The organism is Sinorhizobium fredii USDA 257, from assembly GCF_000265205.3.
Lineage (GTDB): Bacteria > Pseudomonadota > Alphaproteobacteria > Rhizobiales > Rhizobiaceae > Sinorhizobium > Sinorhizobium fredii_B.
Map to the genome: position 1 here is coordinate 4,995,202 of NC_018000.1, position 57,023 is coordinate 5,052,224.

Here is a 57,023-nt window from a genome sequence, read left to right on the forward strand (position 1 = left end):
CCTCAGCCTCGCATCGACGAGACTGCGCAGTTCCGGGTCACGATCACGGAGATACTCGAGGGGACGGTCCCCCTTTCCAAGCTCGACAGAAAGCACCTCACCGAACCCGAAGTGACGCTCCAGCTTCGTGGCGATATCGCTTGCCAGCACCAGGTCCGACGACGGCGCGCCGCCTGCCCCGTCTGCATGGCAGCCATAGACCACCGTCTCAGCCGCGATACCGCCCAAGAGCATCGCGATCCTGTCGTCGTAGTAGCTCACCGTCTTCACTCGTCCGACCTCGGGTTCGAAGACGGTCATTCCGACGGACTGAGCGCCGACTCCAAGGGCCGCATCCCGATCGATGTGAACGTGTTTGAGCACGTCGCATGCAAGGACGACCGCGACGATGGCATGGCCAGCTTCGTGGATTGCAGTGTGCCGCAGTTCGCTCTCGCTTAGGACGTAGCGCTTGGGCATCACCTCGAGGAGGAGGTCTTCAGACAAGGCAACCTTCCGCCGCCTCGAAAGCCGCCTGGCATCGCGAGCAAGCTTCTCGATGTCAGCTCCGGACCAGCCCCTGGTCGCCGACACGAAACGAGCGAGATCGCCGCCGAACGCGTGATCCCGCAGATGGTGCCGGAGGATTGAGACCCGTGCAGCAACGTCGGGCAATGGGATTTCGATGAGCGTCTCGAGCCTTCCCGGACGAAGCAGGGCGCGGTCGATGATAGACGGATTGTTGGTGGCACCAACCACCACAATGCCCTCGCGGCCTTCCGACGGATCGAGACACTCGAGAAGCCCGTTGATCACCTGCCTATGGTAGTCTTGGTTCCCGTTATCGCTGAGAGCGTCCCTGTCGCCGAAACTGTCGAACTCGTCCAGGAACAGGATCGCGGGGGATTTCTTCCTTGCCTCGTCAAATGCTGCCCTCATTGCCTTGAGCAAGTCGCCGAGATGCCCCTTTGCCTGCCAGCGGGCTGCCGATGCCAGTACCAGTTCGACATCGCAGCTGGCGGCGAGTGCCTTCGCGAAGGACGTCTTGCCGCATCCCGGAGGCCCGTAAACGAGCGCGCCGCGGTCAACGTCCTCCCAGCCGATTTCCCTTGCCTTCCAGGCGCGGATGTCCTCGGCAAGTCGGAGGCCCCAATCCTTGGCCTGGCCGTAGCCGTGCATGTCCTCCAGCCTCAGGGTCGCCGTCGCTTCCGCAACAGGCTCCGGCTGTCGCTCCAATTGGGCCTGCCGTCGCAAGCGCCGGACTGCGCTCAGCAGCGGCCGTTGAGGCCGGAACGCCATTTTGACGTCGTCGAAGCAGTGCTGTGTCAGAAAGGCGGCAGTCTCGGTTGTCATCCCCGAGAGACCGATTTCCGATGCGGCAGCCATGTAATGGACGGCCGTAGCGCGAGGCACCTTCGCGACGTAATCCGCAGCCAAGGCCAAATCAGACGACAGGCCATCGAGGGTGACGACAAACACCACCGCGCGACGAGCGGACCGGATTTTGGAGCAAGCGTTTCTGTCGCTGGCGAAATCGTCGTTGTCTGTGACCGACGTGACGGCAAACATGTCGTACCCGTGTTCGTCGTACGGACTCGCCGTGGCCAGCAACTCGCGCGCCGCATGCTCGTAGTACGTCACGGCGTCCGCGTCCTCGATCAGGAGGACAGCGACGAAACAGGCATCCGGTTTCTTCAGAAACGGCCGAAGGATACTACGGACGCCGCACTTAGCGACGGCCACGGGCAGGCTGAAACTGGACTTCGGGCGTTTGGCTGTATCGAGGTGATTATATGTCATCGCTCTCTCGCGCGGGTTCGAACGGATCGGCGGCTTCGGTTACCGCGATATCCTGCGGACCGTCGTTTCCGGGCCGAGCAGCCCTTCATCCAGATCGACCTCGATAAACCCGCGCAGAATGAGAGAAGCGATCCCGGGAACAGGGCGCGTTTCCTGAAAGGCCTTGAGGCACTCGGCAACAGGCATGGAGCCGTGTTCGTCCAGGGCAGCCAGAAGGCGAAGACGGTCGCCAAGCGGCGTATCGTGGTCGGCATAGCGGAGGAGGTCCCGGGCGTTCGCCAACCTCGGGCCGGAATAGACCTCCTCGCGCGGGATCAGCCAGTAACGCGCACCGCGATGGCGGGCGGCGGCCTCGACGACGGCAACGTCGACCGACCTGTCGGGAGCGTCCACGAACATCTGACCGCCGTCCGTGTCGAAGACGAGAAAATCGGGGACGTGGGAGGGGGACTCGAGATCGAGGGCGGTCGGCATGCAGCGCCAGACGGCCACTGACGGGTTGACGTCAAGAAGGCACGCTACGTCGCGCGAGACCTGCGAGCGATAGAGCCTTGGACCCTCGCACTTCACTGTGCCTGCCGGCGGATGGATGCGGATTGACGCGGAATGCCTCACTGCGCGGAGCGACGCCGCGCGCTTTGCGATACCCATGATCTCTACCTCGATAGCGAAAACGATCGATCGTCGCCGCGGCCATGGCGGCGCGAGCGGTCAACCTATTCGTACGAGGCGGGTCTGGTTCTGACACATAGGCCGAACAAATAGGGAACATTTTTTAGGAAGTCAACAGGTCGCCGCGTTTTTCTTCGGGCCGAGAAGTTTTCGAGAACGGCTGTCACCGCCATCGCCGCGGCGGCGGACGGCATGCCAGCCGATGCAGGTTGGAACCTTGGACCTACGGCAAGATGACGTCACGAAATTCGATTATCACGTTCCGGCCGTCACTGTTCGGATGACTGGCGATCAAGCGACCCGCCGCGGACTCGAAGGCGTTGTAGTCTGCCTCACTGAACTCCAGAAGATTGCCGTCAAACTCGATTCTGTTGCGAGCCATCGGCTTGGCGACGGAAAGATTGCCGTGTTCTTTGGTTATCTGCCAAACACCATGAGACTTGCGCCCCTGGCTCATCACCTGAAAATCAAGTACCCAGTCTCCGACGCTCAAATGTTCGGCCCAGTCCTCATAGGCCAATTCATCCGGACTCTGCCGAACCGCCTCCAGCGTCTCTTGCGCCTGCTGGCTGATTTCATCTTTCCAATAGGCGACTTTCACGCGGGAAAAAATCTCCCCCATTTTATGGGGCAGAATGTGATTTTCGAAACGCACCGAAGTTTGTCCTTTCTTTAAGCAGCCTCACCTGGACCGCCGGCGGCGAATAATGTTGGCGAAATCAGGCTCTGCGAAAAAGCCTAACGCGGCACCGATCAACGTGAAGCTCCAAACGCCTGCGACGCCTCCGAAGCCCCCCGACGATACCGGTTCCTGATCCAATGAAAAGACCGAACAGCGCGCCGCCGACAGTCCCTGCAGTCCTCCCATTCATGTTAATCTTTTGCGCGTGCTCTTCACTGCTTCGATTCTGAACCGAGCCATTTCCGGTATGCGTCAACGTGCTGCTGCCAGATGATCTCAGCGCGTTCCGCGACGGCTTTCTTGTCGCTTGCCGTTCTGAAAGCGAAACGGCTATTCACCAGGATAAACTGGATTTCAAGCTCCTTTGCCGCCTCCGTCACAGACGATTCCCAATGCGCGGACCACCTCCCATCAGCTTCTTTGCGTTTCCCGCGAAGCCTGGCTGGAAACTGGTCGATCATTGCAGCGGCCCGCTCGCGAAGACGTTCTCTATCCTCGTCGTGCCGAGGGTCGTCACCGAACAGCAGTTCCTTAGTATAGCTCATACTTGAAAGGCTCCCCTCACCCTCAAAAAGTGCCTGGCTAAGATAAGAGCGGAAGCGGTCAGGCGTGCTGGCGGCCCCCTGCCGATGTCCATTCGCATCCATTGCAGTTTCCTACAGTGCTGATCAAGCGGAAGGTCATCTGACATGCCCACTGCCGATCGATGAACTGCATGGTGCCGAGCCAGTTTCAAGAGAGGCTGCGACCTCGCAAAAATTCCATGGCGAGAGGGTAATTTCCCCCTGGCGTTTTGACCTGACCGTTAACGAGACAAAGCCGAAATACAACCGGGGAGCGTTCGCCTTCCTCCTCGGCTCATGATGACGCCGCATTGCCTCCAAAGACCCCGGCGGAATTTCATGACCAGCATCCATACGAACACCATGGCCATGGCGGCCCTCGGCACTCTTCGTTCGATCAGCGGGCAGCTGAGTGCTGAGCAGGACAAGGTCTCTTCCGGACTGCGGATCAACACCGCCGCGGACAACGCCGCCTACTGGTCCATCTCGACGACGATGCGTTCGGACAACATGGCGATCTCGGCGGTCTCCGACGCCCTTGGCCTGGGGGCTGCGAAGGTGGACGTGGCCTATGCCGGCCTGAATTCGGTCGTCGACGTCCTCAAGGAGTTCAAGGCGAAGCTGGTGGCGGCCGAAGAGGACGGCGTCGACAAGGCCAAGGTCCAGGCCGAGCTCGACCAGTTGAAGGAGCAAGTCCAGAGTATAGCGACGTCCGCCAGCTTCAGCGGGGTCAACTGGCTGAACACCGACATCGCCGACATCTACGACAAGACCCTCAACAGGGCTTCGACCGTCTCGTCATTCGCAAGGGACGCGACGGGCGGCGTCTCCGTCAAGACGATGGATGTCAACCTTTCCCAGGTATCCCTCTTCAACAGCACGGGAGGCGGACTGCTCCAGGCCGACCCCTGTGACCTCGGGACGATCGGCGGACTGCGCTTCTCCACTGGCTCGGATGTCATGAGGACGTACAGCGCCGGCAACACGATGGGGTCCGGCCCCTCCGACGACGTTTTTCACCTGCAGCGGCCCGCTCACATTCGGTGTCGGCGACCAGATTTCCTTCGACGTGACGGTGGATGCCGACAACCCCGCGGACGGCATCTCTGCGCCCTATCACCCGGGGCAGACCACCTCCATCGTGATCGACCGGGCGACGGTCGATGCTGTCCTCCCGTCGGCGAACGGCGTGATCTCAACCTACAAGCAGTATGCCTCGGTGCTGAGCTACGCCCTCTCCGGTTCCGGGGCGACGGCGACGACCTACTGGAAATACCAGACGAAGATCAAGGTCGATATCCCCGATCTCGTCGGCATCGTTTATCTCGGCAACTCATCTCTGGATGGCTCAATCGTGGCCCTCGACCCGGAAGGAACCGAGCCGGGACGGCCCCGTTGGTTTGGTCTCGACAATCAGGAGAAAGTCAAGTCGGACTGGAATGAAGGTCGTCGCCTGCGAGGATGGGTTGCCAACACCGAAACAATTGACGCCGTTCTTTCAATCCACGGCGCGATCTTCGGCGACAAGGTTCCTCTTCCAACTGCGGACCCGACTTTCGCTTTCACCATCCCAAAGGATGGCTCGCTTCCCTTAGACGGTGCGGCCCCCTCGATTATCGACCACCGGGGCGACTCTAGCTATGTGGCCGCAATTCCTGATCTGGGCGCGCGCGTTCGTTCTCTCACCCTTGAACATCCAGACCCGAACGGCATCGGGGCGCTCTATCGCGAACTTTCCATCGACCATCCGCCTGTGATCGTCCAGGCCTCCGAAGTCCGATACCGGGCGCTCATCGAGACCGCAACCGGATTGAAAGAACTGACCTGACCCAGCAGGAAGGTCTGCTTTGTCCGCACACCGCTCACGGCAAACCGATGACCGTGGTGACGGCTGGCCCTTTGATCGGCGGTGGCTCTGCTCGGAATACCCCTAAGGTGTACGAGGCTAGGCGCTTCCCCCTCGTTCTCCCCCCCGGACGCGAGCGTTAAGGTGCATTAAGCCTTCCACAATAATCGGTTGAACGTCGGTAGTGACGCGGCGTACATTTCCCTCGGGGGCTGACCTATGACGAGAACAATCCGGACGCTAATGGCCGCCGTATTGGCAACCATGGCAACTGCTGCTTTCGCAGAAGAAAAGAGGTCGTCGGGAACTGGATTTGCCGTCACGTCCGATGGCTGGCTGATGACGAATGCGCATGTCGTCGAGGGCTGCGATCGCATCGAGGTGAAGGGCATGGGGACCGCTTCCGATCCGAGGATTGACGCCACCAACGACCTTGCCCTGATCAAGGTTTCGGCAGACAGGCCCCTGACGCCGCTGGTGTTCCGACGCGCGCCGACTAGACTGGGCGAGGACATTGTCGCCATCGGCTATCCGCTGGCCGATCTACTGTCGGATTCCGTGAAGATCACGACAGGGAACGTCAACGCCCTCGCCGGATTGAGAAACGACACGCGCTACATTCAGATTTCGACCCCCATTCAGCCTGGCAGCTCGGGCGGCCCCGTCATCGACCGTGATGGTTATCTGCTCGGAATTACCAGCGCGACGTTCTCAAAGAGGGCCGCCGACGAGATCGGGATCACGGCGCAGAACATCAACTTCGCCATCCGCGCGTCGGTCGCTGAACTGTTCATGCAGACTCAGGGCATTCCCGCCCAGTCGGGTGACCGAGCCGCGGATCAGGCGGCTCTCTCGACGGCCGATGTGGCTGACAAGATCACATCCTCCGTTCATCAGGTCCTGTGCTACGGAAAGCCCGAGGTCCAGACACCGCCGCAGATCGAAGGGGCGACGACCTCGCTGCCGAAGCCATCGATTCCCGCGGTGCTGCTCGAAGCAACGGGTTACGATGCGATCGGCTTCGATTACTCCGCATTGAAGGACGTGACCTTTGCGAATTGCCGCGCGGTCTGCGAGGGAGACGCGCGGTGTAAGGCGATAACCTACAACGCGAAGCATCGCGTCTGTTTTCTCAAGGACGATGTCGTCGCCCTGATCCGAAATCGAGACGCGCTCGCTGCCTATTCGTCATCGAAGGTGGCCGAGGTCATCGTGTCGGACTTCACGAGTTTCTCTGGCATGGACATTCCCGGAGGCGACTACAAGCGGATCAGGCAAACGAGCTATTTGGAATGCTTCGTGTCCTGCATCGGAGACAATGCCTGCAGGGCGTTCGCCTACGTGAGTAGGAAGAAGGAATGCTGGCTCAAAGACACCCTCGGACGACCGAAAGCTGCGAGGGGCATCGAGCTTGGCGTAAAGTAGGGTTTCAAACCGTGCGATTGTCCGCAATTAGGTGACATTCAGAAAAGCAAAGCGTTTTGCCAACTCTGCGAATCGGACATGCTGCAGTTGAAATCGAACCGAAGATTGCAAGCATGAGCGCGATAAAGGTCGTCGAATACGATCCTGCATGGCCCGGACTGTTCGACGGGGAAAAGAGCCGGATATTGGAGCTGATCGGCGATATGGTGGATGACATTCACCACATCGGCAGCACCTCGGTCGTCGGCCTATATGCGAAGCCCAAGATTGACATCGACGCAGTGCTTCGTAGCGATGCAGTGGTCGCCGATGCGGTCGAGCTCGTGAAGTCGCTCGCGAACTTCACCTTCCATGGCGATCCCTACAATGATGGCATGTGGACCTTCACGTCGGGTCACGGTTCCTATGGCACGCGGCTCTACCTCTGCGGGCCGGAGAACGCCACGCATGTCAAACGTGTGCTGTTCCGCGATTGGCTCCGCACCCATCCGAACGACGCGGCCGAATACGCCGCGCTGAAGCGCGAACTGGCAAGGGAGGCAAACGGCGACTGGAAATTCTACACTGCGGGCAAGGCAGAATTCTTCGCGAGGATCGTGCGGCAAGCGTCCCTGTAATGGGTGTACCAGAGGTCGGCTGTCGACCCAAACCGGTCATTGGCAGTCGCAAAAACCCGCCGCGAAACTCCAACTTTTGCGACAGAGTTTTGCGGCGAGAATCTTCGAACGCTTTCAGGAAAGACCGGAGTGTCGCAAAAGTCAGGAGTTACGCAACATGACAGCCACCGGCTCGCCTTGTGGGAAGCTGATAACCTGCTTTGGCAAAGGCCAGTCCGCTACAGCTTCTGGCTCGCTCTCCCCACCAGCGCCGGCGCTTTCTAGCCGTGAAGCGAGTTGATCGAGCGTTATCCTCGTGTGCTGTGGCCACTCGGTTGGAGCGCGGGAAAGGTTCTCTGATAGACCCCAATAGTCCCACGGCTTCAGTTCCAGCTTGCGCAGTGCGGCGATCTCTCGAAACAGGCTTCCCGCGACAAACCATTCCCCGCCAAGATTGAGGCTCGACACGCCAAATCGCGGAGCGATACCCGGTTCGTCTTTAATCCGAAACCATGCCTCGCTTGCCGTTAGAAACCGCTCGTGCGGTACATCCAACGCGTTGAAGGCCGCTTCCCCGCCGGATGCAAACTCCACATCGAGCCGCTTCCATTGCCGACCATCGTGCCATTCGCAAAGCCAGTGATCTTCCCAAAAGTCGGGTACGATATAGTCAGCAAAGCCGACACGGAGACGTGCCGGGATACCCCTCGCACGAAATCCACTCGCGGCAAGAATGGCGAAATCCCGGCAGAGTCCACCAATCTTGGCCTGCGTGGCATCGCCTTCAAACAAGTTGCGCTTTACGGTGACGGCCAGAATCTCGTTCACGGAACGTAGCCCCAAATCGGCGGCCTGTTCAGGTGTGAAGCCTCTTTCCTTGGACTCAGCACCGCGAGGATGCTGCATGAATGAGCTAATCCACCGGGCAATTGCCCCCGGCTCGCCGCCGCCTTGCATCAAGATTTCACGATGCTGCCCGGGTTCCGAATAGATGCTTTGGGAAGCATAGAAGGTTTTGTGCATTGTCGTCTCTCTCTCCAGTTGAGGATTGAGACACGACAAGAAGGGCAAATTTTCAAAAATTGGCAATCGGCGCTTGTCGCGAAAATCCCGCCACCTGCGACAAACATATGTGGCGTAACATGTTTTAGGATTCGTGCGGCGAACCATCCTCGTGGAAGGGGAGCACCGGCCTACAGTGGCTTTCGGAAGAACACGACGCGCTGTGTCTCCTCAAATCCTAATGCGGTATGGAGCGCATGGCTGGCTGAATTCTCAAGCAGCGCGTCAGAGCCAAACTCAACACACCCAAGCGACTTCCCCCAATCGGCAACGGCATTGCAAAGCAATCGTGCGATACCCTTTCGCCTGTCAACGGGCCGGACATAAATCCCTTCGAGGAATAGAACGGGCGAGCTGCTGCATCCATTCACATAATCATGTCGCAAAGTGGCCTCAGCAAACCCGACAGCTTCATTCGCAGCATTTCGAGCGATGAACGCGACGGCTTCGCCACTTTCTGAAAGAAACGCCCGGCCCAACTCGGCTCGATGATCTTCGAGTGAGTGATGCGGCCACAGCGCAACGCGAAGCTCCGCCCACGACTCAACATCTTTTATGGTCCCAATCTGGATAATCGATTCCATATAGTGGTTCTCTTTTCTCGCGAAATTCCCGATTAAAGCGACACTTGTTTTCCTGACTTTTGCAACGTCGCAGAATAGACGGTTTTGCGATGCCGGCAGTGTTGGCGCATTCCAGTCGAGGGCTTTCCGTCTCCTGTCGGCCCAAACCGGACATGTTCTAAGTTATAGGCACAAAACTCCTACGGGGCCGGGCGACACTAGAGTCTTCAGACCAGTCGCGATCCGCCTGACCTCGGTCGGAGTGTAGGCCTCATAGAATCTTTGGTTCTTGCGTCCGATCGCGTGCTCGGCGCTAAAGCTCCCACCAAACTCTTGAACTGTGACGTCGAATACCCATTCCCTGAGCGAGGTCTCGAAATCGCTGATGGGCAGCCGCGCATCGTCCCCAGGCACCACTAGATTGAAATGGACGCCTCCATCGCCAATGTGGCCGAAATCGCAGATATCGACATCGGGAAAGCGCCTCGGCAGTTCCTGATTCATCCAGTCCAGGAACCGCATGACGTCGCCCCGGCGGAAGGATAGGTCGAAAGCGATGAGCTTGCCCCTGTGCTTCACGCCCTCGGAAAGCGCGTGGCGCAAAGCCCAGATTTCGTGCGGCGGTCCGATGAAGGCGTCGGCCAGCACTGGGTGTCCCTGCTCCCAGATATCCTCAAGGACCGACTGAAGCACTTCGTCGAGGCTCTGCTCGCCCTTGCGGGGAGCGTTTGACCGGGTGACCTCCACCAGGATCACAAGATCGGGAATTCCGGTTCCGTAGAAGGGGTTACGCAACGACGGAACATGATCGAAGGCTGCCCTAACCGCGTTCCCCGACATGCCCTCGAAGGCGCTCAGGTAGCCTCCAAGCGCGGTCTCCATGGTTACAAGCAGTTCGGACACCGCTTCGGCCGACGAGGGCACAAGCAGCGCCGTGGCTGTCTGCTGAGGTATCGGTTCCAGGTTCAAGACGCATTCGGTCACGACGCCGAACGTGCCGGACGTCCCGATGAAGAGCTGCTTGAGATCGATCCCCATGTTGTTCTTCCGGAGGTCCGATGAAAGATCGAGGACGGTCCCATGCTCGTCGGCGAGAACGACCTTTAGGCCCAACGTGCTCCGGCGGACGTCGCCGTAGCGGAGAAAGCGGGAGCCGCCCGTGTTCGTGGCGATCATGCCGCCGAGCCGCGGATCGGCTCCGAGGTCGATCGGGAAGAACAGCCCGAACTCCTCGAGGCGGGCGTTCAAGTCCGAAAGACGGATGCCAGCCGAGGCTCTGACCGACCTGTTCGTCCTGTCGAGTTCGAAGACGCCTGTCAGACGGTCGAGGCTTAGTACACCCTGGGTGCCGCTGCTGTCCGGGGTCGATCCAGATACGAGCCCGGTGTTACCGGACTGCGGAATGAGATGGATGCCTTCCCGCACGCAGTAAGAGACGGCGTGCGACACCTGTTCTGTCGATGTGGGCCGCAGGACGAAGGCCGCCTTTCCGACATCGTAGCGCGCCCCGTTTCGTACGCGGCCATGTCGCCCGGCTCGGTCAAGACCGCCTTGTCTCCGAGGAGGGTGCGGAGAGCGTCTATATGGTTCTTCGTCATGTCGCTCATTCCGCCGCGGCCGTGGTCCCGGTGCCAACGCACCTCTCGATGGACGCTCTCATCATGCCCGCATAGTGGGCGAATTCGTCGAGCACGGTCGTGCCGAGATCGCGCTCGAACATCCGCTGGTTCGGGCTGGCGACGAATTCCTGCGCCGCGTCGTCCCCGAGATTCGACTGGAAGATGCCTGCAGCGCTGACCGGAAGGAAGTCTTCGTAAACGAGGGGATCGAACCGCACGTGACCCGCATCGATGGCCGCCTCGAGATCGAGCCTCTGGCTGGCGGAGGAAAATCCCTTGTCCGTGAGCGCATAGACAAAATAACCCAGACCCTGCTTGCGGATTTCGTTCCAGTCGTCCGGGAACGCCTTGAACACCTCCGAGAGGACGGCCAGGTACTCCGCCGCGTTCGATCCGTCCGCGGCGGGACGGCACCGATCCCTCGTCTCGTTCAGCAGGCGGTCGTAGAGCGCACGGCCCTTCGGAGTGAGCGCGACGCCCCTTTGCTCGATCTCGCCGAACCGCGCCGTGTGCGATCCCGAATGCCAGGTCCCGTCTTCGCCTTGGAACGACACGTCTTCCTCGAGCGCCTTGAACGACGTCTGCCGGAGCAGGATAGGGCACTTGCGTTGCGGAGGGCCTTCGACGATGGCCTTGGGCGTTATGCCCTCGGCCGGCATCCTCTCCTGGACGACATCGATGTCTAGCGTGCGCGGTGTCAAGTGGTTGATGTGCGGACCCTTGAACGAGACGACGTCTGCGACAAGGCGGTGGGCATCGTGGAGGCGGGCGTACATCTCGGGACTGACGATCGCCTTGTCGTGCCAACGGAAGGTTTGGAGGACGTCGTCGACGAACCGTTTCGCGTCATCCTGACCCAAACCTCCTTGCCGCTCGGCCTTCTCGACCAGCGCGACCGCGCCCGCGGTGAAGATGTCGCGTTCGGCCAGCAGCTTCTCGGCCTCACGCCGCAAGTCCTCGTCCTTTATGAGGTCGAGGCGCAGCAAGGACGTGAACACGCGAAACGGATTGACCTTGAGACTGGCTTCTTGGACAGGTCGGAAGGCAGTCGCATGGACCGGGACGCCAGCGGTCGACAGATCGTAGTAGCCGACCGGAAACATGCCCATGACCGCGAACACGCGGCGCATCATCGAAAGCTCGGCGGCCGTGCCGAGCCGGATAGCCCCATGTCTCTCCTCTGAGATGCGATCTAGGGAATCGGTCACCGCGAGCCGCCGCAACAGTTCCGGATTCGCGTCAAGGGTCTCTTCGTTGACCCGCTTTACCAAGGACATGAGGGTGCCGTAGGCGGGCACCTCGTCGCGGTACATGGCCGACATGGCGGCCGAAAAGTCCGACCGGATGGTATCGGCGGAAACGAACTCGGGATTTGTCATGGCAAACTCGCCGTTGATGGACTTGGATAGTTCTGGCGGACCCTAGCCCATCGGCCCCCACATGTGTCGCGACGTTGTCGTCTGAGATTATGCGAGTTCGGAATGCGCGTCGCCGAGACGCCAAGCCGGGGATCAGCCCGGCAACTGCTGGCCCTGTCTGGGCTGGCGCGGATCGGCCAGTGGCTTGCTCCTGGCTAGCGCGAAGACGAGGAGGAGGATGCGGAGGCACAGCGCCCCGGCGAGAGCGGCGACGCCTGGCCAGACCCAGTGTGTCCATGCGAAGCCCCCAGCCGACCCGAGGACGCTCGATCCGACGTAGTAGGCGAAGAGATAGAGAGCTCCCGCGCTGGTCCGGTTGTCGAACGACCGTCTGCTTACCCAGCTCGACGCGGTGCTGTGCGCCCCGAAGAATCCGACCGTGACGATCCCGATCGCCGAGATGTTGAGCCATAAGAGCGACGCCAGGGTAAGGAGCACGCCGACGAGCAGGACGGCCACCGGAATCCAGAATGTCCTGCGGACGCCGAGCGCGCCTGCGAGCCGTCCGAAATAGGCCGAGCTCACGGAACGCGATCGCGCCAATGGCCCGGTCGCGATCGACACGGACAGGCTCGCGTTCTCAGCCGACACGCCGAAAACCGACGAGAACACCGGGAGCCACGGCATTCATCGCCTCTCCGCTGGGCCTCGCGCCCCGGTCGTTCAACCACGCAGTTCGAAGATCGCGTCGGCCTCGACCATGACGCCCCTCGGAAGCGAAGAGCAGCCGACCGCCGCGCGGACATGCTTCCCGTTCTCGCCGAAGACTTCGATCATGAGCTTCGAGCATCCGTCCATGACGGCGGCATGCTTGGTGAAATCGGAAGTGGCGTTGACGAAGCCGCCTATGCGGACGACCCGGGCGATCCTCTCGAGGTCGCCGCCGCATGCGGCTTTGGCCTGCGAAAGTATGGCCAGCCCGCATGCCCGCGCGGCGTACCGGGCACGCTCCAGGTCTTTGTCGCCCGACACCACCCCCAAGATCATCTCCTCGCCCTTGCGCGCGATCTGGCCCGCGATGAACAGCAGCGATCCGGATATCAGCCACGGCACGTAGTCGGCGGCCGGAACAGGGGCCTCCGGCAGTTCGGTCCCAAGCGCCTTCAGTCTGTCGTCGATAGTCGTCATTTCCACTCCTCGCGTTGTTCTCCCATCCACCTAACGCGCGGGTCCGTTCCCACGAAGAGACAAGTCGGCATGAGGTCATGAAGCCTCAGAATGCCAGCGCATTCCGGCTTGGAATGACCTGTTTCGCCATCGTCGCGAGCGTTGCAAACACGCCTTTTCTATCTTGCCGGAAACCAAGAACGTCCGGGTGCTCTATCGATCCGGCGTCGGACACAGGAAGGACCGGAAATGGCAAAAATCGCGCTCGAAACCCTTTGCGCACAGGCGGACCACCACGCCGACCCGATCAGCGGCGATGTCGTTCCGGCTCTCCACGCCTCGACGACATTCGCTCGGAACGCCAAAGGCGAGCTTCCCGCCGGGCTGCGCTACTCACGCTACGGCAATCCAACTGTTCTGCAGGCCGAGGCCCTCCTCGCCAAGATCGACGGTGCCAAGGAAGCCCGCCTGTTCGGTTCGGGTCTTGCCGCTACCGCGGCGGTGATCGGCACGCTGCGCGAGGGCGAGCACATTGTCGCGCCGCGGATTATGTACCACGGTGCCCAGGACCTGATCCGCAAGATCGCCGACGAGCATGGTGCCGACGCGACCTTCTTCGACCAGGCCGACGCCAGCGCGCTGGCGGCCGCCCTGCGGCCCGAGACCTCGATGGTCTGGATCGAGTCTCCCGTGAACCCGACCTGGGACGTCATCGACATCAAGGCCGCGGCCGACGCCGCGCACAAGGTCGGCGCGCTGCTCCTCCTGGACGCCACGGTCACGCCTGCCGTTACCACGCGTGCGCTCGACCTCGGTGTGGACATCGTCTTCCAGTCGGCGAGCAAATACCTGAACGGCCACAGCGACGTCCTCGGCGGATGCCTCTCGACCAACACCATCGACGAGCGATGGGCCAACATCATCAGGCATCGGAACCTTGAGGGCGGCGTGATCGGCGCGATGGAGGCGTGGCTTCTCATCCGCGGCCTGCGCACGCTTCCGCTGCGGTACCGCGCGGCGTCGGCGAATGCGCTCGCTATAGCCAAACACTTCGAGAAGCACGACCTCATCGAGCGGGTCCTTTATCCGGGTCTCGAGAGCCATCCCGGCCATGCCGTCGCCAGGAAGCAGATGACCAACGGGTTCAGCGGGATGATGTCGATCCTCGTCAAGGGCGACGCCGATTTCGCGCGATCCGTCACCCGCAACCTCTGCGTCTTCCTTGGCGGCGCGTCGCTGGGCGGCGTCGAAAGCCTCGTTGAACACCGCGCGTCGGTCGAGGGACCGAACAGTGTCGTGCCCGGCAACCTGATACGGTTCTCGGTCGGTATCGAGCACGCCGACGACCTCATCCAGGACATCGAGCAGGCTCTTCACAAGGCGAAAGCGGAGTCCGGAAAGTGACCAAAACCATTTGGGCCAAGACGGCGGTCGCCTCACGTGACCGCGCACCCTTGAGCGGGTCGCTGAGCGCCGACGTTGTGGTGATCGGGGCGGGCGTCAGTGGGCTTTCCGCCGCTTACTTTCTCGCGGACGGCGGCGCGTCGGTGGTGCTGATCGAGGCGGACAGGATCGGCTCCGGGGCGGTCGGCCGAAGCTCGGGCTTCGTGAACGCGGGACTCTGGGTTCCTCCCACCGACATCGTGAAGGCCATAGGTGAGGTTTACGGCCCACGCCTGATCTCCACGCTCGGGGACGCGCCCCGGCGCACCTTCGAACTCATCAAGAGTCTTGACCTCGAGTGCGACGCGCGAAACGACGGCACGCTTCAATGCGCGCCCGACGAGGCGTCCTTCTTGGACCTAAAGGAGCGCCTTGCAGGCATGGCGGGAAGGGCGCGCGATCTCAAGCTCGTCGAGCGCCAGGAGGCAGCCTCGTTGACTGGAAGTTCGGCGTACCGAGGCGCGCTAATCGACTACAGGGCCGGATATCTCCAGCCGCTGTCATACGTGCGCAGCCTTGCGAAGGCTGCGGAATCGGCCGGAACGGTCATCCACGAGAAAAGTCCCGCGATCCACTTTGAGCAATTGCCCGGCGATACCTGGAAGATTTGGACCGGGCGGGGCCACGTGGCGGCGAAGCAGCTCCTCGTGGCCACCGAGGCCCACATGATTGGCGCACATTTCGGTCTGTCGGGTGAATATGTTCCGATGCCCTTCTTTAATGCCGCCACCCGTCGCCTAACGGAATCCGAGAAGGCGGCGGTGATGCCCGCGGGCCAGCCTATCGTCGATCTGAGGAAGGTCGTCAGTTCCTACCGCTACGATGCCCATGACCGTCTTGTCGTCGGCAGCATCGGTTCAACGAGCGGCCCCGACGGCGCGATAAACCGCCAATGGGTGTCGCGAAAGATCGCGAAGCTTTTCCCCATTCTCCGCAACATCGAGATCGAGTTCGCCTGGACGGGCCGGATCGGGGTCACCGACAATCACATGCCGACAGTGCACCGGATCGGGCGGCAGGCATTTGCCCTGGGCGGTTACAACGGGCGGGGCATCGCCGCCGGAACTGTCTTCGGCGAGGCGATATCCAAGGTAATACTCGGCCAGATGCCGGAAGGCGACCTTCCGGTCCCGGTCACCGAGCCGAGGGAAACCCGCATGCCGGGTCTCCGCGGCATGGGTCTTCGCTCGGCGGCCGCCGCGTTCCACTTACTGGATGCCCGCCGGGGTTGACGCGAGTAGAAACCATGACATTGAGCTGGATTGCATTCGTCGTGTTCTTTTCGATTGCCTCGTCGGGATCGCCGGGACCGAACAACATGCTCCTGACGACAACCGGAGCCAACCACGGTTTCGCACGCGCGATGCCGCATGTCTTCGGCACTGGGGTCGGCATATGCCTGATCCTGGTCGGCCTCGGGCTTTTCGGCAGCCAGTTGTTGGAGAACGGTACATTCAGGGGCATTCTGAAATGGGGAGGCATGGCCTACCTCATCTGGCTTGCATACAGAATCGGCACGAGCCGGCCCAAGGCGGAGTCGGACGACGAAAGCGCCAAGCCTCTTGGCTTTCTCCAAGCAATTCTCTTTCAGGCGCTCAATCCAAAGGTCTGGCTGGGCGGCGCAAGCGGCATCGTGGCTTACGGCGCGGTGGCGGGCGAATGGACCTCCCTGTCCATGAGCCTGTCGTTCGCAATTCTGTTTTCTTTGATCAGCATGCCGTGCGGTGCGGTATGGGCGTTGATCGGCGCGTCGGCCCGACACCTTTTGCGTTCGGAGCGGGCATTGCGTTTGTTCGACGTCACGATGGTATTGCTTCTACTTGCTTCGCTTGTCCCGGTGGCGCTCAGCTGATCGCATACCGACCAACTCGGCGGCGGAGATGGCCTCTTCAGCGAGTCTGGCGGCTGCCGATGTGAGAGGAGCGTCTCGGGCCCCGTCCGCTCGTGGATGGACCGCCTCGTCGGCGCTTCTTTTGAGGAGACTTCGGGAGAAGGGACGGAACGAGGGAAGGCGTCGCTTCAGCCTCAGGCCGCCTCAGAAGCAGTTGGGACAAGTGTTGAGTTCCCGAAGCTCCCATTATCCTTTGGTATCGCGCCGTCATTCACCGTGACTTCGCTGTCGGGCGGTGCGGTTCCCGGCGATCTTCTAGTCTCCGTCGGACTTTCCCCAAAGGCGACCCTGTAGGTCTTCGAAAAGTGGGAGGCGGAAACAAACCCGGTGGCGATGGCGACTTCCAGGACCGACATCATGGAATTGTTCAGCAACTCCCTGGCTCGCTCCAGACGGAGCTGACGATAGAACCGCTTTGGCGGCATTCCGAATTCTGATACGAAGTGCCGCTCGACCTGCCGACGGGAAAGCGGCACTTCCTTGATCAATCTCCCCAGGGGCAACGGCTCCGCGATGTGGTCGTGCATTTTCTCGACGATGCGCGCGAGAGGTGAGCCGAGCTTTTCAAGCTGGGCGACGTCGGGAAAGCATTGGCGGTCCCCGTCTTTCCGCGGAACACTGGGCAACGACTGGAGTCCGATCTGCTCAGCGGTTGCCGCGCCGCAGTCCTGCTCGACCATCCGAAGCATCAGGTCGAACGTCGCCATTTCACCAGGCGATGTGTAGAATGGTCCATCGACTTCGAAGTAATGCCGCGTGATCTGCACGGATGGGTATTTCTCGGCCATGACGGCATAGTCGCGCCAGTGCGCCGCGCATCGCCTGCCCGCCAGAAGACCCGCTTCGGCCAACAACTGCGACGCATCGCCGATGGCGACGACGCGGCCTCCATAAGCAGCCACCCGGCGGGACCAGTTGGCGATCCGCCGCCGGGTCTCCTGGGCGAACCCGCCATCGCAGATCAGAACGAGGTTCTGGCCTGTTTCGGGCAAGTGGCTGCGATCCATGACGCCCATGTCGTCGGTCGGAAGGCAAATGCCCGAATCTGAAACGACCGGGCCACCCTCAACAGACGAAACCGACCATCGATAAATCTCCGACGCGCACGCGCGGTTTGCGGCGTGAAGTGCTCCGACCACCAACGAGAACGCCAGGATCGAAAAACCGTCCTGGACGAAAATGCAGAACCGCATCTGCCGCATAGTTCCTCCTCCGGATCGACGTCAGCGTTGCGTGGCGAAACTTGCCGATCAACGGCCGAGCCGAAAACCGGATCGGCGAAGCGCGCAGAACTTGCCCTTAGGGGCGGTCTGCGAGTTCAGACTCCCCGACCGCCATCTGACGTCATCATTCGACCGGAACGGTGTAGTTCAATCCAAGGCGGCCGCCGTCCGGGTAGATCGTCTGGCCGGTAATGTAGGAGCTATCATCGGTCGCGAGGAACAGGGCGACGGTGGCGACTTCCTCCGGGGTGCCGAAGCGGCGGATCGGGGTTCTGGACAGGGCGCGGACGCGGGCCGCCTCGTCACCGAGGACCGCCTTGCGGCCGAGTTCGGTCAGGATCGTGCCCGGGCCAATCGCGTTGACACGGATGCCGTGGCCGCCGAGGGAGATCGCCATCACGTTGGTGAGCTGCGTCGACCCGGCTTTAGAGACCGCGTAGGGTGTCAGCGTCGGGATAGCGAGACGCGAGTTCACCGACGACATGTTGATGATGACGCCGCCGCCGCCTTGGGCGATCATCTGCCGCGCCGCCGCCTGCCCGGTGAGGAACTGGGACTTGAGGTTGATCCGGATGACCCGGTCGAATTCCTCTTCCGGCAGGTCCACGAATTCGGCAGGCTTGTTGGTGATGCCGGCGTTCGAGACCATGATGTCGATCCGTCCGAACGCCTCGACAGTCCTGACGACCAGGCGGTCGGCGTCAGCCTTCATGCCAGCGTCGCCGACGTCGTACGGCATGCCGAGCCGCCCCGCTTCCTGTGCCAGGACTTCGGCGTCGATGTCGCCCATGACGACCTTCGCGCCTTCGGCAACGAACTTATCGGCGATCGCCAGACCGATACCCTTTGCCGCGCCCGTGATGGCGGCAACTTTGCCTTCCAATCTCATGTTCGATCTCCTTCTGATCAGGATGTGAGGCCGTGACGCCGATCGCGTGCGACTGCGTCGGCCGTGCGTTCGGAAGCGGGACCGAAGCCGCCGCCGCCGGGTGTTTCGAGAAGCAGGCGTGCCTTCGGCTCGATGCTGTGCATGCCCATGCCGCCGCGCTGTTCGCCCGATATCGAGAGGCGACCTGGCGCACCCGCCGTACCACCGTTTCGGCCGCGCGCCGGATTGCGCATGCGGTCGAAGGACGTCTTGAGGGTGACGGCTCCGCGCGAGCGGTTCTCGACTTCGATGCGGAGGCCGTGGCCGCCGTTCCACTTTCCGGCCCCGCCCGAGCCCGGGCGAAATTCCTTGGCCCAGAAGAGCAGCGGCGTGGTTGCCTCGAGCACTTCGATCGGCGCGCTCTTCACGCCGCTCGGATATGCGGTGGCGGAAAGGCCGTCCTTGACGGGCCGTGCCCCGGTGCCGCCGTTGGTGAAGAACGTCACCACGAACGGATCGGCGGCCGAGCCTTGGAAGGTCGCGTTCCAGAGGCAGGACGCGCCCTCTGCCGGAACGGCGTCCGGGAGCGCCTGCACCAAGCAGCCGAACACGACATCCGGCAACATTTGTCCGATGACATGGCGGCACTGGACCGCGGCGGGACGTTCGGCGTTGACGATCGACCCTGACGGAGCCGTCACTTCGAAGACCGAGAGCGACCCCGCGTTGTTCGGGATGTCGGGGAAGAGTGCCGAGGCGAGGCCGTAGACCGTGTAGGCGGTTGCGTAGATCAGCGGGCAGTTGACGCCTTTCTGGACCTGGGAAGACGTGCCCGAGTAGTCGACCTTGATCTTGGCCCCATCCATCATGAGCGTCGCTGCAAGGAGCACAGGGGCATTGTAGCCGTCGATGGTCATCTTCGCCGACCATTCGCCCTTCGGCAGAGCCGCGATCTTCGCCAGCGCCGCGTCGCGAGAGCTGTTCAGGATGTGGTCGGAAACGCCTTCCAGCGTGTCGAGCCGGAACTCGTCCATCGTAGCCAGGAGACGGCGACCCGCCATCTCGTTGCAGTTGGCGAGGGAGTACATGTCGCCCTCGCACTCGATCGGCAGGCGCGAGTTGTCTTTGACGATCGCCATCAGTGTCTCGTTGAGGGCCCCGGCGTCGAAGAGCTTGAGGAACGGGATGCCGAGCGCCTCCATAAAGACGTCGGTCCCTTCCGGGCTGAAGCCCAGGCCACCGAGATCGGTGAGATGCGCGGTGCAGGAGAAGATCGCCACGACACGGCCGCCAAGGAACACGGGCGTGCAGACGACGAAGTCGTTGCGGTGGCCGGAGCCGAGCCAGGGGTCGTTCGTGACATAGACATCGCCCTCGACCATCGTTTCAAGCGGAAACCGCTTGAGGAAGTGGCCGACCGAAGCCGCCATCGCGTTCACGTGACCCGGCGTTCCGGTCACGGCCTGCGCGAGCATGCGGCCCTTGGCGTCGAACACGCCCGCGCTCAGATCGCCGCATTCGCGGACGATCGGGCTGAACGCGGTGCGGAGCAGCGTCTGGGCCTGCTCTTCGACGAGCGCGATCAGGCGGTTCCAGATCACCTGGAGGTCAAGTGCGTCGAGCTGGATCATTTCAAACCTCCGTCTTGCGGGTGAGCACGATGCAGCCACGAGCGTTGACGTGGGCGTCGAACGCCGCCGACACGACGGTCGTGGTCTGCTTTTCGGAAAGGATCGCGGGACCGGAGAACCCAGCCCCCGGCTTCAGGTCGTGACGCCAGTAAACGGGAACGACGGCTTCTTTTTTCCGGGCAGGGTCGTAGACATTCCGATCGCCGATCTTGTCAGGTTGATAGCGGGCGGGTTCCGCGGCCCCTGTGACGACGACGTCGGTCTTCGTCTCGACGAGAACCGTCCAGGTCAGGACTTCGATCTCGGCACCGGGGATCGTGCGGGAGAAGAGCCTCGCGTATGCCTTCTCGAATAGGACGCGCAAGGTCGAGGGACTGCTGGCGTCAAGCGCAGCGTTGGGCAGAGTGATCGAGACCTCGTGCCCCTGGCCGAGATAGCGCATGAACGCCGTCGCCGTTTCCTTTAGAGGACGGTCTCCCGCCCCGGCGCTGACAATCTTCTGCGCCTCCGCCGACATGGAGGCCAGGACCTCGTTGATGGCGACGTGATCAAAATCTCCGAGCTGCGCGTACTTGCTCCGCACGACTTCGAACGAGATCGGTGCTCGCAAAAATCCGACGGCGGAGCCGACCCCGGCGTCAGGCGGAATGATGACTTTTTCGATCCCGAGCTTCTCAGCGAGGCGGGCGATGTGGAGTGGGGCCGCGCCGCCGAACGCCACCATGGTGTAGTCAGCGAGATCGCGGCCGCCTTCCACCGCGTGAACGCGGGCGGCGTTCGCCATCGCCTCGTCGACGATCTCAGAGATCGCGCCAGCGCCGACATGCGCGGCACCTTCGAAGACCTCGCCGACTGCCCGTTTGATGCCCGCCTGCGCGCCTGCAGTGTCGAGTTCGATCCGCCCGGCCGCGAAGGCCTTGGGATCGATCTTGCCGAGCGTGAGGTCGGCATCCGTGACGGTCGGTTCATGTCCGCCGCGCCCGTAGCAGATCGGGCCGGGTTCGGAGCCCGCGCTGTCGGGGCCGACGGTCAAGCGCTTCATGGCGTCAAGTCGGGCGATTGAGCCGCCGCCGGCACCGATCTCCACCATCTCGATGACGGGAACGCGAACCGGGAAGCCGCTGCCCTTCATGAAGCGGTCGCGCCTGTCGATCTCGAAGGTGCGGGTCGTCGTCGGCGCATGGTCGTCGATGAGGCAAATCTTGGCGGTGGTTCCGCCCATGTCGAACGAGAGCGCCCGCTCGATGCCGTTCTCGGCCGCCACATGGGCCGCCATGATCGCGCCGCCCGCGGGGCCACTTTCGACCAACCGGATCGGGAACTCGGCGGCCGTTCGGAGGGTGGTGAGACCACCGCCGGAGGTCATCAGATAGAGTGGGCAGTCGGTGCCGCGATTGGCCAGCTCCTTCTCGAGGCGGTCCAGGTACCCCGCCATGAGCGGCCGGACATAGGCGTTGGCCGTCACCGTCGAACACCGCTCGTATTCGCGGATTTCCGGGGAGACCTCGCTGGATATGCTGACGAGGAGCTGCGGCGCTTCTTCGTTGAGGATTTGCCGGACGCGACGCTCGTGCGTGCCATTGGCGTATGCGTGGATCAAGCAGACGGCGACGCTCGCCACTTCGGCTTCGACGAGTGTGCGGGCGAGCTTCGAGACTGCGTTCTCATCGAGCGCCAGGAGGACAGAGCCGTCAGCGGCCAGGCGCTCGGGCACCGTGAAACGCAGGTCGCGGGGTGCGAGCGGCGCGGGCCGCTCGATCATGAGGTCGTACTGGTTATAACGGCTTTCGTCCGCGATCTCGATCGTGTCCCGGAAGCCCTCGGTCATAATGAGCGCTGTCTTGGCACCCTTCCGCTCGATGAGGGCGTTCGTCGCCAAGGTCGTCCCGTGCACGAAGTATTCAAGCTCGTCGTTCCGGATGCCCGCCTGGTCGAGGAGTTCCTGCGAGCCCTCGAGGATCGCCCGCTCGGGGGCGTCATGTGTCGTCAGCACCTTGAGCGTGGATCGGCCCTTGTCCGTCTCCAGGACGATGTCCGTGAACGTACCCCCAATGTCTACCGCCAGACGCGCTGTTTTCTCGGCCATGTGTCACCTTCCGCAAGTTCTTGCGCAATAGGTGCCAAGATCGGGCGGCGACCGAAAGCAATGAAACTGAAGGAGGTTGTTCCAACTCGGAATGCCGCGTCGCCCGGATTCCTATGGGGGAATGATGGCGACCATGTTAGAACCGCCCTGACTGACGGGAGACGGTATCTATGAGAATTCCCAGGCGTTTCTTGCCTCCGACGCATCTGCTGACGGCGCTGGAGGCATCTGCCCGGACAGGGAGCTTCACCGAGGCGGCCAAGGAGCTCGACCTGACGCAGAGCGCAGTCAGCCGTCAGATCAGGAATCTCGAGGACCAGATCGGCTTCGAGCTTTTCGTCCGGGAACATCAGACAATTCGGCTGACCGAGGCGGGTGCGAAATACGCCTACGAGGTGCGCCTCGCGCTTCGCCATATCGCTGCCGCATCGATGGGACTTCGGGCGAACCCACGGGCCAAGACCCTTAATGTCGCCACCGTTCCAGCGCTAGGAAATCGATGGCTTGTTCCCCGGCTCAAGGATTTCAACAAGAAGCACCCCGACGTGACGGTCAACATCTACACTCGACCCGAGGTGTTCGATTTCGCCGAACAGGCGATCGACGTAGCTGTCCATTTCGGTTCAGCCGACTGGATGGGGTGCAACGGCGTAGAGCTCATGGACGAGGCAATCGTGCCCATGGCGTCACCTGACCTGCTGGCCGAGGGGGAGTTCACGGTTCCGGCCGACCTCCTCGGCCATCCACTCCTGGTCTTGAGCTGCAGGCCCGACAGCTGGGAGACGTGGTTCACGCAGACCGAAGTCGAGTTCGACTTCATCCACGGCCCCATCTTCGACCAGATGGAGGCCTGCGCGGCCGCGGCGGTGAGCGGCGCGGGGATCGCCCTTCTGCCGAAGTTCCTTTTCCAGAGGGAGCTAAACAGTGGGCAGTTGAAGGTGGTGTTCGAAGACGCGATGCACAGCCGATTGAGCTACCGCGCGGTCTGGCCTGTCGAAAAGGAAAACAACGCGCTCCGCGGGCAGTTCGTGACATGGTTGGTCGACGAGCTTGCCCGCCGATGACGATCCTCCTCGTGCCCGGCTTCATGCTGGATGGCGACCTTTGGCGCGACCTGCGCCCGGAACTCGAACAATTCGGTTCCATCGTCGACGTCGACACCACCCGCGACGCCTCGATCGAGGATATGGCGGCGCGGGCTATCGCTTCAGTCGACGGGCCACTCCTACCGATCGGGTTCTCAATGGGCGGATATGTGGCGCGCGAAATCGCTCGGCGAGCGGCCGACCGTGTTCGGGGTCTTGTCCTGATCGCGACTTCGGCGAGAGGGGACTCGCCTGGGCAGGCGCAGCGAAAGGCATTTCATGCAAAGCAGCTCGCGGACAGTCGCTTCGGAGGATTGAAGAGGTCGGCCATCGCCAACTCGCTTCATTCGACGAGGGCCGAGGACGAAGAATTGATCGATCGCATCCAGGCGATGTCACGCCGCCTCGGTGGCGAGGTCTTTCGAGGACAATCTCTGCTGCCGCGGCACGGCGATCTTGAACGGCTCGGCGACATACGCTGCCCGACCCTGATACTGGCCGGTGACGGCGACCAAGTCCGCAGTCTCGCGGAAGCCAGGGAACTGCATGACAACATCCAAGGTTCAGAGCTGTCGGTGATCGAAGGGGCAGGCCACATGCTGCCAATGGAGGCCCCGAGCCGCGTATCGCGCATCATTGCCTCTTGGGTTGCAAACTTGAGAGCCGCTTCGGCATGACCGCTTTTGGCGCAGTCCGGTCGATTGCCGATTATCGAAGAAGTCCATCGCGTCCGAACTCCTCCCATCCGACCAGGTTGGAGGCGACGTCTCCGTGTTCGGCTTCGGAATTTGACCCGCCCTTGGTGGTGTTTCTCAATGACCGCGTCAACTTCGCCTTGTACGCAGCCCGTCTGCGGTTTTCGGCGGCAGCCGCCGCGTCTTCCTCGCGCCAATCTTCGACGACGCCCCCATCGAGAATGTCTCCGACAATCCTCGGATCGAAGACGTGAAACGTTATCTTCCTGGCGCGCCCGCGCAGCTTGACCGTTCGCGTTCCAGCACTTGGTAAGCGACCGTCGGCCAGCCAACGATGTCTTTCGCTCGTCTTGATCGTAAGGATGTCCTCGATCTCCCGCGGAATCACTGGAAGGGTCTCGATGTTTACCAACGCCTTGGCGACGATAGCCGATGCGGCGTGGAATTCAGCCTTCTCGCTTGTGGACATCATAAGCGTGAGCTCGCGACCATCGAGATTGAGCGATTTCTTCGTGGCATGCGGAAGCCGCGCGCGAATTTCCAGAAGGATGCCCTTCATGCGGACGGATGAACCCAATGTTGCCGCTGGCGCTAGCACCCATGTCTTGAGCAGCTCGATGTGGTTCTTGTCGTGTTTCGGCATGACGCCTAGATGGGTCGCTTCCTTTAGATCGTCAATGACGTCATGCTGTTGGAGACAGAGCATCCTCTAGGGTCAAGCAGAAAAATGTGGTAAGCGCCAGCCAAACAACAACAGGAGTGCAATGGTGAGCGAACCGACCGTCGCAGATGCAATAAACCGCATTTATGAATCGCTCCGAGCGGACAATGCCGACATCGACGCGCATATCGCGACTCTCAAGGCAGCGTTGACGCGGGAGGGGTTGAAAGAGGCCGTCTTTGACCCGGCTAGGCTCGTGCAGAACAACCGTTCTGGCAGGAAGCTAATGCAGGCCTACTTTCGGCAGCGCGGCGTAACGGTCAAATACTCGGCTTCGTGATGCCGTCCCATGTCGTCAGACAGGCCGTAGTAGACGGTTGACCTGATCACCCAGCATTGGCCTTCAAACGCGAATTGAAGTGCCGCGTCCGTTCCGGGGCGCGACGCTGCCGAAGTAACTTGGCAGCTTTCGGCCGAAGCCGGCCGTTACAGGGCTCAAGTATGTCAGAGACGAGTGGGTAGCCGAAGAGCTGTTTTCGGCTATGCGTTGCTAGAAAGCTGTCGAAGACCCGGGCGAAAGCAAGTTCGGCATTGACGCCAGTCGTAGGACGGGCACCGTGTTGATATACGAATCGGTCTCGGTAGCGCACTAAATGAGTATTGCAGACACCCATATCCAGTTTTGATGAAGAATAGGGGAAGGTTTCGAAATGGCTCGATGCACAGCACCATCACGTGGCCACCGCACAGCGAGTGGCAGAGCAGAGTGCCCTGCTTGCGGTGGTGGCTCTAGCCGGTATGGCGGGTACGGCTATGGGGGGTATTCGCGCCCGTCCCCGTCTTACTCCACTCCGTCATCTTACCCCTCTTCGTCGCCGCGTAGCGGCGGCGGGTCCGGCACTGTAAGAGCGAAGTGGTCGAAAGCCGGTTCCATAGTTTTGTATACACCCGTGGAAGTTAAGGCACTCACGCCAATCCGCGAAACCGTCGAGAAGCGAGCGGAACTACCTGATCTTCGTGATGTCTTCCTATGTCACGCGTGGGCTGACCGGCTGGAAGACGCCACAAAACTCTACGATCTGCTCAAAGCTCGCAGTGTCTCCGTCTGGTTTAGCGAAAAGGACATTCCTCTTGGATCGTCGTTCCTTCGCGAAATTGATAGGGGATTAGCAAAGTCGCGCATCGGGATTGTGCTGGTGACACCCGCGCTGCTGCTTCGCCTTCCAACAGGGGGCGTTGCAGACCGAGAGCTTTCGGCGCTTCTCGCGACTGATCAACTCGTGCCCATCATTCATAATACGACTTATGATGCACTTCGCAATGTCAGTCCGCTGCTGGCCTCGCGAAACGGCCTGAGCACGGGGGAGGATACACTGGCGGGCGTTGCTGATAAGCTCGCTGATCTTGTTGCCACCTAGCTTGATTACGATGTTGGCTACAACGCTCGGTCTCGTCGTTTCACGCCTTACGCCATCTCTGACCTCCGGGGATGAGCCTCGCTTCTGCACCACGGTGGCGGACCGCGTTTGGCGGGCATGGTGGCACCTGGCGCAAGGATGGTCGAGATCGGCCGCGCAACTAAAACATCCAGTGAATAATCACGGCGTTTATTCCTAATAGTTGTTGCTCTTCTTGACCACGCGTATTGGTAGACCCTATCTCTCCAAAAGGAGCGGGGGGAACCATGTGGGCGGATAGCGAAAGCCAAACAGACTATCTCAACTACTCCGAAGTCTCGGAGATGATCTGCGACATGGTGTGCGACGACGCTATGCTTCCGATTTCACTCGGGGTCTACGGCACGTGGGGCGTCGGCAAGTCAAGCATTCTACAGTTGATCGGGAAGCAACTCGAGGCGGATAAGCGCAACCTCGTCGTGCCGTTCGACGCTTGGCTCTACCAGGACTTCGACGAGGCGAAATCGGCTTTGATGACGGTCATCGCGAAATCCGTGTACGAGGCCGCCCCGGAGACGTTGAAGGAGAAAGCCGCGAACTTCTATCGCCGTGTGAACAAGTTAAAGGTGCTGGGAATAGCGGCCGATGTTGGCGCGTTCTTTGCCGGCGTGCCGACTTTGGGAATGTTCGCGAAAGCCGCTGGCGCTGCGGGCGACATGTGGGACGGTACATCCGACGAAGAAGACATTACTGCGGTCAGGGAAGCGGCGGCCGAAGCCGAGAAGAGAACGACGGGGCTACTCAAACCCAAAGAGAAGCGGAACGCACCCGAAGAAATCGTAGCGTTTCGCAAAGACTTCAGCGAGTTGTTGTCAAAACTCGACCGACGTCTAGTGGTCTTCGTCGATAATCTGGATCGATGCCTTCCGCCAAACGCGATCTCCACGCTCGAAGCCATGCGGCTCTTCCTCTTCCTACCCAAGACGGCATTCATCGTGGCCGCCGACGAAGACATGGTCCGGCTGGCAGTCGCAAAGCATTTCAAGGACCCGGGCGACCGCCATATTACCGACTACCTCGACAAGCTGATCCAGGTGCCGCTGCGCGTTCCGAAGCTCGGTCTGCAGGAAGTCAGGGCGTATCTTTTCATGTTGGCGGCGGCCAGGTCTGAAGTGGAACCCGCCAAGGTGGAAGACCTCAGGACGTTCCTCATCGAGAAACTCCGCCGCAGTTGGTCCGACGAGGCTCCTTTCGACGTAGACCGGGCTGCGGCAAACTTGGGCATCCCGGTCGGCCATGAGCTGCGTCGAACGCTCGAGACGATGGACAGGTTGGCTGACCTCCTCGCGCACTCGAACCAGGTAAACGGTAATCCGCGGATCGTGAAGCGCTTGCTGAACGTGGTCCGGATGAGAGCTTCGGTTGCGAGGCGTCGTGGCATGGCGCTGGACGAGTCGATCATAGCGAAGCTCGCCCTTTTCGAGAGGTGCACGGGAGAAGACGCCATCCGGACTCTGAATGCAATGATTAGCTCTGCGCCGGCCGGAAAGGCTCCGACGCTGACAGAGCTGGAAGCGATACCGGATGCGGTTCCCCCCGATCGCCTTCCGAAAGATTGGCAGCAGTATGCAGATTTCGTTTCGGATTGGCTGAAACTGCACCCGCCTCTCGGTGGCTTGGACCTGCGTCCGGCGGTCTATCTTTCGAGGGAGACAATGCCTGTCAGGGTTTCCATTCAGCGTCTGAGCGAGAAGACACGGAAGGCTATCGAAATTCTCCTCAAGACGGCAATTGCAACTTCTCCGGCATCGAAGGCGGCTATCGACGACATCGACCCTTCCGAAGTCGGAGACGCTATGGACGAGATCATAGCCGCCATGAAGAGAAACCCGGACTGGAGCAAACTACGCCCCGATTTCCGTGGCGCACACCTTCTCGCCACGAAGGAAAAGATCGCCCATGACAAGCTGGTCGCCTTCATAAAGAGCCTGCCCAAGACTCCAAAGTGGATGGCAACCATGATGAAGGGCGACGGCAACAAGAGCGCGGGTAGCAAAGGCTGATGGGCACATCCTCGTCATCAAGAGGCTCTGGTTCCAACCAGCCTATGGTGCCGCCTTGGGCTGACGACCAGCCGGGCGCGCCTGTGCCGCCACCACCGCCCAAACGCTTTCAGGCATTCAGGACCTCGTTCGGAAAGTTTCTCAAAGGAGGCGACGGCGGCGACCTCCGCAAATCGCTCGGACACTATGCCCGGACGTCGACTGGAGGAAGCGCCGTCGGGCCGAGGCGTTTTGGGTCCGTCTACACGACGGGCGGCGATCTCTACGACGTCCTGAAATCGCTTGGAGGAGACGGAGGTGAGGCGGCGGAGCGAGGCCTGTCGAAGGAGTCTCTCGCCGGCCAGCCGCTTGACGTCGTCTGCCAAAGACTGGCTGAGACCCTCGCGCCGGAGAACGGCGACAGCGACAGGATACGCGAGGCCATCGACGAAGCGATGCTCGAGGTCATGGGCGAAGGAAACTTCGACCCTGACCGTCTGGATGAGGAGACCATAAACAGAATACTCGGTGAGTACCTCTCCCAGTCGATATTTCAAGAGATCGTCGAGGAGGTCGGCGGGTCGTGGGCGAACGCTCCTGACGAGCAGCGGACGCCGGAGGCGGAGAGTGAGTTGCTCGAGGTCATCCGCGTCGTGGTCGAAAAGAATCTGGGACCTAGCCTGTCCGACGCCAAAGACCTGACGAAAGCGGACATCCATCGATTCATGCGGGAGGCCGTCACCGAAGTCTGGCGGGAATGGGAAAGCTTCGATGAATAAGCTTATCTTCCACATCGACGACACCAACATTCCGGCGACCGACGTCGCGGGCACGGCGCATATCTTCCTGTACGGTGCCCGGCCGCCACGACTTGGAACCGGATCGATCGGGCGAAGGCTCGAATTGGCTGTCAGGAGACTCGGCGTCGTCATCGATCCCGTGGCGCTCGACTTCCTGTCCATCGCATTGGCGGTCGTCGCCGCCGACACCTTCGTCAACCGCGAGACTTGGTCCGCCAACGGCTGGACCCGCGAACTTCGTCTGGACGTCCCTCTCGCCCGACCTGAAGTCTGGCAGGACATCGCGTCCGATCTTGAACGCGCGTTGAACTTTCTAAGCGGAGATCGCTGGAGGCTTTCCTTCAGGGATCAGGGGTTGGAGCCGCCCACGAAGGAAGCAGTGCTGAGGCATTATCGCTCGCATATCGCCATAGGCTCCGCCGATTGCACGTGTTTGTTCTCGGGTGGCTTGGACAGCCTCATCGGCGCACGTCAGCTTGCCGATACAGGACGGACGCCGTTGCTCGTGAGCCACTCCTACCGGGGAGACCAGAGCTACCAGAAATACCTCGCACCGCGCCTCGGAAAGAAGCTTCCCCGGTTCGCGGCGAACGCGAACCCGGTCTTCAGCGGTCCGAACAAGAGCGACACCACCATGCGCACGCGGAGCCTCGGCTTCCTGGCGTTCGGCGTGGTTGCGGCTAACGCAGTGCTGGCGAAGAAGCCGTCTGTCGGGGCCGTGGACTTGTTCGTGCCGGAGAATGGCTTCATCGCTCTCAACGCGCCGCTCACAAGACGTAGGATTGGTTCCCACAGCACGCGGACAACCCACCCAAACTTCCTTTCACAGGTGCAGTCGATCCTCGACAAGGTGGGCCTCGGGGTCCGGCTGCAAAACCCGTACCGCCATATGACAAAGGGGGAGATGCTGTCCGGGATGCTACCGAACGACGATTTCGCGCACGCTGCGGTGTCGACCGTTTCCTGCGGCAAGTGGAAGCGCAAAAGCCAGCAATGCGGCCACTGCGTTCCATGCCTGATCAGGCGGGCAGCGTTCGCCAAAGCCGGAGTCGACGACACGACGTCCTATCAGTATCCTGACTTAGGCGCATTGTGGGATCGACCCGACATCCGCGATGACGTCATGGCCATGCTTGTGGCGACGGCCCGCGACGAACACGGTCTCAGACAACGCGCCATCGCGAGTGGACCCTTGCCGTTCGATCCTGTAGAACGCGCCAACTGGTTCGGCGTCCACAAGCGTGGTCTCGAGGAGGTCGCAAGCTATTTGAGCAGCCAAGGTTTCGGGACGTGATCGACTTCCATTGCCATGTGGACCTGTTTCCCTCGCCAGAGCGCGCCGCCGACGAGATCGAGCGCGCGGGGACATATGTGCTTTCGGTTACGAACACGCCCAAAGCGTTTCCCAAGACCGCCCAGATTTCTAAAGGACGGAAGCGGATCAGGACGGCGCTAGGGCTGCATCCGCAACTCGTTTCGGAACGGCATGGCGAGATCGGGCTGTTCAGAAGGTTGCTTGGAGAGACCCGCTATGTCGGTGAAATCGGAATTGACGGCGGCGACGACTACGCGAGGCACATCGACCTGCAGAAGCAGGTCTTCGACGAGCTTCTCAGCGCATGCGCTTCGGTCGGGGGCCGCGTCATGTCCATTCATAGCAGGCACGCGAGCGGTGAGGTCATCGAGGCCCTCGGGAAAAGGCGCGAAGCCGGAGTGGCCATATTGCATTGGTTTTCAGGCCCAGTGTCGCATGCCGAAAGGGCCGTCGACATCGGGGCATGGTTTTCTGTCGGGCTTCCAATGCTCCGGAGCCGACGTGCAGCGTCGATCATCAAGAAGCTTCCCCGGGAAAGAATACTGACTGAAACCGATGCGCCGTTCGCGTCTACACCAGGGGAACATTATCCGACGGCGGCCGTGTCGGAAACTGTGACTGCATTGTCCTGGTATTGGGGTTGTGACGATGCTGAGACACGCAGGCAGCTTCATTCTAACCTGAGCGCACTCGTTGAGAGAGCTGCGGTTTTCAGGCTTGGTAATGGCCTGAACTGATTCACGTCGCGATCGGGCACACACGAAATCGCTCTGCGATTGCAGCGATGGAGTGGAGGGCGGAAAACCCTACCAGGAATTTGTGAAAGTGGGCAAAACTAGCGGTCGCCATTCGCTCCCGCCGTTGTTAGCACGCCGACCGAGAAGCTTCTGAAACGGCGGAGAACGCAGTCGAGGCGCGCCGCGTCTCCTCGGTCTTGCCGCGTTCTAGTTCGGCGGGGCAGTTGGAACCAATCGGCGCTCCCGATGCGGTGGATCGTCCACCAACGACCTCGAGGACAGCTGACGGAGGCGGTCGCGGTCACGAGATCGGCGTCGTGATGTGCCGCGTCGCGCTGCCGATCAGCGCCCAGCAACGTTCTCGTCTGCAATGGCGAGGTCAATCGTGATGGCCATGCGCGGGATGGCTTTAAACGGGTCCTGCGTCTTCTCCGTCATACAGGACCCTGAGGCGTTCCGAAGTTGGGGAAATGCAAATCTCCATGATGGATTGAAAAGCAAAGCGCATGCGAATCGGGTTATGATCAATCGGTAAAATGGTCGTTCTGCATGCGAATCACCTGGCGCATTTCGTGCGAATACGACCGTTCCGGGGGGGCCAAAGGGCCAAAAATCATCAAAATTGCGCCCGATAGACGCCCTCCGGAAAATTTTTTTTGAAGCATATTTCTGGTCAAGATCAGCCCGTTTTCGTCGGGTTTAACAGTGTCTCATGGTCGTCTAAATCCAAGCGAAATTCGACGACGAACCGCTGGTCGGCCGGGGTAAAAAATCTGGGCAAAGACGGTAAATCGCAACAGGCAACACTGACAATCAAATCGAGCTATGGGCCAGGATTTCAATGTAAAGCTGTCGGCCACGTGCAACCTCGCGGGGCGTCACGAACCGTACAGCCGATGGCCATAAATTCAAGGCTCCGAGCTTGAGCAAGTGGACCATGCGCCTTGCCTTGAGGCACTCGCATACGACATTATTAGAAGACCTCAACGGGTTTTCCTCGCGCAGAGACGGTTGCACCGGATACGGAGTGCAAACCCGGTCCTGTCGGGATCGGCGGGTTGGTCGAGGGAAGAATAAAGGACTCTACTGTGCAAATGGCCCGGAGTCTGTGCGGCGCGCTAAGCAGAAGTTACTTCAGTAATAATACGAGACATCAGCACGGTCGGGCTTGAGGCTTGAAAGCGAGCGATAAATGAAGACTTCGGGCAGGCATCAAGAGAAGAGAAAACGGCCGTATCAACATTGGACTGAAGGTCCGCCGAGGAGAGCCGTCCGGGTCGAGCAGCGATCAGAAAGTTAGCTCAATAGCGCGACACAATTTAGCGGATGGGCAGGGGTCCGAGGCTGCCAATCAACCCTGAAGAGGGATGCCGTCATGGCATCTTTCTTCCATCCAGGGATGATGCTCGCGAGCCGTCACATAAAGGGAGCCTAGCGTAGCCCCCCTTCTCTATCCACACGAAGTAGACTAACTCTGATGTATCGGAGCGGCGGACCTAGAACGAATGCCTGATCCGAAAAGCAAAACGGGTCACTGGCGAGTGACCCGTCTTAATAAGGCTGGATGAATTAGAACCCCGTCCGCCTTCAACCGCACGACCATCCCGACTTTGTTTCGGGGTGACCAACCGCACACGTAAACTGAGGTCTATGTGTGCCGATCAAAGCGACTTGAACTTGAGAGGTACACAGTACCGAATCGAGTCCAATGCCCGCGCGCCGATTCGTGTATATTGCGTCGCGCTGGCAAAAGCAACCGGAAACCGGTCCGTTGGCACGCGGCGACACCTACGTCGGCAGCGTGGTCGCCGGAGTGCGCCTTCAAGGCGTGGCCCGTGGTTGTCTTCAAGGACTCATCCCATCGCAACCAAGGTTCGCAGCAGCCTGCGAACGTGCTCGGCTATATGGCCGAATGGAGATAGTCATGCAGATGAAGCAGCAGACATTGATCCTCAACATCGCGGACATCGAAGTCTACTCCGAAGAGCAAACCTTCGAGGAACTTGCAGAACAATTCCCCGACGACCCCTTCTTGTGCTCACAACACTTCCGAATGACAGCTGCACTTGGCTCTGTTTCTTTCAGAGCCAGGTAAGCGACGGCCGGCTTTCGTGATTAACTTCCTGTTTAGCAAGATATGTCTATCGTGGCGTGAGTGACATCCACCACGATAGACATTGAGCTACCGGAAGGCATCACGATGAAAAGCATAGCCTACATAGGAAACGCTAACCTCTGAGCCGAAACGCACCCTGACGGGGGCCTCGGACATAGGATCATCGACCGCCTAATTCTGGAGCATAGGATGCGCCACTTTCTCATCGATCGTAGAACAGTTCTATCCGGCGTCCTTCGCACGGCCGCCGTCATCACGTTGACGCAGCGAATACGTGGCCGTCGGCGTGATCGAGCAGACGCGGATCAGTAATCCGCCCTGCCTCCGTTGATCGCGCGTACTGCGATCGCTCTTGTTCAATGAAGTAGCGGCTCAAGCCCGACCCTGATCATCCGCATCCATGCGGAGGATCGGATACCCACGCCCGACTGGCGTCGATGGCGGATTCCGACCGTGGCCAGCCGACGACCTCATCCGAACTCCTGCGGTCGCGCGAACAGCCCGTCAAACGCAAACGCTTTCGGCCCGCCTTCGGGATGCGGGATGGCGAAGCTTTGCTCAAGTTCAAGGAACACCACAGTGCGTCACACCCATAGAATCGCGAAGTTCATCAAACTGAAACATGCCGGATTAGGCTCCCTCGCCTTCCCTGCCCAAGCCGGAAGTGGCGACGCGCAGGCTTTGGATTGGGGGAGCGCCCCCGAACCGAGCCTGCCCTTTATGGTCCCGGACCATGGCCCTGCTCGGCGTACGCCGGCCCTCAGGCAGCAAAAGACCAACCGCGGACACTCTGTTGTCGGCCATACGGTCGTCTACCACGAAAGCGGATTGGAACAGCGCGTCAGCTCTTTGCTAAGAACCTACAAGCATCTCAAACGGCTCGTCTCGCAGTACCCGGTGGTGGAATACATCGACGAGGATGGCGTCATCCATAGCCATACCTTCGACTACTGCATCGAATTGACCAACGGAACCCGCATCGGGATCGCGGTGAAGGCTGCCCGGAAATCCGCCGAAATGACGGCCCTCCTCGACCGTATCCGCGCAAACGGCATCACCGGGATCGGCAAAGGGGGGCGTCGGACTCCCGGCATCATCGATGCAGTCATGCTCGCGACTGACGCCGAAGCAACCTACGAGCTCTGCGAGAACGCATATTTCATCCTGACCTCCCGAGATCATCACGACGAGGACGAAACAACGCGCCTCTGCGACCTCGTGAAAGGACTGCCGGGGCAGGTCCGCTTCGGCCAGTTGCTTCTTAACTGCGCCTCCCGCGCCAAACGCCGCACCGCCATCTGGCGGCTCATCGATCTCGGCGTCCTTGAACCCGGCTCGCTCGGCCGCATCGACGAACTCTCCTGGCTCCGCCTCACCCGCTGATCTCAGCCCAGACCTTCGAAAGGAACAGACATGAATATGATTTTCCGTCCCTCACCTTCGAAACAGTTCTTCCACACCCTCGTCGGGATGTCCCCGGCAGACCGCTATGAATGCAAGGAAACCAAAGAGAACTTCATCCCGCTAACACGCGATGGCGTCGGTTATATCCTTCAGTCCGAGATCAACTCTGAGCGCAAAATCTTTCTCGCTCACGCGGAAATCTATGCCGCACTCGACAGCAGAAGGGCCGAAATCCACTACGGCTACAACAGTCCGGCCCAGCAGTTGATCCGCAACATCTTTGGCGACAAAACCTGGGAAGAGTTCGCCGCCAAGGACCGCGACATCGCACTGTACCGCGAGCAAATGGTGCTGATGTACGATGACGAGTGCGAGCAAATTGGCAAGCGGCTGCCTTTCTCAGAGAAGGTGCTAGGACCAAAGCTCAAGGAATACACGAGCACCATCAACTCCAGACTTGTCAATGACGCGGCCCAAGAAGGGCGCGCGGACAGCGTTTCCGATGTCAAAATCTACAAACGGCCCACGGCGAAAACCTTCAAGCGCTGGCACGACCGATATCACGCCTGCGACATGGACGTCATGGCGCTGCTTCCTCGTCACCACGGGCCAGGATCGAAGCTTTTCGCCTTCAATCCCCGCGCTATCGCATTCGCGCACGATCAGGCCCGGGGTTATCTTGATCGCAGCCGCCCTAAAAAGGCGGACGTTTATCGACGGTACCTTGCCGCCTTGAAGACGGAGAACGAGACACTTCCCGCGCACCTGCGGATGGAGAAGGTCTCTCGCAAGAAGTTCCAGGCCATGATCTCAAACTTCGACGCCTTCCACGTCGTGGCCAGCCGCTACGGTGAAAAATACGCCGTCAAAAAATTCATGGCTATCCGTCGCAGCTTTACCATCGTCGCTCCCGGCCAGCGGATCGAAATGGACTTCGTCAATGTGGACCTGGTCTCCCTTCTCGTCGAAACCGGAATCTGGAATGTCCTGCCACCAGACATTCAGGAGAAAATTCCGCGTGTCCGAATTTATTTCGGTGCGGCGATCGACGTTGCGACACGCTACATCGTGGCTTTCAAGGCAAGCCTGAACCCAAACGGCGCGGCAGCGGTTGCGGTCATTCGCATGATCATGAGCGACAAGCGCCATCTGTCGACGTATGTCGGCGCGCAGACGCCGTGGATCGCGAAACTCAGACCCAAGTTTATCGCGCATGACAATGGCTCCGAATTCATCGCCAAGCGCACCCAGAACGTCTTGAGGCTCGCCAAGATCGAGGCCAACCGTCCTCCAGCGGGCCAACCCGCCTTCCGCCCCTTCATCGAGCGGCTATTTCACACCATCGGTCTTCTGGTCGCCCCCTACTTCGATGGCCGCACCTTCCACAACGTCGTCGAGAAAGGCGACTACGACCCCCAAAAGCATGCCTCCCTTCTGGTGGAGGAGCTCATCAAGGTCTTCATCCTGGCGATCTGCGACATCTATCACAACAAGCCCCATGAAGGCCTTGGTGGGAACACACCACACAATGCTTGGGTGGATGCCTGCAAAGAATACGAGGTCGACTTCCCCCCTGGCGCTCAGGAGATGCTTCACATCTTCGGCCACACCACCCAGCGTCGCGTGTCGCCGTATGGTGTGACGGTGATGGGGATCACTTACGACGATCCCGAGCTCCAGCGACTGCGGAGGAAGCACGGCGAGGCCGACGTCTTGGTCAAGTTCGACCCAGAATGCGCGGCGCACGTCTCGTTCAAGTCCGACAAGGGCTGGTTCGTAGCCCGCAATACCGTCGGTCTCGACGACGATGTCACCTTTGCAGAGTGGATCACGGCCCGCAACGAACTTCGTTCCCACTACGAGACAGCTGCCGAGCAAGGCATCAAAATCATGTACGAGGCCATCAATCGCCTGCGTGCTACTGGGGAGGCGGCATCCCTTCGTGCCGGACTTTCACCTCGCATTCCGACGGCCGCCGACTTCCTCAAGTGGGAGAAGGAACTGTTCGGCGGGTGGACCGCGGTCTCATCAGATGATGCTCCGTCACTACACCACGTAGCGCCAGCCTTCGATGATCCGCTTCGCATCGGTGAAGTCATGAACCGCCCCGATCTGTTTAGCCACGACCGGATGGAGGAGCCTGCCGACGTGCAGACCGATAACGACGACGAAGACTTCGCCGACTTCCATGGCGTCACCTCCAATTTCGCTCAATACGACGAGGACTATTGATATGACCCACAAAACAGTTGAGTTGCGCGACCTTCGAGTCCTTGAGGACACCCGATACGTCTCCTTCAAACGCTGCGAACATCTTCGCCATCGAGTTCAGGAGCTCTGGGACCATGCAGAAGTGTGCCTTCAGGGTGGAGGCAGCCGTCGCCGCATCCTTGCCGTCATCGGTGAATCAGGAACAGGAAAGACGACGTCGCTCCGGCGTGTCTTCAACGATTTCGGCGGGTTTAAACGCTACCGCAATGAACAGGGTAAACTGGTCATCCCGATGATCAGCGCCGAGGTGCCGCGGCCCTGCACGAACAAGGACCTGGCCATTCACATGCTGAACCAATTGGATGTGCCCGCAAACCATCGGGCCAATGAGTATGACCTATTCCAGGCTCTCAAATCTCAGTTACGTGAATCCGGAACGATCCTCGTCCATCTCGACGAAGCCCAACACCTGCTACAAGCCGATACGGCGGCGGCTGTACGCAGACTTCAGGACCGGCTCAAAAGCCTGATCGCCATCCCTGACTGGCCGTTGCATCTGATCCTCAGTGGCGTTTCGGAGCTGGCAACGCTCTTCACAGGTGATCAGCAACTGGCAAACCGCTCCACGGTAATGCGATTCGAGAACTTACTCTTCCCCGGGGACAAGGCGGTTGTGACCATGATCCTGCGCGACATCGTGGTGGATCACTGCAGATTAGAACTGGCTGATCAGTTGCTGACCGACGACTTCCTCGGTCGTCTGGTCAGCGCATCGGGTGGCGGAATCGGCACTCTGATCGAATTCATTCGCGCCGCCTGCTACAAGGCCCTCTCGAAAGGCCATGTGCGCCTCCACACGAAGGATTTCGCTTTCGCCTACGGCCGCTTTTCCGGAAGCCGTGACGTCGACAACATCATGACGGCCTCCGCCTGGCAGGACATTGACCGCGGCAATGCCCTCGTCGATCTCCTGCCACTCCCCACCAAGAGCAAACCCTCAAGAAAGTCGAAGACATGGCACTGAGGAACGTTGTCGACTATCACGCTGGTGAGACCCGCTTGGGTCTCACCTCCCGCCTTGCCATGGCCAACGGCTTTCCATCCATGCGAGACTTCGTTGCCATTACGGGAACGTCGCCCCACGCCATCAATGTGGGCGAGCCTGCAGCCGTTGCCATGTTGTCCCAATGGTCCGAATTTGATGCGCCGCTTCTATCGTCCTGGGCAATCGGGACCTTGGAAAGGGGGGCAACATGGAGGCTTGGCAGCGCACTTATGAGCCGGGACATGCGACCCGGCTACACACATCGTTACTGCCCAAAATGCGTGGTAGGCGACCTCGCTAACGGCACCGGGCCGACGCATCTTCGCCCCTTCATGCGGGTTTGGTGGACGACCCGGGCTATTCTCAACTGCCCGGAGCATGGATGCCCGATCAAGGAAGCCAAGACCGATGTTCATCACGCCGGCGACTTTGCATTGTTCATCGCCAAGCATCTTCCGCAAATCGAAGCAGAAGCCAGAGACGCGCGAATGTCGCCGTCGTTCGAGGTGGACAAGTACGTGGCCGCGAGGCTCCAAGACATCCCGGCGAGCACATTCCTCGACAGCCTCGAAACATACGTGGCCGTGGACCTCTGCCGAAACCTCGGCCGCTTTCAGCAGGCAAACAGCATCGGCGGCGAACTTCCCGCCGTTGCCTTGACGGATATTGAGAGGGGCTACGCGATCGCATCTCAAGGTCCGAGCAGGATCGAGACCGTGGTCGCCGACGTCATTGGCCTGCGGAAACCGTCGGCAGGTGAATTTCAAAGCGTATTCGGCAGCCTGCGCGAATGGCTCTTGCGCAACTATAAGCGGGAGGAATTCGAGGGCGTCGTGAAACTCTTCCAGGACTTCGCCGAAAGATATCTCCCAATCGGCTTGGCAGAGACATTCGTCCTCCCCACCAGCCGGAGATTTCTCCATTCGGTGCGCTCCGCAAGCTTCGAGTACAACATGATGGAGGATCGGGTCTACAATCTCGTCGTTCAGGCTGGCCTTGTCGAACCATCGGAACTGACGAGCGGCAGAATCTACTTCGACGCTGACCGTGGTCATGAAGTTTTGACCGCAGCCCTCGAAACCCTCACCACATCGGAAATCGCAACGATCTTCGGCACCGACATCGATACCGTGAGGTCGATGCTCGACGCCAATCTGATGCCGCGGGTCGAGGCGTTCGGGAATTCTCGCGTCTACTCCCGCGTCAGGAAGCAAGACGTCGACGCTTTCCTCGAAAGGCTAACTGTAGACATCGCCCGGGATAACGAACTTGCTAGGCTGGATGATCTGGCCAATGCATGCCGTGTCGCCCGATGCAAAAAATATGAAATCTTCGAACTGGCGTTGAACGGCGAACTACCCAGCCTTCGCCGGTCCCCCGAGAGCGGTCTTCTCTGCTGCTACCTGGTCGATCCCACAGAACTCCGTGCGGGCATTGAAGCCAAGCGCCGTAGGACTGCGAAAGAAAAGCGGCATGACAAGACGTCTACGCTATTTGCTGGAAACCAGCTCCTCTATTGGACCGAGGTCAGCCGTCGGCTGAGAGCTTCCGGTATCACCGGACTGACACTCCTAAAACTCGGGTTTCTGCAAGGCGTCGATGCGGTTTGTCCAAGGACATGGCTTCGAAAAAAGTATGTCACGCTAAAATCGCTGGAAAAGTTCGAGCGGACTCATGTCTCACTTTGGTCACTTGCCGCGCAGCGCGGAATCTCTCCGCGGAAACTGCGTCGGGAATTAGACGCAAAGGGCATTCGGCCAATCTTCGATCAAACCGTCACCGCCAGTCGGCCGTCACTCTTCTATCGGAGAAAGGACGTTCGAGACTTCCTTCAATAAAGCATAAACATCACTGCTGAACTGCCAGGGGGCTCGCGAAGGCGGGCCCTTTTTCTTTGCCATGACGTCAAATCCGGGCTGAAATGACCAGACCTATCAGAACATTAAGCCGTCACCTTTTTGAAGGGCATCCAAAAAAGTGAGTAAAATCAAGGAATGGCATGGCTCTCAGCGACAAACCAACGGAGCGCTTTCACTTTGATCTCGCAAAGAGTGGCACCATGCGTAGCGGAACTCGAAACGCTGCACAGAAAATATTCTAAAAGATCAATGATAGTAAGCGCGAATTTCCCCGCACCTTCTGTGATGGTGTGAGCTTTGGCATTTGGTGTCCACCTAAAGGAGGTGGACACCAAATGATGGAAGAAGGTCAAAAGCTTGTCGTGCGACTCGTTGGTCGGAATGGACGACGCCGGTTCGATCCAGCATCGAAAGACCGTCTTATTTCGGCCTGCCTTGAACCTGGCGCATCAGTATCGAAACTTGCGCTCGAACATGGGGTCAACGCGAACCTCGTTTGGAAATGGATAAAGAAGGCCAAGGAGTTCCGTGCTCTGCCGCCGTCTTCGACATCGGCTTTTCTTCCGGTTCAGATCACCGCGGCGAGCAGCCTGCCAATGCAGAGCAGCGCGTTTGCGTTGGAGATGCCTGCCACGGATGGTGAAGAGCGACGATCGCAATCGGAGAGGATCGACCGGCTGTCCTCTCCAGCCAAGGTGAGCGCGTCACTGCCGAACGGTGTGAAGCTGACGCTGGAATGTAGTGATGTGGACGTGTTGGCAGCAATAATCGGAGCGTTGGGTCATGTTCAGACTGGGCGCTGACCTTCAGGTCTACCTGCATCGCGAACCGATCGACTTTCGGGCTGGCATCAACAGCCTTGCAGTTCTGGTCCAGGAGACGATGGCGCTCGATCCGTTTGCTCCAGCGGTTTTTGCGTTCTGCAATCGCCGTCGCGACCGGATGAAGCTCTTGTTCTTCGACCGATCGGGCTTTGTGCTGGTCCTGAAGCGGCTGACCGAGGACAAGTTCCGATGGCCTCGCCGTGAGGTGGCGGTGGTCACGGTGACGACCGAGCAACTGCACTGGATCCTCGACGGCATCGATATCGATGCGATGGTCCGCCACCCGGTGCGGCAGTATCAGGTCGCCGGCTGAGGGTGGCGAATTGAGCTGTTGACGTAGGGTAGCGGTTCAGATTCAAAACTACGATGAATCGAACCGGCGAACCGAGCGTTGCAGAGCTGATGGCGCAGTTGGCGGCCAATGCTGCCGAAATCGCCGCGCTGAAAGCCGAGAAGGAAACGCTCTCGCAGCGGGTCGTCAAGCTGGAGGAAGAGCTGGCGCTTGCACGGCTCCATCGCTTTGCGCCGCGCAGCGAAAAGCACGTTGATCGCATCTTCAACGAAGCCGAAGAGGCTGCGGACGAGGATGGAGCGGACAGCCACGAGAGCGAGGTCATCGACATTCCGGACACAGGCCTGCCGCCTGTCGAAAGCACGACGGGTCAGAAGCGTGGCCGCAGACCACTACCGCAGAACCTGCCGCGCGAGCGCGTCGAGTATGACCTTCCCGACGATCAGAAGGCTTGTCCTTGCTGCCGTGGGCAGATGCACCGCATGGGCGAGGCCGTTACCGAGCAACTTCATATCGAAGTGAAGGCGAAGGTCTTACAGAATGTGCGGTTCAAATATGCATGCCGCCATTGCGACCGCACCGGGATCAACACGCCTGTCGTGACCGCGCCGATGCCGGTGCAGCCCTTGCCGGGCAGCATCGCCACGGCCTCGACATTGGCCTTCGCACTCGTTCACAAGTACGTCGACGGCACACCGCTCTACCGTCTGGCGCAGACCTTCGAACGCGCCGGTGTTCCTGTCAGCCGTGGTGCTCTCGGCCACTGGGTGATCGGTTCGAGCGAGAAGCATCTGCATCGCATCTATGACGCGCTGAAACTGCGGCTCAGGTCGCAACCCCTCATCCATGGCGACGAGACGACCGTTCAGGTCCTGAAGGAAAAGGACAAAGAGGCCACCAGCACATCGTATATGTGGGCCTATCGGAGCGGCGACGACAGTGACGAGCCGATCGTGCTTCTCGATTATCAGCCGGGCCGCGGCCAGATTCACCCCCAGACCTTCCTCGGCGATTACCGCGGCATATTGATGAGCGATGGTTACACCGCCTGGCGCACGCTGGATGGCGCGATCCATATCGGATGCATGGCCCATTCGAGGCGGCGCTTCGTCGATGCCCTCAAAGCCAGAAAGAAAGGCGGCGGTCCGCCCGAGCAGGCTCTCCGGTTCTTCGAACAACTCTATCGGGTTGAAAGGCAAGCACGAGACAAGAAGCCTGATGCCGGCGAAACGAAGGCCGACAGCGTTCGCCGATTCCGACAGCAACACAGCATACCCGTCCTGACCGCTCTCAAGGTATGGCTCGACGAAATCGCGCCGAAGGTCATGCCGGACACCAAGCTGGGCGATGCTGTATCCTACACCCTGAACCAGTGGGATTATCTGACGCGCTACACAGACGATGGCAGGATGCCGATCGACAACAACATCTTGGAGCGCGACATCAGAGTTTTTGCGACCGGCAGAAAGAGCTGGCTGTTCAGCGATACCACCGACGGAGCCAAGGCCAGCGCCGTCATCTACAGCCTCATGCTGACCTGCCGTGCCTGCGGCGTCGAGCCGTTGACGTGGTTGCGCCACGTCCTTACCGAATTGCCTCAACGCGCGGGCGATGCTGATATCGACGACTTGTTGCCCTTCAACTTCACACAGACTGCCACCGCCTGACCAGATGCCGTTCCCAACGCAAGACGATCCGTCGAAATCGCCGGCGTCAATGTGCGGGGAAAATCGCGCTTACCAATGATATGACGCATGCGTAGAGTAAAGAAGCGGAACGCGGCGAGCGCAGCGAATACCATCCACAATATCGGCCTGCCAAAATTACGAGCCTTTTATGCCTAGATGTCATCCTCTGGCGTCACTTCTTCTACTGCACCACTGGCGCCCAATTCGGCTGCCTCGTTGTCCGACCGGATCGCACGAAGTCGCGTCATAACTTCGTCCCCATATGGAGTTAAGGTCCAATAGGTGCCCGAATCCTTGACGCTTCTCGCCTTCTCACTCTTTGCGATGAGTCCTAATGCCCTAAATTGAACCTTCAACGTCTGGAAATCATCATCGTTGATGTCAAATCCTCTCAGTTCATAGCGCTTAAATTCGTCGCGGTCGCCCAACATGGCATGCGCTCTCTCTGCGAGTAGAGAATTCAGCGCGCTCTTCAATTCATCATCAGTGGACTCATGAATCATGCGAGGCGCTACCGTCGCAAATAAATCATTCCACGTTATTAGTATGTTGGCATTGTAGTGGGCATGATCCATGTAGCGCCCCGACTCGCGTGTTGAGAATCGATATCGGACTCGATGATCCTCCTCACCCTGCGCCAGCCCCTCAGTTCCCTCTGGAGCAGATTTTCGCATTCGCTGCAATTCTGACTTAAGGTCTTCAACCTGCCGCCGCAATTTCAGCAATTCCAAAGTGGCATCCCGATCCGGCACCTCATTGGCCCGAACCCAGCCGACTGCGGGATTGGCTTTAATCAACTGGATCAGGCTGCGGCTCACAACAGAACCAAGTTCGTGCGCGGTATCCCAGTGCTTGCAGAGTTTCTTTTCGACTAGGTGGCGAAACTCTTTGAGTTTTTGGCGCCCCTCTTCCGTGGCTTCCGTCTTATTCGCGACGATTTTTCCCGGATCCCGGTGAAGAAACGCGACTGTGGGCTTACCTATCTCCAAGGCGTAGCGGTACTCCATTTCGGTATAACTCAGGCCATCTGGACCGAGTGAGCCGTACCGACCGCCGAGGATCAGAGCGTAGTAATCGCTATCGTCAATGACCTTCCTGATCAAGTTCCATTGAGTTTCATTTGCAGCGGGAAAAAGTTCCATACCAGCCGGGAGACAATCCAACTCCAACAGCGCGTGCATAACTTCTTGCCGTTCGTGCTCCAAGTCCGCGAACGTGCTGCTTACAAAGACCTGATAACGTTTTTCCATTCGCCATTATATCGATTTAACTTACCACTACGTTGAAATTATTTAGAATGATACCGACATATTCGGAAAGTACACTGATATGGGTGTATCCACTACGTGGTCCGGTTCCAGCGCACGGCGCACTTGGTTTGCTACTTCTGACCGATAGGAATCTATGCGAGGAGCGAAAGCATATATGTCCGAGGTATCAACATGTATGGTGCGCATTTGGTTGACATCGAACGGGACCTTTTCGGTGGCCCTGACTACCTGAACTATCGGCAATTTAACCGCGTGCCGTAGCGCAAGCTCGTAAAAGACGTTGGGATTGTGAAACGATAGGTCAGCGATTACCAAACGTGAGCGCATTATGTACTCGATGATTTGCCGTGTGATGACGCCCGGTTTATCGATCGCGTCTGCTCGAATGACCTTCAGTTGGAACGGCTCAAGCGCCGGCTCAATGATCGTACCGAGAAATAAATCAGAATGCTTCCTGGGCTCGCTGCCGTCCTCACCAATCGGTGCGATGTAAAAGCAGGTGCTTTCGAACTGAGCATGGTCGGATGTTACAACGCTCCTCGACGTCACCGGCATCGCACGAGCAGTAGACATCGACGTACCGGCAGGAAGTCCATCAAGCATCATGTCAAGCGATACAATTCGCTCGGCACCAGACAAGGTTCGAAGCAATCCTACAAAGCGAAGATTTACGACGAAGGTATCTACAGCCTCTGCGGCATGAGAAGCGTCGATCCCAATGTCTTTCGCGGCGTCCATAAGAACGGCGTGCGCGGGTAGTTTATTGCCGACAAACTTCTCATACAACTTTTGGAAAGGTTCAATTGCAGTGATCGCCAGATGCGCTTTCGCGCGGGCTCGCTCTCGCTCAGGCACCTGATCGTCAATGGCCTTTAAACCGTCAGCGGTCAACTCAATGCTTTCTGCCTGCATTCCACCCTTAGTGAGCCCATATTTGCCGGAGTTAATAATCAACTGCCGGGAGCCGCCGCTCTCCGGGGATTTGCCCAATTGGTCGAAAAGCGTGAGGCGTTTGACGGACTGCCCACTGCCAATCCTGAAAACAGCCTTGGCAAACTCAAGCGGTTCTTCGAATGTGGACGCGGGGAAGGAACGCTGCGACCTGCGTCGCTTCAGTTCAGCCTCTGTCTTGGATTGCTGCTCATTGGCACCCTCCTTATTCTTCCCAGCCATATCGTTCTCCATCGAAGCCCACAAAGTATTGAATGACTATCAAAAATTTTGCTGCACAACTATAGAGATATGTGCAATTTCCCACAGGGGGTGTACACCTCCCGCACCCGCTGATCCGCTTAAGCGCCCGCACAACATGGCCCCACCTCTCGACGTTCGTACGCCGCGAGCGTTCAAATCCCGCGCAATAGCAGCCAATAGTACCGCGGCCCACGAAGTTCTGGATCTCTACCTGAATGCGCAGGCAAATGCGTCCGCTTGCTCGACACCCCGGCCATTAATTCCCCACGAGGCACCACGTGCGCGTTTGGCAGCGATTGCCACCTTGGTGCGTTCGCTGATCATCTCGCGTGATTTTTCGCGACAGCAGCCATGTCAATTCTTAGACATCGGCGCGGCTTGGACGGGCTTGCGTCACGCCAGCATCATCAAGACCGGTGAGGGGCACTACTGCATAGTTGCGGAATGGGAGAGCATGGAGGCGCTGGCCGCCGCTCGATCTCAGATGATTGCCACGCTCGACAGCTTCCGCGACTCCCTGGAGGATCTGGGTGGTGGCTTCGGCGTTACCGACCCGGCATCAGGGCCGGTTGTCTTTTCGATAAAATAGCGGCCGGAGGGCTCGGAAGCGATCCGCGCAATTCGGGCGCGAGTCCGAAGCAATTGTGATCGGAAGGTCTCAGCTCTTGAGTAAGACGTGCGCCGGCACCGGATGCTCGATGCCCTTGAGCCTGAACGCGCGCGTTTGTGTGCCGGCCATCCGTTCCGGCGCCTGCGCCGCAGCTTCGGCCGAGACCAATATCTCGCCTGCAGCGGCTTGGGATTCAAGCCTTGCGGCCAGATTGACCGCACTGCCAATTGCCGTGAAGTCGCTGCGGAAGGTTGAGAACTCGCCAATCTCGACCTGACCGGTATGAACCCCGACGCCGACGCCGAGCGCCTCGACCGAAGCTTCATCGATGCGCAAGTCCAGGCTCTTGAGAGCCGACGTGCAAGCTCGCTGGATATCGAGTGCTGCCGCGACGGCAGCGTCAGCATGATGCTTGATCTTGATCGGAAAGTTGAAGATCGCCATCAGGCCGTCGCCCATCTGCTTGTTGACGATTCCGTCGTGAGCCCAGACCGCCTGAGCACATCGATCCTGGAAGACGCTGACGATTTCACTCAAAGTTACCGGGTCCATCCGCTCCGAGAGGTTAGTGAAACCGCGGATGTCGGCGAACAGGATGGTGGCGGTGGCAGAGATATGGCGCTGCTTCTTGACGTATCGAAAGGAACGCTCGCAGATCGTGCAGATATTCGGGTTCATCTTGCTCCGGGTGATGCCGAATGCACGAAACGGAAGCGCCAGCGGACCTCGGATCGGGATTGGCATGTGCATCTGATCCCAGCAGCCACGGCAGATGCGAGCGGTCGATTCCATCTGAACGGTCCTCCCGGTTTGTTCGGCCTATCGGCTAGCGTTGGTGTGACGGCGTCTGCTTCGTTCGTGCGATCCGCACATCTAGGATGCTGAGTTCCCACCCCGATTCTTCTCCAGCCACGCCTTCAGTGCAATCGCATTGTTGTGGCTCTCATCCCGCGCCGCATAAAGCAGCGTCACCGGGCCTCCTCTGAGCTGTTCGCGCAGTTCTTCCAGCGACGCCTGTGCCGCCTCGCCTTCAAGCTCCTCGGCATAGGCGTCGCAAAACGCATCCCAATCCTCCGGCTTGCCATGAAACCGCTTGCGCAGCGCGTCGCTCGGGGCGATGGTCTTCAGCCAGAGGTCGATCCGCGCCTTGTCCTTGGCCATGCCGCGCGGCCATAGGCGGTCGACGAGAATGCGAGTGCCGTCCGACGCTTCCGGCGCCTCGTAGACGCGCTTCAACTTCAGTGATGCCATCCGATCCCCGCAAGCATTCCGGGCGGGCCATCACCACCCCCGGAACAGGACAAACTTAGCGGACCTCCACTAGTTGTGGAAGTACGTCTGAATTTCTTCGGGCGTGACCTTGCCGTCGCGGTTGACGTCCACCTTGTCGAAGATCCGCTTGTGGATGGTGCTGATCTCCTCGAAGGAAAGCGCGCCGTCATTGTCCGCATCGGTGATGGCGAACATGATCTTCATCATCTGCCGGTGCATCCCTCCGCGCATCCGCATCCGCTCGCGCATGCGATCCCCGCGTCGGCCATCGCGCATTCCGTCGCCGCGGTCCATATCCGGCCGATCCGCTTGCGCGTCCTGGTCCTGGTCGGGCGTTTGCCCGGCCGGCGGAACCGGTGCGGGCGTCTGCGCGGCAGCGAAGCTCGCTGGGCTGACGATCATCAGCGCGGCAAGGGCGGCCACTATTGGCAATCGCATCGATGACATGGCATTCCTCCTTTTCGATGCAGGCCTGACGGACTTACGGTACGGTTTCGCACCCGGTGGCGGCGTCGCCCGTGTCGCTCACCGCCCGCCAGGCGGCGACAATGGCATCCGCCGCCATTTCTCCGGCGCTGTCGTCGGTCAGCCACGAGATGACCGACACACGCATTACCTTTCGCCCACGCCAGTTCGCGCCGCCGGCGAAGCAGACGCCGTCGGCCTGCAGCCTCTCGACAGTCCGTTGCGTCAGCCGGTCGGCCTCCTCGTCCGCTCGGCCCGCGCCGAAGCGGACCATGAACTGGTTGAGCACGACCTCGTTCAGAATGGCGATCCCCTCTTCGCCGCGCAGACGATCGGCCATTTGACGGGCGATCCGGCAATGACGCTCGATCATCGCCGCAATGCCCTTTCGGCCGAGATGCTTGATCATCGCCCAGGTGGCGAAGCCACGGGCGCGGCGCGAAAGCTCCGGCACGAAATGGCTGGGGTCCCGCTCGCCCTCGTGGCTCGGCGGCAGATAGCTCGCCGCGATCGTCATCGCACGGCGATGGGCGTCCGCGTCATGGATGATGGCATAGCCGCAATCATAGGGCGTCTGCAGCCATTTGTGGCCGTCGGTCGCCCAGGAATCGGCTTCATCAACGCCCTCGGCCAGCCGCTTCCGGGCACTGGCGCGGGCCCAGAGCCCGAAGGCGCCATCGACATGGACCCAGGCGCCGATGCGCCTGGCGATCGGCATGAGTGCGGCGAAATCGTCGAAGGCGCCGGTGTTGATCTGCCCGGCCTGCAGGATGACTATCGACGGGCCGGAGACCCTGGCCGCCGCCTCGCCGAAGTCCGATGTGCTGATGCAGCCCATCTCGTCGGTCTTCAGGCGAGTGACGCGGTCGTGTCCGAAGCCCAGAAACTGCAGTGCCGAGAAGACCGTCGCGTGCGCGTCGTCGCCGATCAGCACGGTGACCGGCGGCGCGCCGAAAAGACCTTGCGCTTCGGCGTCCCAGCCGACGCGCCTCAGGACCTCGCCGCGCGCCGCGGCAAGGCAGACGAAGTTCGCCACTGTCGCGCCGGTCGCGAGGCCGACGGAACTTTCCCGCGGCAGGTCGAGAAGGTCGAGCAACCAGCCGGCGGCGACGGCTTCGCTTGCCGCCGCAGCCGGTGCGGCATGATGGTTGCCGGCGTTCTGGCCCCAGGCGCTGGTCATCCAGTCTGCCGCCACCCCGACCGGATGCGAGCCGCCGATCACCCAGCCGAAAAACCGCGATCCCGTCATGGCGTGAAGGCCGGGCTCCGCTTTGGCGGCAAGCGCATCGATCACCTCGGGGCCGGACGCCCCCTCCTCCGGAACCGGCTCGCGGAACGCCTCCAGCGAGCCGAGATAGGAGACCTGCGGCCTTTGCTGACGATCAGAAATAGTGTCGCGGAACCGCACGGCATGCTCTGCCGCGCGGCGAAAAAGATCACCGACCGATCCGTCATCCATGCGGCGGCTCTCCTCCAACTGTGGGTCACGCGCCGCGCCTGACCCATGCGCCCGTCAATGAACTCCGGTCCCGTTCACGCCGCGCCGCGCAGCCCGGTCGGACGGACGTTCTGGTTCATCCGGAACAGGTTCTGAGGATCGTAGCGGTCCTTGACCTCGACCAGACGCCGGTAGTTGCCGCCATAGGCCGCCTCGACCCGGTCGACTTCGTCCTCGGGCATGAAGTTGATGTAAGCAGTGCCGGCGGCATGCGGCTTGGCTGCCTCGAAGAGCCGCCGCGCCCATTCGGTGCAGGCCCGGTCCATTTGCGGTTCTTGCCAGCGGGCGTGAACATTCATGATGAAATGTGAATTGCGCTGCGGGAAGGCGGTCTCCTCCACTGCGACACGGCCGGCGGCCCCGCCGACATGGGCGATGAAGATCTCGCATTCCGGCCCCGGCAATTGCCGGACGGCATCGAGCAGGATGCCGATCGTCTGATCGGAAAGCTCCATGAAATCATGGCTCTTCCAGTAGTTGCGGGCGCCGGGCGCGAGCAGCGGATCGAAGGCCTGCTGCCAGGCGACAAAGGGAACGGGGCCGACGACATCGGCGATCGGCTCACCGATGGAACGCAGGTCCGCGGTTGGCTTCTCGCCTGCTTCGGGGTCGCCGCAATAGCACATGGCCAGCAGCAGAACCTCCCTGCCGTGCCACTCGGCAGGAAGGAAGGGCAAGGGCGGCGCCTGCCGCATCACGGCCCAGCAGGTGAGTTCGTCCGGTGCGGTCTCAAGCGCCTGCCGGTATTGCTTGAGCACACTTTCCGCTTCGGCGAAGGGATGCACGACCAGCCCCGCGACAACGTCCGGGCCAAGTTCATTGAGCGCGAATTCGAAGGCCGTGACGACTCCGAAATTGCCGCCACCGCCGCGGAGCGCCCAGAAGAGGTCGCGGTGTTCCGTCGGGCTGGCACGCACCAGCTCGCCGCTCGCCGTCACCACATCGGCCGAAAGCAGGCTGTCGATCGTCAGACCGAATTTGCGCGCGGTCCAGCCGAAGCCGCCGCCGAGCGTCAGGCCGGCGATGCCGGTTGTCGAGTTGATGCCGGTCGGCAGCACCAGGCGGAAAGCCTGGGTTTCCTTGTCGACGTCGGCCAGCGTCGCGCCGGGCTCGACCCAGGCCCGTTTCGTCGTCTGGTCGACGCGCACCGATCTCATCGGCGAGAGATCGATCATCAGGCCGCCGTCACAGACGGCATTGCCGGCGATGTTGTGACCGCCGCCACGCACGGAAACCAGCAACTGGTTCTCCGCCGCGAAGCGAACCGCATTGATGACGTCGGAGGCGCCGGCGGCGCTGACGATCAGACCGGGCCGGCGGTCGATCGTCGCGTTCCAGATGGTGCGCGCCTCGTCATAGGCCGGGTCGCGCGCGTCCAGCACTCGGCCGCGCAACCTCCCCGCGAGAGCCTCGATGGCCGCGGCGCTGATCGTTGTCTTTCCTGCTTGCAGATCGGTGAGGCTCATATCGTTCATGATTCGATCCTCCCTCGTGAACCATGCCCCAGCGGGCGGCATTCTGCGCCTTTGCCGGGCGGTCGGCAAGCGACGCCGGCCGCCGCGACCTATACTCCTTTGGGGTTAGCCGGCGGCAGCGCGGCACCGCAATTGTTGCAATCGTCCAGAAAATGCTCCAATGAAACGCGGGCTCAGCGGAGTGCGAGGCCACGCAAGGAAGCAGCTTTGGAGAGTCAGCTTTGGGCATGAAGGTCGTCATTCTCGCCGGCGGATACGGCACCCGCATCTCCGAGGAAAGCCACCTCCGGCCGAAGCCGATGATCGAGATCGGCGGACGCCCTATCCTCTGGCACATCATGAAGATCTACAGCCACTACGGCTTTTCCGATTTCGTGATCTGTCTCGGCTACCGCGGCTACATGATCAAGGAGTATTTCTCCAACTACATCCTGCACTTGTCCGACGTCACCTTCGACATGACGACGGGCGAGACTATCTACCACTCGAGCAAGGCTGAACCCTGGCGGGTGACCCTCGTGGACACAGGGCCGGAGTCCATGACCGGTGGACGCCTGAAGCGCGTCGGCAGCTATCTCGGCGACACCTTCTGCCTCACCTATGGTGACGGGGTGGCCGACATCGACATCCGCGCGCTCACCGATTTCCATCTCCATCACGGCCGCGAGGCGACCGTCACCAGCGTCGTGCCGCCGGGACGCTACGGGGCGCTGGCGATCGAGTCCGGCCAGGTCAAAAGCTTCACCGAAAAACCGGCCGGCGACAACGGCCGCATCAATGGCGGCTTCTTCGTGCTGAACCGTTCCGTGCTCGACCGCATCGGCGGCGACCACGTCGCCTTCGAAAGCGCGCCGCTGGAAGGACTGGCGCGCGACGGTGAGCTGATGGCCTTCCCGCATGACGGCTTCTGGCGTCCGATGGATACGCTGCGCGACAAGAACCAGCTCGAGGAACTCTGGCAGCAGAACCGCGCACCCTGGAAGCTCTGGTCATGAGCCGCCTGCCCGATCCGGATTTCTGGGCGGGGAAGCGCGTCCTTCTGACCGGCCATACCGGCTTCAAGGGCAGCTGGGCGGGCCTCTGGCTCGAGAAGATGGGCGCTGAGGTCACCGGCTATGCCCTGCCCCCCGCATCCGACCCATCGCTTCATGCGCTTCTGCATGCGGGCGGCCTGCCGGACGGGCAGTTCGGCGACATCCGCGACGGCGAGACGCTCGCCGCGATCACGCGCAAGAGCGAGCCGGAGATCATCCTGCACATGGCGGCCCAGCCGCTGGTGCGCGAGAGCTATGCGACGCCCGCCGAGACTTTCGACGTCAACGTTATGGGCACGATCCGCCTGCTCGAGGCGGCACGCGCCGTGCCTTCGGTGAAGGCAATTCTCGTCGTGACCACCGACAAGGTCTATCGCAACGACGAGAGCGGACGGCATTTCCAGGAAGGCGACACGCTCGGCGGTCACGATCCCTATTCTGGCTCGAAGGCCGCCTGCGAGGTCGCGGTGGCGACCTGGCGCAGCGCCTATTTCAACGAACGTGGCATCCGCGTCGCCACCGCTCGCGGCGGCAATGTGATCGGCGGCGGCGACTTTTCCGCCGACCGGCTCGTTCCGGACATCGTCCGGGCCGCCCTTTCCGGCACCAGGCTCAATATCCGCAGCCCGCTTGCGACGCGTCCCTGGCAGCACGTGCTCGATTGCCTGAACGGCTATTTGCTCTTTGCCGAAGCGCTCTGCAAGAACGCAGGCGATATCGACGCCCTGAACTTCGGCCCCTCGCCCGGCGAGCCGCAGATCCCTGTGCGCGATGTGGCAAGTGCCATTCAGGCCGCAATGGGCCTCTCTCGCGAATGGGACGACGTCTCGTCGCTGAAGCAGCCCCGCGAGATGCAGACGCTCGGCCTCGACCCGGCGCTCGCCGGCGAGAGACTGGCCTGGCGCGCGCGCTTGACGCAAAGCGAGGCGATCGAATGGACGGCCCAATGGTACGACGGCTGGCGCCGGGGCAAAGCTCCGCTCGAGCTGACGCTTGACCAGATCGAAGCATTCACGAAAGGCGATTGACCACCATGACTCACTCCTGCCGCTTCTGCTCGACCCCGCTTGCAACCGTCGTTGCGGACCTTGGCGCGACACCCTGGTCGAACTCGTTTCTCGAGCCGACCGAGGAAGCGGTCGCACGGGAGAAGGCATTTCCGCTGAAAGTGATGGTCTGTTCGGAATGCCTGCTCGTTCAGACCACCGAGACGGTGCCGGCCGACGAAATCTTCAACGCCGACTACCACTATCTGTCGTCCTTCTCGACGAGCTGGCTGGACCACTCCCGGCGCTATGCAGAGAAGATGACCGAGCGCTTCGGTCTGGACAGCACGTCGCAGGTCGTCGAGGTCGCCTCGAACGACGGATATCTGCTGCAATATTTCGCCGCGAAGCAAATTCCCGTGCTCGGCATCGAGCCGGCCGGCAATGCCGCAAAGATTGCCGAAGGCCGTAACGTCCCGACACATGTCGCCTTCTTCGGCCGCGACACGGCGACTGAACTGGTCGGCCGGGGCATCCGAGCCGACTTGACGGCCGCCAACAATGTGCTCGCCCATGTGCCGGACATTGCCGACTTCGTCAGCGGATTCGCTATTCTTCTAAAAGCCGACGGTGTCGCGACGTTCGAGTTCCCGCACCTGTTGCGGCTGATCGAGGGCATCCAGTTCGATACGATCTATCACGAGCACTACTCCTATCTCTCGCTCGTCGCCGTCGAACGGATCTTCGCCGCCTGCGGGCTTAAGGTGTTCGACGTTGAAGAGATACCGACCCATGGCGGCTCGCTGCGCGTCTATGCCCAACCGCTGACCGGCACTCGGGCCGAGACAAGCGGGCTCGCCAAGGTACGGGCCGATGAGGCAAGAGCCGAGCTCACCGAGATGGCGACCTATACCGCCTTCGGCGAACGGATCGCTGCCGTTTGCGAGGGTTTCCGCGCTTTCCTGCGAGACGCCAAGAACGAAGGCAAGCGGGTGGCCGCCTATGGCGCCGCCGCCAAGGGCAACACGTTTCTGAATGTCTGCGGCGTGACCGCGGCCGACATCGACTTCATCGTCGACCGCAATGACCTGAAGCAGGGCAAGCTCTCGCCCGGCAGCCATATCGCGATCCACGAGCCGGCCAGGCTCGAGGCTGAGAAGCCCGATTACGTGGTCATCCTGCCCTGGAACCTGACCGACGAGATCGTCAGGGCGAACGACCATATTCGCACCTGGGGCGGCCGCTTCGTCGTTGCCATACCGGACGTGCGGGTGATTTGACCTTTCAGACGCCAATGGAAAAAGGGGCGCTCGCATTCGCGAACGCCCCTTAGACCTTGAGACCCGCTCCGCTGCCGATTAGCGATCGAGCCTTTTCAGGAAACCGTCCGGCGCAACGGTGACCATCAGCTTGTTCTGAACCGACCGGTCGATCTCGAATTCCGGGTGGGATTCGAGATAGCTGTGCACCGCGGTTTTCGGATTGTCGCCGACGTCCCAGGGGCGATCCTCGAAGAAGCCGGCGGGCATGTCCTCCACCAGCGTGTCGAACACGACGCAATAGCAGCCTGGAGTGACCAGCGGCGCATAGGCCTCCAGTTCGGCAAGCACATGCGCGTGGGTGTGCATGGAATCGAGGCAGACCATGACGCGCTCGTAGCCTGCCGACGCCTCACGGACCTGTTTCACGACGTCGGTATCGATGGCTGAACCCTGGAACATCTGGATGCGGCTTGCCATGGGATGGGCGTCGATCGCCGCGCGATTATGGGCGCGAATGTCAATGTCGACGCCGATCACCTTGCGCTTTGACTGGCTCGGATCGAACGAAACGCCCGCCTCGATCGCGTCGCACATGTCGAGCATGGCGAGCAGCGAGGCGCTGAGGATCAGCGAGCCCCCATGGGCGATCCCGGTCTCGATCACCAGATCGGGACGCGTCGCCCAGATCAGTTCCTGCATCGCCACGATATCCTGCGGATACTGGATGATCGGACGGCCGAGCCAATCGAAATTATAGACGTAGCGCTTCGCCATCGAGGCTTCGCGCCATTGGTCGGAAAGCGCCTGGAACTCGCTGTCGCGGCGATAGCCGTCGATCGCGGCTACCCGCTCGGCGCGGAATTGTTCGATAGGGTCCATGTTCGGTCCTGTCTTCATGTGGAAGGCCGCGGATCGGGATTCGGCTCCGATCCGCTCATGCCCAGGATTTCAGAAATGCGCTCTAGCACAGGTGCGGCCGCAAAAGCGAATTCCTCTTTCACCCGCCCGTTGAAGATCGGTGCAAGAGAAACCGTCGGCGCCTTGTCGTTGACGGCAAGGGTGCATGTGGTCCGCGATTGAATTGCCGCACACCATTCCGCATGGCTGGTCTGCCTGCCGCTCGCCACGTTATAGACCGAGTGCCGCCCTTGCTGGGCGATCCGGAGCAGCAGATCGACGGCGTCGTCGATCCAGATATAGTCCTTGCTGGACTCGAGCGCCGTCTGAAGCTGGATGTGCCCCGCGCTGGCCTCTCGGCACAGCGCCCCGAGGAACGTATCCGCCTGTGCTTCATCGGGACCGACGACGTTTGACAGCCGCGCCACCCGCACGTTCTGGCGCCCAGAGGCGAGACAGAGCGCCTCCCCCGTCAACTTCGAAAGATTGTAGAGGTCCGATGGATTGAGCGGCGACGCCGACAGAAGGGCAGTTTCGCGCGTGTCCTGACCATTGGTATAGACGCGCGTCGATGAAAGATAGAGGAAAGAGGAAAACGCGTTCTGGCGCAGCACGTCCGCCGCGAGCGAAACGTGGGCCTCGATCGTGTCGAACGGCCGGGTGCGAAAATCGGCGGTCAGGCCGATGGCATAGATCACATGGCCGAGGTCCTGGCCTGCGAGCGGCAAGTCGGCACGGCCGGGTGCATTGACGACCTGTCCGAGTTCGCGCAACCGCCGCACCAGATTGCGCCCGATGAAACCGGAACCGCCGAGAACCGTGAACATCACGACCTCTCGCCGAGCCGGCGCAGCGGATTGCCACCGCAGATCGCATAGGCCTCGACCTCGCCGCGCACGATCGAGCCTGCGGCAATGACGCACCCCTTTCGAAGGATGGCGCCGTCGAGGATCACCGAATTCGCCCCGATCCAGACGTCCTCCTCGACAACGATGCCGCCGCGGCTCGGCTCGAAACCTTGTTCGCGGATCAGACGGTCCTTGTCCTTGAAGGCGTGGTTGACCGGCGCAAAGGTGCAATTGGCGGCGATCAGCACATTGTCGGCGATGCTTATGCCGTTGCCCGTGTAGAAGACGCAGCCGCTGTTGATATAGCAGAAACGGCCGATCTCGAGGTCGCCAGAACCGCCGGCCGGCTTGATCTTGACGAAGCTGTCGATGACGGAGGCCTCGCCCACAACGATCCGGGTCCCGCGAACGGAATCCTCGATGTCGCTAAGCGGGCTGATCCTCGCTGTCGGGTGCAGGTTGATCATGGTGGCTCCAAAGTCGTCCGGCATTCTTTTCCAGTTAGCGCTTGCCGCGTCAACGCTTGATCGTGCAAGAAGCGCTCCGGGAAATTGCAATCCTTGGGGAATGTCATGTCGCGCTTCAATCGCCTCTCCACGCCGCTTCCGGGCCTGATCGTCATCGAGCGAAAGCAGGCCGGCGACGAGCGCGGCTTCTTCTCGCGCTTCTTCTGCCGCGACGAGCTGCGTGATTTCGGAGCTGACGGATCCATCGCGCAGATCAATCACACTTTGACGCGCAACGAGGGGGCGATCCGCGGCATGCATTTCCAGCGGCCGCCCCATGACGAGACGAAATTCGTCTCCTGCCTGTCCGGCGCCGTCTTCGATGTCGCGGTCGACCTCCGGCCGGATTCGCCCACCTATCTCAAATGGCATGGCGAAATCCTGAGCGCGGAAAACGCCCGCTCCATGATGATCCCCGGCGGCTTCGCCCACGGCTTCCAGACGCTGGCAGAGGACTGCGAGCTTCTCTACCTGCACGACAAGGCTTACGCGCCGGACGCCGAAGGCGGGCTCAACCCGCTCGATCCGCGCCTCGCCATCGCCTGGCCGCTCGCGGTGACCCAGATGTCGGAGCGCGACCGCGCTTTCGGCTTGCTCTGATCGGAAGCGGATGTCGTTACCCAGCCCTGCCGGGCAGAGGGGTTCCTCGGCCTCGCATCGATCCAACCAGAGGGTTTACGCCGTCTTTCGCCGGAACCCTTTGCTGGCCACCATCAGATTGCGCGTATAGTCCTCGGCAATGCGGCCCGCGACGAGGTCCGCCGAAGTGAGCCGCTCGACCACACGCCCCACCTGCATCACGGCAAGGCGGTCGCACATATGGGTGACGACTCCGAGGTCGTGGCTGACCATGAGGAAAGTGAGCTTGCGGTCGCGGCGCACCTGTTCGAGAAGATTCAGCACCTCGGCTTGTACCGACGCATCGAGCGCCGAGGTTGGCTCGTCGAGCAGCAGGATCGAAGGTTCGAGGATCAGCGCCCGGGCGATTGCGACACGCTGGCGCTGACCCCCGGAAAGCTGATGCGGATAGCGGAAGCGGAAGCCCGAGCCGAGGCCCACT

52 protein-coding genes and 2 pseudogenes (2 of these 54 only partly in view) are annotated in these 57,023 nt (G+C 60.6%); 28 read left to right on the plus strand and 26 right to left on the minus strand.

Translation table 11 applies throughout. The features are described from left to right. The 4 genes from USDA257_RS23410 to USDA257_RS23425 form a co-directional block, all read right to left on the minus strand. On the minus strand, window positions 1-1,779 hold the 5' portion of the coding sequence (locus USDA257_RS23410) for an AAA family ATPase (protein WP_014765472.1). It extends 162 nt beyond the left edge of the window; the window shows 1,779 of its 1,941 coding nt (coding positions 1-1,779); the start codon lies at window positions 1,777-1,779; its stop codon lies off the left edge, out of view. A 39-nt stretch (window positions 1,780-1,818) separates the two neighbouring features. Then, entirely contained in the window at window positions 1,819-2,430 is a 612-nt protein-coding gene (locus USDA257_RS23415; protein WP_014765473.1) for a hypothetical protein, read from the minus strand. A 244-nt stretch (window positions 2,431-2,674) separates the two neighbouring features. Continuing rightward, window positions 2,675-3,106 (minus strand): hypothetical protein, encoded by a 432-nt coding sequence (locus tag USDA257_RS23420; RefSeq protein ID WP_014765474.1) that lies wholly within the window; start codon window positions 3,104-3,106, stop codon window positions 2,675-2,677. A gap of 239 nt (window positions 3,107-3,345) precedes the next feature. Continuing rightward, window positions 3,346-3,780, minus strand: a complete 435-nt coding sequence (locus tag USDA257_RS23425) for a hypothetical protein (protein WP_041414570.1) — start codon at window positions 3,778-3,780, stop codon at window positions 3,346-3,348. A gap of 255 nt (window positions 3,781-4,035) precedes the next feature. On the opposite strand from USDA257_RS23425, the pseudogene USDA257_RS38595 reads away from it, so the two are divergent. The 4 genes and pseudogenes from USDA257_RS38595 to USDA257_RS23450 form a co-directional block, all read left to right on the plus strand. Beyond that, a pseudogene (locus USDA257_RS38595) lies at window positions 4,036-4,581 on the plus strand (flagellin N-terminal helical domain-containing protein); the annotation flags it as partial. Between the two features lie 184 nt (window positions 4,582-4,765). Further along, on the plus strand, window positions 4,766-5,524 hold the full coding sequence (locus USDA257_RS35655; RefSeq protein ID WP_223843369.1) for a VOC family protein: 759 nt from the start codon (window positions 4,766-4,768) through the stop codon (window positions 5,522-5,524). A 261-nt stretch (window positions 5,525-5,785) separates the two neighbouring features. Then, the gene (locus USDA257_RS23445; protein WP_370057220.1) at window positions 5,786-6,967 is read left to right on the plus strand and encodes a trypsin-like peptidase domain-containing protein; all 1,182 of its coding nucleotides are present in this window, start codon (window positions 5,786-5,788) and stop codon (window positions 6,965-6,967) included. 113 nt (window positions 6,968-7,080) lie between these two features. After that, a complete protein-coding gene (locus tag USDA257_RS23450) occupies window positions 7,081-7,584 on the plus strand; it encodes a GrpB family protein (RefSeq protein ID WP_014765479.1) in 504 nt (167 codons plus the stop codon). A gap of 141 nt (window positions 7,585-7,725) precedes the next feature. Here USDA257_RS23450 and USDA257_RS23455 read toward each other — a convergent pair whose 3' ends face one another. From USDA257_RS23455 to USDA257_RS23480, 6 genes and pseudogenes are all read right to left on the minus strand, one after another. Beyond that, window positions 7,726-8,586 (minus strand): transglutaminase-like domain-containing protein, encoded by an 861-nt coding sequence (locus tag USDA257_RS23455; protein WP_014765480.1) that lies wholly within the window; start codon window positions 8,584-8,586, stop codon window positions 7,726-7,728. 170 nt (window positions 8,587-8,756) lie between these two features. Continuing rightward, window positions 8,757-9,209: an aminoglycoside 6'-N-acetyltransferase gene (gene aac(6') / locus USDA257_RS23460; protein WP_041414575.1), complete on the minus strand. Its 453-nt coding sequence runs from the start codon at window positions 9,207-9,209 to the stop codon at window positions 8,757-8,759. A gap of 162 nt (window positions 9,210-9,371) precedes the next feature. Beyond that, a pseudogene (locus USDA257_RS23465) lies at window positions 9,372-10,786 on the minus strand (FAD-binding oxidoreductase). 5 nt (window positions 10,787-10,791) lie between these two features. Then, window positions 10,792-12,186, minus strand: a complete 1,395-nt coding sequence (hglS, locus tag USDA257_RS23470) for a 2-oxoadipate dioxygenase/decarboxylase HglS (RefSeq protein ID WP_014765483.1) — start codon at window positions 12,184-12,186, stop codon at window positions 10,792-10,794. 132 nt (window positions 12,187-12,318) lie between these two features. Beyond that, the gene (locus tag USDA257_RS23475) at window positions 12,319-12,852 is read right to left on the minus strand and encodes a hypothetical protein (RefSeq protein WP_014765484.1); all 534 of its coding nucleotides are present in this window, start codon (window positions 12,850-12,852) and stop codon (window positions 12,319-12,321) included. A gap of 36 nt (window positions 12,853-12,888) precedes the next feature. Continuing rightward, window positions 12,889-13,353, minus strand: a complete 465-nt coding sequence (locus USDA257_RS23480; RefSeq protein WP_014765485.1) for a RidA family protein — start codon at window positions 13,351-13,353, stop codon at window positions 12,889-12,891. 228 nt (window positions 13,354-13,581) lie between these two features. Here USDA257_RS23480 and USDA257_RS23485 point away from each other — a divergent pair, with 228 nt between their 5' ends. The 3 genes from USDA257_RS23485 (at window position 13,582) to USDA257_RS23495 (ending at window position 16,627) form a co-directional block, all read left to right on the plus strand. Next, window positions 13,582-14,736 (plus strand): trans-sulfuration enzyme family protein, encoded by a 1,155-nt coding sequence (locus USDA257_RS23485; protein ID WP_014765487.1) that lies wholly within the window; start codon window positions 13,582-13,584, stop codon window positions 14,734-14,736. Next, a complete protein-coding gene (locus USDA257_RS23490) occupies window positions 14,733-16,007 on the plus strand; it encodes an NAD(P)/FAD-dependent oxidoreductase (protein WP_014765488.1) in 1,275 nt (424 codons plus the stop codon). Before USDA257_RS23485 ends, USDA257_RS23490 begins: the two co-directional genes overlap by 4 nt. Window positions 16,008-16,093: 86 nt before the next feature. Then, window positions 16,094-16,627, plus strand: a complete 534-nt coding sequence (locus USDA257_RS23495; RefSeq protein ID WP_231698926.1) for a LysE family translocator — start codon at window positions 16,094-16,096, stop codon at window positions 16,625-16,627. Window positions 16,628-16,800: 173 nt separating this feature from the next. Here the strand turns inward: USDA257_RS23495 and USDA257_RS23500 are convergent, their stop codons facing one another. From USDA257_RS23500 to USDA257_RS23515, 4 genes are all read right to left on the minus strand, one after another. Then, entirely contained in the window at window positions 16,801-17,868 is a 1,068-nt protein-coding gene (locus tag USDA257_RS23500; RefSeq protein WP_014765490.1) for a GlxA family transcriptional regulator, read from the minus strand. Window positions 17,869-18,013: 145 nt separating this feature from the next. Then, a complete protein-coding gene (locus USDA257_RS23505; protein ID WP_014765491.1) occupies window positions 18,014-18,778 on the minus strand; it encodes an SDR family NAD(P)-dependent oxidoreductase in 765 nt (254 codons plus the stop codon). Window positions 18,779-18,795: 17 nt separating this feature from the next. Further along, window positions 18,796-20,388, minus strand: coding sequence for a hydantoinase B/oxoprolinase family protein (locus USDA257_RS23510; protein ID WP_014765492.1), 1,593 nt, complete (start codon window positions 20,386-20,388; stop codon window positions 18,796-18,798). 1 nt (window position 20,389) lies between these two features. Further along, a complete protein-coding gene (locus tag USDA257_RS23515; RefSeq protein ID WP_014765493.1) occupies window positions 20,390-22,474 on the minus strand; it encodes a hydantoinase/oxoprolinase family protein in 2,085 nt (694 codons plus the stop codon). A 170-nt stretch (window positions 22,475-22,644) separates the two neighbouring features. On the opposite strand from USDA257_RS23515, the gene USDA257_RS23520 reads away from it, so the two are divergent. Together USDA257_RS23520 and USDA257_RS23525 are read left to right on the plus strand one after the other, a co-directional pair. Next, a complete protein-coding gene (locus tag USDA257_RS23520; protein ID WP_014765495.1) occupies window positions 22,645-23,538 on the plus strand; it encodes a LysR substrate-binding domain-containing protein in 894 nt (297 codons plus the stop codon). Next, on the plus strand, window positions 23,535-24,236 hold the full coding sequence (locus USDA257_RS23525; RefSeq protein ID WP_014765496.1) for an alpha/beta fold hydrolase: 702 nt from the start codon (window positions 23,535-23,537) through the stop codon (window positions 24,234-24,236). The genes USDA257_RS23520 and USDA257_RS23525 overlap by 4 nt, the downstream gene beginning before the upstream one ends. Before the next feature lie 31 nt (window positions 24,237-24,267). Here USDA257_RS23525 and USDA257_RS23530 read toward each other — a convergent pair whose 3' ends face one another. After that, window positions 24,268-24,897 carry a hypothetical protein gene (locus USDA257_RS23530; protein WP_041414577.1) on the minus strand — a complete coding sequence of 210 codons (630 nt, stop codon included), beginning with the start codon at window positions 24,895-24,897 and terminating at the stop codon, window positions 24,268-24,270. 121 nt (window positions 24,898-25,018) lie between these two features. Here USDA257_RS23530 and USDA257_RS23535 point away from each other — a divergent pair, with 121 nt between their 5' ends. The 14 genes from USDA257_RS23535 (at window position 25,019) to tnpC (ending at window position 42,624) form a co-directional block, all read left to right on the plus strand. Beyond that, on the plus strand, window positions 25,019-25,255 hold the full coding sequence (locus tag USDA257_RS23535; RefSeq protein WP_014765498.1) for a hypothetical protein: 237 nt from the start codon (window positions 25,019-25,021) through the stop codon (window positions 25,253-25,255). A gap of 610 nt (window positions 25,256-25,865) precedes the next feature. Next, complete coding sequence (locus USDA257_RS23540; protein ID WP_014765499.1) at window positions 25,866-26,333, plus strand: toll/interleukin-1 receptor domain-containing protein; 468 nt, start codon at window positions 25,866-25,868, stop codon at window positions 26,331-26,333. A gap of 266 nt (window positions 26,334-26,599) precedes the next feature. Continuing rightward, window positions 26,600-28,375 (plus strand): KAP family P-loop NTPase fold protein, encoded by a 1,776-nt coding sequence (locus USDA257_RS23545; RefSeq protein WP_014765500.1) that lies wholly within the window; start codon window positions 26,600-26,602, stop codon window positions 28,373-28,375. Further along, entirely contained in the window at window positions 28,375-29,133 is a 759-nt protein-coding gene (locus USDA257_RS23550; protein WP_014765501.1) for a hypothetical protein, read from the plus strand. Before USDA257_RS23545 ends, USDA257_RS23550 begins: the two co-directional genes overlap by 1 nt. Beyond that, window positions 29,126-30,448, plus strand: a complete 1,323-nt coding sequence (gene qatC, locus USDA257_RS23555; RefSeq protein WP_014765502.1) for a Qat anti-phage system QueC-like protein QatC — start codon at window positions 29,126-29,128, stop codon at window positions 30,446-30,448. The genes USDA257_RS23550 and qatC overlap by 8 nt, the downstream gene beginning before the upstream one ends. Beyond that, window positions 30,445-31,206, plus strand: a complete 762-nt coding sequence (qatD, locus tag USDA257_RS23560) for a Qat anti-phage system TatD family nuclease QatD (protein ID WP_014765503.1) — start codon at window positions 30,445-30,447, stop codon at window positions 31,204-31,206. The genes qatC and qatD overlap by 4 nt, the downstream gene beginning before the upstream one ends. A gap of 1,924 nt (window positions 31,207-33,130) precedes the next feature. Next, window positions 33,131-33,301, plus strand: a complete 171-nt coding sequence (locus USDA257_RS36670) for a hypothetical protein (protein WP_153297034.1) — start codon at window positions 33,131-33,133, stop codon at window positions 33,299-33,301. A 564-nt stretch (window positions 33,302-33,865) separates the two neighbouring features. Beyond that, entirely contained in the window at window positions 33,866-34,705 is an 840-nt protein-coding gene (locus USDA257_RS23565) for a hypothetical protein (protein WP_014765506.1), read from the plus strand. Between the two features lie 30 nt (window positions 34,706-34,735). Then, a complete protein-coding gene (locus USDA257_RS23570) occupies window positions 34,736-36,958 on the plus strand; it encodes a Mu transposase C-terminal domain-containing protein (RefSeq protein WP_014765507.1) in 2,223 nt (740 codons plus the stop codon). 1 nt (window position 36,959) lies between these two features. Continuing rightward, window positions 36,960-37,961, plus strand: a complete 1,002-nt coding sequence (locus tag USDA257_RS23575; protein ID WP_014765508.1) for an ATP-binding protein — start codon at window positions 36,960-36,962, stop codon at window positions 37,959-37,961. Further along, window positions 37,952-39,820 (plus strand): TniQ family protein, encoded by a 1,869-nt coding sequence (locus USDA257_RS23580; RefSeq protein ID WP_014765509.1) that lies wholly within the window; start codon window positions 37,952-37,954, stop codon window positions 39,818-39,820. The genes USDA257_RS23575 and USDA257_RS23580 overlap by 10 nt, the downstream gene beginning before the upstream one ends. Window positions 39,821-40,176: 356 nt before the next feature. After that, entirely contained in the window at window positions 40,177-40,644 is a 468-nt protein-coding gene (gene tnpA / locus USDA257_RS23585; RefSeq protein ID WP_014761245.1) for an IS66-like element accessory protein TnpA, read from the plus strand. Beyond that, window positions 40,625-40,978 (plus strand): IS66 family insertion sequence element accessory protein TnpB, encoded by a 354-nt coding sequence (gene tnpB / locus USDA257_RS23590; protein ID WP_014761246.1) that lies wholly within the window; start codon window positions 40,625-40,627, stop codon window positions 40,976-40,978. Before tnpA ends, tnpB begins: the two co-directional genes overlap by 20 nt. Before the next feature lie 53 nt (window positions 40,979-41,031). Next, window positions 41,032-42,624 carry an IS66 family transposase gene (gene tnpC / locus USDA257_RS23595; protein ID WP_014761247.1) on the plus strand — a complete coding sequence of 531 codons (1,593 nt, stop codon included), beginning with the start codon at window positions 41,032-41,034 and terminating at the stop codon, window positions 42,622-42,624. Window positions 42,625-42,797: 173 nt separating this feature from the next. Here the strand turns inward: tnpC and USDA257_RS23600 are convergent, their stop codons facing one another. Then, window positions 42,798-43,895, minus strand: a complete 1,098-nt coding sequence (locus tag USDA257_RS23600) for a DUF4062 domain-containing protein (RefSeq protein ID WP_048657432.1) — start codon at window positions 43,893-43,895, stop codon at window positions 42,798-42,800. 42 nt (window positions 43,896-43,937) lie between these two features. Then, window positions 43,938-45,089, minus strand: a complete 1,152-nt coding sequence (locus USDA257_RS23605) for a hypothetical protein (protein ID WP_014765511.1) — start codon at window positions 45,087-45,089, stop codon at window positions 43,938-43,940. 307 nt (window positions 45,090-45,396) lie between these two features. Between USDA257_RS23605 and USDA257_RS23610 the strand changes: the two genes are divergently transcribed. After that, window positions 45,397-45,699 (plus strand): DUF718 domain-containing protein, encoded by a 303-nt coding sequence (locus USDA257_RS23610; RefSeq protein ID WP_223843370.1) that lies wholly within the window; start codon window positions 45,397-45,399, stop codon window positions 45,697-45,699. A gap of 69 nt (window positions 45,700-45,768) precedes the next feature. On the opposite strand, the gene USDA257_RS23615 is transcribed toward USDA257_RS23610, so the two are convergent. From USDA257_RS23615 to USDA257_RS23635, 5 genes are all read right to left on the minus strand, one after another. After that, a complete protein-coding gene (locus USDA257_RS23615; RefSeq protein ID WP_014765513.1) occupies window positions 45,769-46,512 on the minus strand; it encodes an adenylate/guanylate cyclase domain-containing protein in 744 nt (247 codons plus the stop codon). Window positions 46,513-46,593: 81 nt separating this feature from the next. Further along, window positions 46,594-46,971 carry a DUF488 domain-containing protein gene (locus tag USDA257_RS23620; RefSeq protein ID WP_014765514.1) on the minus strand — a complete coding sequence of 126 codons (378 nt, stop codon included), beginning with the start codon at window positions 46,969-46,971 and terminating at the stop codon, window positions 46,594-46,596. Between the two features lie 69 nt (window positions 46,972-47,040). Continuing rightward, window positions 47,041-47,439: an EF-hand domain-containing protein gene (locus USDA257_RS23625; protein ID WP_014765515.1), complete on the minus strand. Its 399-nt coding sequence runs from the start codon at window positions 47,437-47,439 to the stop codon at window positions 47,041-47,043. Between the two features lie 34 nt (window positions 47,440-47,473). Further along, on the minus strand, window positions 47,474-48,916 hold the full coding sequence (locus USDA257_RS23630) for a pyridoxal phosphate-dependent decarboxylase family protein (RefSeq protein WP_014765516.1): 1,443 nt from the start codon (window positions 48,914-48,916) through the stop codon (window positions 47,474-47,476). 74 nt (window positions 48,917-48,990) lie between these two features. Next, a complete protein-coding gene (locus tag USDA257_RS23635; protein ID WP_014765517.1) occupies window positions 48,991-50,430 on the minus strand; it encodes an FAD-binding oxidoreductase in 1,440 nt (479 codons plus the stop codon). Window positions 50,431-50,657: 227 nt separating this feature from the next. Here USDA257_RS23635 and rfbF point away from each other — a divergent pair, with 227 nt between their 5' ends. From rfbF to USDA257_RS23650, 3 genes are read left to right on the plus strand one after another with little or no spacing between them, the layout of a single operon-like run. After that, complete coding sequence (rfbF, locus tag USDA257_RS23640; RefSeq protein ID WP_041414584.1) at window positions 50,658-51,425, plus strand: glucose-1-phosphate cytidylyltransferase; 768 nt, start codon at window positions 50,658-50,660, stop codon at window positions 51,423-51,425. Continuing rightward, window positions 51,422-52,492: a CDP-glucose 4,6-dehydratase gene (rfbG, locus tag USDA257_RS23645; RefSeq protein ID WP_014765520.1), complete on the plus strand. Its 1,071-nt coding sequence runs from the start codon at window positions 51,422-51,424 to the stop codon at window positions 52,490-52,492. The genes rfbF and rfbG overlap by 4 nt, the downstream gene beginning before the upstream one ends. A gap of 5 nt (window positions 52,493-52,497) precedes the next feature. Continuing rightward, the gene (locus tag USDA257_RS23650) at window positions 52,498-53,730 is read left to right on the plus strand and encodes a class I SAM-dependent methyltransferase (protein WP_014765521.1); all 1,233 of its coding nucleotides are present in this window, start codon (window positions 52,498-52,500) and stop codon (window positions 53,728-53,730) included. A 78-nt stretch (window positions 53,731-53,808) separates the two neighbouring features. Here the strand turns inward: USDA257_RS23650 and USDA257_RS23655 are convergent, their stop codons facing one another. Genes USDA257_RS23655 through USDA257_RS23665 form a run of 3 tightly spaced genes read right to left on the minus strand, consistent with a single transcriptional unit; the run spans window position 53,809 to window position 55,924 of the window. After that, complete coding sequence (locus tag USDA257_RS23655) at window positions 53,809-54,591, minus strand: cephalosporin hydroxylase family protein (RefSeq protein ID WP_014765522.1); 783 nt, start codon at window positions 54,589-54,591, stop codon at window positions 53,809-53,811. A 14-nt stretch (window positions 54,592-54,605) separates the two neighbouring features. Beyond that, a complete protein-coding gene (locus USDA257_RS23660) occupies window positions 54,606-55,436 on the minus strand; it encodes an NAD-dependent epimerase/dehydratase family protein (protein ID WP_014765523.1) in 831 nt (276 codons plus the stop codon). Then, window positions 55,436-55,924, minus strand: coding sequence for an acyltransferase (locus tag USDA257_RS23665; protein WP_041415573.1), 489 nt, complete (start codon window positions 55,922-55,924; stop codon window positions 55,436-55,438). Before USDA257_RS23665 ends, USDA257_RS23660 begins: the two co-directional genes overlap by 1 nt. A 105-nt stretch (window positions 55,925-56,029) precedes the next feature. Here USDA257_RS23665 and rfbC point away from each other — a divergent pair, with 105 nt between their 5' ends. Then, window positions 56,030-56,563, plus strand: coding sequence for a dTDP-4-dehydrorhamnose 3,5-epimerase (gene rfbC, locus USDA257_RS23670; RefSeq protein WP_041414585.1), 534 nt, complete (start codon window positions 56,030-56,032; stop codon window positions 56,561-56,563). A gap of 75 nt (window positions 56,564-56,638) precedes the next feature. On the opposite strand, the gene USDA257_RS23675 is transcribed toward rfbC, so the two are convergent. Next, on the minus strand, window positions 56,639-57,023 hold the 3' portion of the coding sequence (locus USDA257_RS23675; RefSeq protein ID WP_014765525.1) for an ABC transporter ATP-binding protein. It continues 371 nt past the right edge of the window; 385 of the gene's 756 nt are visible here — the last part of the coding sequence; the start codon falls outside the window, past its right edge; the stop codon is at window positions 56,639-56,641.

Coding starts and splice junctions, on each gene's coding strand:
- USDA257_RS23455 (WP_014765480.1), bottom strand. CDS start 8,586: ATGCACAAAACCTTCTATGCTTCCCAAAGCATCTATTCGGAACCCGGG.
- USDA257_RS23480 (WP_014765485.1), bottom strand. CDS start 13,353: ATGACGACTATCGACGACAGACTGAAGGCGCTTGGGACCGAACTGCCG.
- USDA257_RS23600 (WP_048657432.1), bottom strand. CDS start 43,895: ATGGAAAAACGTTATCAGGTCTTTGTAAGCAGCACGTTCGCGGACTTG.
- qatC (WP_014765502.1), top strand. CDS start 29,126: ATGAATAAGCTTATCTTCCACATCGACGACACCAACATTCCGGCGACC.
- USDA257_RS23545 (WP_014765500.1), top strand. CDS start 26,600: ATGTGGGCGGATAGCGAAAGCCAAACAGACTATCTCAACTACTCCGAA.
- USDA257_RS23580 (WP_014765509.1), top strand. CDS start 37,952: ATGGCACTGAGGAACGTTGTCGACTATCACGCTGGTGAGACCCGCTTG.
- USDA257_RS23620 (WP_014765514.1), bottom strand. CDS start 46,971: ATGGCATCACTGAAGTTGAAGCGCGTCTACGAGGCGCCGGAAGCGTCG.
- USDA257_RS23425 (WP_041414570.1), bottom strand. CDS start 3,780: ATGGATGCGAATGGACATCGGCAGGGGGCCGCCAGCACGCCTGACCGC.
- USDA257_RS23495 (WP_231698926.1), top strand. CDS start 16,094: ATGCTCCTGACGACAACCGGAGCCAACCACGGTTTCGCACGCGCGATG.
- USDA257_RS23520 (WP_014765495.1), top strand. CDS start 22,645: ATGAGAATTCCCAGGCGTTTCTTGCCTCCGACGCATCTGCTGACGGCG.
- USDA257_RS23475 (WP_014765484.1), bottom strand. CDS start 12,852: ATGCCGTGGCTCCCGGTGTTCTCGTCGGTTTTCGGCGTGTCGGCTGAG.
- USDA257_RS23530 (WP_041414577.1), bottom strand. CDS start 24,897: ATGCCGAAACACGACAAGAACCACATCGAGCTGCTCAAGACATGGGTG.
- USDA257_RS23630 (WP_014765516.1), bottom strand. CDS start 48,916: ATGGATGACGGATCGGTCGGTGATCTTTTTCGCCGCGCGGCAGAGCAT.
- tnpC (WP_014761247.1), top strand. CDS start 41,032: ATGAATCGAACCGGCGAACCGAGCGTTGCAGAGCTGATGGCGCAGTTG.
- USDA257_RS23445 (WP_370057220.1), top strand. CDS start 5,786: ATGGCCGCCGTATTGGCAACCATGGCAACTGCTGCTTTCGCAGAAGAA.
- USDA257_RS23415 (WP_014765473.1), bottom strand. CDS start 2,430: ATGGGTATCGCAAAGCGCGCGGCGTCGCTCCGCGCAGTGAGGCATTCC.
- USDA257_RS23565 (WP_014765506.1), top strand. CDS start 33,866: ATGGCGAAGCTTTGCTCAAGTTCAAGGAACACCACAGTGCGTCACACC.
- USDA257_RS23625 (WP_014765515.1), bottom strand. CDS start 47,439: ATGTCATCGATGCGATTGCCAATAGTGGCCGCCCTTGCCGCGCTGATG.
- USDA257_RS23550 (WP_014765501.1), top strand. CDS start 28,375: ATGGGCACATCCTCGTCATCAAGAGGCTCTGGTTCCAACCAGCCTATG.
- USDA257_RS23525 (WP_014765496.1), top strand. CDS start 23,535: ATGACGATCCTCCTCGTGCCCGGCTTCATGCTGGATGGCGACCTTTGG.
- USDA257_RS23660 (WP_014765523.1), bottom strand. CDS start 55,436: ATGTTCACGGTTCTCGGCGGTTCCGGTTTCATCGGGCGCAATCTGGTG.
- hglS (WP_014765483.1), bottom strand. CDS start 12,186: ATGACAAATCCCGAGTTCGTTTCCGCCGATACCATCCGGTCGGACTTT.
- rfbC (WP_041414585.1), top strand. CDS start 56,030: ATGTCGCGCTTCAATCGCCTCTCCACGCCGCTTCCGGGCCTGATCGTC.
- USDA257_RS23485 (WP_014765487.1), top strand. CDS start 13,582: ATGGCAAAAATCGCGCTCGAAACCCTTTGCGCACAGGCGGACCACCAC.
- USDA257_RS23505 (WP_014765491.1), bottom strand. CDS start 18,778: ATGAGATTGGAAGGCAAAGTTGCCGCCATCACGGGCGCGGCAAAGGGT.
- USDA257_RS23615 (WP_014765513.1), bottom strand. CDS start 46,512: ATGGAATCGACCGCTCGCATCTGCCGTGGCTGCTGGGATCAGATGCAC.
- tnpA (WP_014761245.1), top strand. CDS start 40,177: ATGATGGAAGAAGGTCAAAAGCTTGTCGTGCGACTCGTTGGTCGGAAT.
- USDA257_RS23575 (WP_014765508.1), top strand. CDS start 36,960: ATGACCCACAAAACAGTTGAGTTGCGCGACCTTCGAGTCCTTGAGGAC.
- USDA257_RS23500 (WP_014765490.1), bottom strand. CDS start 17,868: ATGCGGCAGATGCGGTTCTGCATTTTCGTCCAGGACGGTTTTTCGATC.
- rfbF (WP_041414584.1), top strand. CDS start 50,658: ATGAAGGTCGTCATTCTCGCCGGCGGATACGGCACCCGCATCTCCGAG.
- USDA257_RS23650 (WP_014765521.1), top strand. CDS start 52,498: ATGACTCACTCCTGCCGCTTCTGCTCGACCCCGCTTGCAACCGTCGTT.
- USDA257_RS23570 (WP_014765507.1), top strand. CDS start 34,736: ATGAATATGATTTTCCGTCCCTCACCTTCGAAACAGTTCTTCCACACC.
- USDA257_RS23515 (WP_014765493.1), bottom strand. CDS start 22,474: ATGGCCGAGAAAACAGCGCGTCTGGCGGTAGACATTGGGGGTACGTTC.
- USDA257_RS23510 (WP_014765492.1), bottom strand. CDS start 20,388: ATGATCCAGCTCGACGCACTTGACCTCCAGGTGATCTGGAACCGCCTG.
- USDA257_RS23450 (WP_014765479.1), top strand. CDS start 7,081: ATGAGCGCGATAAAGGTCGTCGAATACGATCCTGCATGGCCCGGACTG.
- USDA257_RS23605 (WP_014765511.1), bottom strand. CDS start 45,089: ATGGCTGGGAAGAATAAGGAGGGTGCCAATGAGCAGCAATCCAAGACA.
- USDA257_RS23655 (WP_014765522.1), bottom strand. CDS start 54,591: ATGGACCCTATCGAACAATTCCGCGCCGAGCGGGTAGCCGCGATCGAC.
- USDA257_RS36670 (WP_153297034.1), top strand. CDS start 33,131: ATGCAGATGAAGCAGCAGACATTGATCCTCAACATCGCGGACATCGAA.
- USDA257_RS23635 (WP_014765517.1), bottom strand. CDS start 50,430: ATGAACGATATGAGCCTCACCGATCTGCAAGCAGGAAAGACAACGATC.
- rfbG (WP_014765520.1), top strand. CDS start 51,422: ATGAGCCGCCTGCCCGATCCGGATTTCTGGGCGGGGAAGCGCGTCCTT.
- tnpB (WP_014761246.1), top strand. CDS start 40,625: ATGTTCAGACTGGGCGCTGACCTTCAGGTCTACCTGCATCGCGAACCG.
- USDA257_RS23535 (WP_014765498.1), top strand. CDS start 25,019: ATGGTGAGCGAACCGACCGTCGCAGATGCAATAAACCGCATTTATGAA.
- USDA257_RS23665 (WP_041415573.1), bottom strand. CDS start 55,924: ATGATCAACCTGCACCCGACAGCGAGGATCAGCCCGCTTAGCGACATC.